Source organism: Guptibacillus algicola, from assembly GCF_020171805.1.
Taxonomy (GTDB): Bacteria; Bacillota; Bacilli; order Bacillales; family Guptibacillaceae; genus Guptibacillus; species Guptibacillus algicola.
In genome coordinates this window covers 1-57,299 of sequence record NZ_JAIVAF010000004.1, presented here as the reverse complement: position 1 = coordinate 57,299, position 57,299 = coordinate 1, and the positions used below count along the sequence as shown (strand labels likewise).

Sequence of the window (57,299 nt, the reverse complement as noted above, 5' to 3'; positions counted from 1 at the left end):
ATTACTGCAGAAATTTTGGATGATCACTATGCTGTTAATGTGCGAGGGACGACGATGTTGTCGGTTGAGTTTGCGAAACGATTTAAAGGGACCAGTGGACGCATCATCAACCTTGTATCTGGACAGGATAAAAGTCCAGAGGCGGGTAACATTGCGTATGTGTCTACAAAAGGGGCGGTCTCTGCCTTTACACGAACTCTTGCAGTTGAGGTTGCATCTCAAGAGATTACTGTCAATGCAATCGACCCGGGGCCAACCGATTCTGGTGGGATGGATAAGGAGACGCAGGACTTTCTGAGACCGAAATTCCCTACAGGTAGGATAGGGAAGCCTGAAGATGCAGCGAGATTGATCGCTTTTCTAGCGAGTGATGAAGCGAGATGGATTACAGGACAAATTATTCATTCTGATGGTGGGTTCTTTGATTAATCAAAGAAGGGGGTCAGGCACGTGCCTGACCCCTTTACTGTTACTCTTATTCTTCTACGCGTCTTTTTGCTACTAGCACAACTGCACCAGCTAGCACTGCGCCACTACCGATTAACATCATTGTCGGAAGGTTTGTTGCAGTGTCAGGCATTTCGCCGCCAGTATCCTCCGTAGCACCTTTTTCAACGGTGCGATCAGCGAATTCCCACTTGTCTGCTTCATACGTGTAATTGATCGTTAGCGTATATTCTCCGCGCAGTTCATTTTCACCAGTTTGGGTTAACTTATAATTTTGATCATCGATTTGCTCTAATGTATAGTCTTTGTCCCACATTACTTCAACCGGTGCATCCATCGACTTAAGATAAAGCTTTCCATCTTCTTCTTTAAAATACGTGTCTACGTAATAGCGAGCAGGCTCAGGAAGCATGTGTTGATTAAATTCTTGTTCAAGACGATCTTTCGAGTCATAGTTTTTCACAACGCCGTCTTCATTTGTTTCTTGATGAATTAGCTCATGAAACTTCTGCTCCATTTCCTTTATCGGCGGCTCACCGTGATTGGCAGCAAAGGCAGGTGTGTTCATGCCCATAAAGACGAGACCAGCAACTACGAGTGCAGAAAGAAAGCGATACAATTTAGGACCTCCTTAAATATTTTTATATTATTTCACGGTTGAGTCAAACCGCTTATCACATTGGTTGTAAAATTAAGCGTTTACACGTTTTCTAGCAACGAGCAACAGTCCGCCTGCTAGCATGACTGTACTACCTAAAGCCATCGTAAGTGGCAAGTTCGTTGCAGTGTCGGGCATTTCGCCGCCTGATGAGTCATTTGCAACATGATTCATTCGATCAGCAAATACCCATTTGCCTGCTTCATATTTGTAGTGAATCGTTAACGTGTATTCACCGCGCATGTTGTTTTCATTTGGTTGAGTAAGTTTATAGTGATTTTCATTAATTTTTTCGAGGGTGTAATCTTTGTTGTCTAGTAGTCTTACGGGGCCATCACGTGCGATTTTGATGAGTTTACCATCACGCTCTTCGAAGAACGTATCAACATAATGATCAGCTAGTGGCCAAACCATTATGCTTTTGAATTCTTGCTCCAAGCGATCGATCGAATCGTACTTCTTTACTTCGTTCTCCTTGTTTGTTTCAAGTTCGATCAACTGATCGAATTGTTTCTCCAGTTCTTCCACCGGCGGTTTTCCGTGGTCTTCAGCATGAACAGGATTGTTGATGCCTAAGAAGAGTAGACCAACTACGACAAGTGCAGAAATGACTCGAAACAATGTAAAACCTCCTTAAAATTTGTTACATCATTTATGTTCCGTGTTTATCTGGAAGTTAAACGTAAAATTTGTAATAAAATTAATTTTTGTTATGTTTTTGTAATAAAAGTGGAGGCACATGGTAAATTTTCCTTAGGCAAATTTTTTTTGAAATTTTTGTCTTACATAGTGGTTTTTGGGGTAATAAGGGTGAGGGAGCTAATTCGAAATGATGCTCTTTGTCTATAGAAGACAAAGGTTTAAAAGATACTAATATGAGGTGAATTGATTGAAGAACGTTACATCGGTTTTTTGGTATGGATTATTGATTTGTGGACTCGTCGTCCTCTGGGGAGCGGTGGCTCCGACTAATCTAGAAAGTGTCACATCGACCGTGACAGGCTACTTATCTACACAGTTTGGCTGGTATTATTTATTGATCGTTATGGTTATTTTAGGCTTCTGTATATATTTAATTTTTTCTCCATTCAAGAACATTAAGCTTGGCGGGAAAAATGAGAAGCCTGAGTTTAGGCTTGCGACATGGTTCGCGATGCTCTTTAGTGCTGGTATGGGAATGGGGATGGTATTTTGGACGACTGCTGAGCCAATCTCACACGCATTTAAAAGCAGTCCGACTGGGAAAGAGGGGACACCTGAAGCCATTCAGAAATCTCTCGAGTATGCTTTCTTCCATTGGGGCGTTCATGCATGGGCCGTTTACGCGCTTGTTGCGCTCGTTCTAGCTTATTTCAAATTCCACAAAGGATATCCGGGGTTAATCAGTGCGACACTTATTCCTCTTTTCGGTAAGAAAAGAATGGAAGGGATGGCAGGAACTCTGATTGATACCCTTGCAGTTGTTGCGACAGTCGTTGGCGTAGCTGCAACACTTGGATTTGGAACAGCTCAGATTAATGAAGGATTAGCTTTTCTTTTCGGCACACCAAGTAACTTTGGCATGCAGCTCCTTATCCTGGTCGTTTCGACGATTCTATTCATCGCATCGGCATGGTCAGGCATCAGTAAGGGGATTAAATATTTAAGTAACATCAACATGGGTCTAGGATTTGTATTACTGATCATGTTGCTTATTGTGGGACCAACGCTCTACATCATGAACATGTTCACGAATACAATTGGGGGATATTTTACAAACTTCTTCGATATGAGTTTTAACATGAATCCAAATGATGAAGTTAGCCAGTCTTGGGTAAAGGGTTGGACAGTATTTTATTGGGCATGGTGGATTTCTTGGTCACCGTTCGTTGGAATCTTCATCGCAAGAATATCACGTGGTCGTACAATAAAAGAATTCATGCTTGGCGTTCTGTTTGTACCTTCCATCGTTTGTTTTATTTTCTTCGCTGTGTTTGGTGTATCAGCACTAGATCTTCAGCAGCAGGGAATCGCGATGATCTCAGACTATTCTCTTGAAACCGCCACGTTCGCGGTGTTAGAGCAATATACGCTAGGCACCTTGATGACGTTTATCACGTTGTTTGTAATTGCGATCTTCTTCATTACGTCAGCAGATTCTGCAACATTTGTGTTAGGAATGCTTAGTACAACTGGATCATTGAATCCAGCTGCGCCTGTTAAAATTCTATGGGGATTAAGCCTCTCAGCAATGGCAGCGATTATTATCTATTTCGGTGGCACGCAAGGTCTTCAAAACATGCTGATTATTGCAGCATTTCCGTTCTCTGTCGTGATTCTGATGATGGGTTACTCATTCTTTAAGGCTGCAAATGAGGAAGTGAAAGCGAATAAAGCTGATCAACGGACAAAGAGTAAAGCGAGTTGATTAGAGTGAGGGAAGCTGATTTGTCAGCTTCTCTTTTTTGTTGGAGGGGTCAGGAAGGGGCCAGGTACTAACCTGGCCCCTTCCTGACCCCTATCCAATTATTAACAAATAATGGATTTTTTATGTTAGAGTAATAGTAATGATACTACGTAAGGAGTTCGGTAGGTGAAGAAGTTAGAGGAAGAAATCTATGAGCTACGGATGGCGCTTTATGAAGTTGCATATGAAGCAGAAGCATTTTCAAGTGATGAAGTAATTGAACTAAGTCATAAGCTCGATGAGAAGCTTGTGAAACTACAAATAGAGAAAGATAAATAACGATAGCTGAAAGGAGCGATCGATTGCCGACTTCAGTGCTAGGTAGAATGTGTGCAATGTCTCTTTTATTTTATATGGGTGTGTTGATCGCTTTTGTCGTGGGTCTTTATCAAGAGAATCCACTTGGAGCAATCACTCAAGTGATAAAGGTTGGGATCTTTGCGGGCATACCTATTTTCATCATTTCTATCTTTGCGGTTAGAAAAGAAGCGTCCTATACCAGGCTTATTCCTGTACTTTCATTGGTCATAAGTTTTTTCTCTTTATTTGGGACATTCTTTTTCATGTTTATATGGTCGTTCGGAGGATAATAAAAAAATCCGCTCAAGCTATGAGCGGATTTTCTTAATCTTACTTATTCATATAACGTTCAACTTCCCACTGACTTACGTTAAGGGAGTAGTCGAGCCATTCTTTTTCTTTGTCTTCGATATAAGATTTAGATGTGTGCTCACCTAGTGCTTCAATTACAACTTTGTCTTCTCGAAGAGCTTTGATTGCTTCTTTCAGGTTTGTAGGAAGCGTTGGAACATCATCTGTAGACACTTCGTAAAGGTTACGAGACTCCGGTTCACCTGGATCAAGCTCATCACGAATACCTTCAAGACCTGCGTGTAGAACAGCAGCTAGTGTTAGGTATGGGTTTGCAGTTGGGTCTGGGTTACGAATTTCGAAACGTGTACCCATGCCACGAGTTGTAGGAACGCGAATCATACAGCTTCGGTTAGAGTGGGACCATGCCACACTTACAGGAGCTTCATAACCTGGAACGAGACGCTTGTAAGAGTTCACGTTAGGGTTCGTAATTGCTGCAAGACCGTTCGCATGGTGAAGAATACCAGCCATGAAGTGTTTCATTGTGTCAGAAATTCCGTCTTCTTTGTTTTCATCAAAGAATGCACTTTTTCCTTCTGTGAACAGGGAAAGGTGGCAGTGCATACCAGAACCGTTTTCACCAGCAAATGGCTTTGGCATGAATGTCGCATGATAATCATGTCCAGTCGCAACGTCTTTTACAACGCTCTTGAACGTTTGAATGTTATCAGCTGCTTTTAGCACACTGTCAAAGCGGAAATTAATTTCATGCTGTCCTTTTGCAACTTCATGGTGAGATGCTTCCATCTCAAAGCCATATTTCTTCAACGTGCGAACGATATCGCGTCTTACTTGGTCACCTTTGTCTTTTGGTGATGCATCGAAATATCCACCGCGGTCATTCATTTTACGAATAGGATAGCCATCTTTGTCCAACTGGAATAAGAAGAATTCTGGTTCAGGTCCAACGTTTACTGTATAACCAAGATCTTCCGCTTCTTTCATAGCTCTTTTTAAAATGTAGCGAGGGTCACCTTCGAACGGCTCGCCATCAGGAGTGTGAATGTCACAAATAAAGCGTGCGATGCAGTCAGTATCAACCGCTTCTGGAAGCACCTTGAATGTTTCAAGATCAGGGAATAAGTACATGTCACTTTCTTGAATATCAGAAAAGCCGGCGATTGAAGAGCTATCGAACATTGCTTCATTGTTCATAACACTTTCAATTTCTTCAACAGGTAACTCAACATTCTTCGTTTCGCCAAGCATGTCAGTAAACTCTAGTCGAATAAATTCTACGTTTTTTTCTTGAACTTCATCCAAAATCACTTGTTTAATGCTTTCTTTTGTAATCGTCATACATTACCTCACCTTTAAAAAGTTTTTTAACTATTCTCTATTTTACCGATAACCACGAACAAGTGTGGATTTATGTAAGGTATCCTGACATAAAATTTCACCTTGTCTATCAGCTATAGAAATAAATACCCTCATTTGGTAGTCGTAAACCGCACAATTTTACATTTTTCTTAGAAATGGTTTCCAAATGTTCTCACATACTTCTTTCGGACAGTGATAGTATGTGTAAAAAGGCAATAAAATTGTACAATAATCTAAATTGTTGGGGTGTCATGATGGATAAAAATGAACTGAGAATGCTATTTGATCGAGAAATGAGGAGAGAGGTTACGCCTCCGGGGTTTCGAAGAGAAGAAAGTGAGCAAGTGATTCGTCATGTTTCGCTTCATTCTGATGAACATGGCTTCGTGATCTATTCAAATGTGACGCTTGCGAATGCAAGAGAGATTATAGCTGGTGAGAAAAAGCGTTTTTCAGACATAAAGCAAGGGTTCGAGTGGAAAGTTTATAGTTATGATGAACCTAATCTGCTTAACCTTCTCCAAGAAGAAGGATTTAAAAAAGGTGAAAAAGAAGCGTTGATGGCCATCGAACTAACTCAAGATCATTCTTTATTAAAACACGATACATCGAACGTGAAAGAGATAACAGATGAAGATGGCATAAAAGCGATTATGAAGCTAGAAGAAACGATTTGGAATGAACCTTTTAAAGACTTAGGTGAACGATTGTGGAGAGATTTCACTGAAACAAACACACTTCGTCTTTATGGAATTTATGAGGGAGAAGAGCTAGTTAGTGCTGCATGGATGTACCTTGAAGGAGAGAACTTCTCAAGTATGTGGGGTGGCTCGACGCTCAAAGAACATCGAAATAAAGGACATTACACAGCGCTTTTAGCAGCTCGTGCAAAGAAAGCGGTGGAGATGGGGCATCCTATCTTAATGGTAGATGCGAGTCCGATGAGTGAACCGATTCTAAAAAAGTGTGGGTTCGAAAGATTAGGTTATTCGTATGGCATGACGTTTCCTGGAGGAGATAATAAATGATTAAGGAAATGAAATCGACAGAAGAATTAAAAGAAGCGTTTCTGGTCATGAGTGAATTACGTCCGCAATTAGTAGAAGAAACGTATCTAACGTACGTGAATGAGGCACGCGAGATTGGTTCGTATCATCTCTATGCATTATATGAAGAAGGAGAAATCGTAGCGGTGATAGGGTTCTCCCCTATGATTACCCTATACTATGGAAGAAGTGTATGGGTGTACGACCTTGTTACACGGAAGGAAGATCGTTCAAAAGGATATGGAAAAGCACTCCTTTCCTTTGTGGAACAGTGGGCGGCGGATCATGATTATACGAGCGTTGCACTATCTTCAGGAATGCAGCGACTTGATTCGCATCGCTTTTACGAAGAAAAGATGGCGTACGATAAAGTAAGTTATGTTTTTAAGAAGGAGCTATAAGATAGGAAACTTCGAAGCCCTCTAATCGTATAGTAAGATAGAGAATAAAAGGAGGGTTCGTGATGGGAAAAGGATCAAGACCGGTTATTGATATAGAGAAACCCATTTTACATAAAATCCTAGACATCATAGGGATTTCGGCTTTGCTTCTTGCCCTTGCTTTTGTTGTGATGAACTGGTCAAGCATTCCTGAATCTGTCCCACAGCATTTCAATGCAGCAGGAGAGCCTGATCGGTGGGGGGACAAGTGGACGATTTTCCTACTTCCTTCTATAGGAGTGGCCGTATGGATCAGTCTTACATTTCTTGAGCGAATGCCGCACTCATTTAATTATGTGGTCAAGATTACAGAAGGAAATGCAGAAAGGCAGTATTACTTTGCCGTTACATTGATTCGCCTTATCAAGAATGAGATTAGTATCTTTTTTGCGATATTAACTAATATGATCGTTCAAATGTCTAATGGGCAGCAGGAAGGTCTTCAATTCTGGATTGTTCCTGTGTTCATGGTCATCCTATTTGGTACGATCATCATTTACATGGTGAAATCCATTCGGTGGAGATGAGAAATGGGGAAGGATTTCCTTTAATTTTTTGAAGAAAGTTCTATGGGCGCTGTGTTATAGTTGAAGAGAATGATTCCCTTAAATTACGTTTAATGATTGGAAACTTCCTTTCGAAAACGAACCATAAAGGAGCTACGCTATGCTACGCCAAGAAAAAGACGTAAAAGTATTTGGATTGAACTCAAATCCTGAACTTACTGAAGAAGTTGTTAAACTTCTCGGAATCGAGTCAGGGAAGTCATCCGTTAAGCGCTTTGCAGACGGAGAAATCAATATGAATGTGGAAGAAAGTATACGCGGGTGCGATACATATCTTGTTCAGTCCATCGGTGGAGCTGGATCAGGAAACGACTATTTAATGGAGCTTCTTATCATGATCGATGCATTGAAGCGAGCTTCAGCGAAAACGATCAATGTGGTGCTTCCTTATTACGGCTATGCACGCCAAGATCGAAAAACCGGACCTAGACAGCCCATCACAGCGAAGCTGATCGCAAACATGTTAGAGCGATCAGGTGCGACACGAGTGTTAACAGTCGATCTTCATGCGAACCAAATCGAAGGATTCTTTAATATTCCAGTTGACCAAGTTTCAGGAATTCCAGTGTTGGCCGAGTACTTTGAGAAGAAAGAGATTGAAGATATCGTAATCGTAGCACCTGATAACAGCAGTGCGCTACGTGCCCGTAAGCTAGGGTCTCTTCTCGATGCACCGATCGCGTTGATCGATCGTCGCTCATACGACACGGGGGAACCTTCCACAATCAACGTTATCGGAGAGGTTGATGGGAAAACGGCGATCATCATCGATGACATGATCGACACAGCGAAGAACGTGACGTTCACGTCTCAAATCCTTGAAGAACACGGTGTGAAAGAAGTGTACGCAACGTTTACACATCCTGTTCTTTCAGGAACCGCAACACAAGAAATCGCACAATCCAACATTAAAGAAATCGTCGTAACAAATACACTTCCTCTACCAAAAGGGGAAAATATCGATAAGATTACTGTCCTTTCGATCGCACCATTGCTTGCCGAAGCGATTCGAGTCGTTCAGGAAAAGCTATCGATCAGTAAGATTCGAAAATAGGATGGTTGAAAAAGGAGCTGGGCAATCAGCTTCTTTTTTATTTCTATTGATCTAAAAGGCGACGGAAACCGTTAGCTAGTTATACGTAATGAAAACAAGGAGAGATCGGGATGAAGATACTAGCTGTAGTCGGACTTTCACTTTTATTAGTGGCGTGTGGTACAAGTGAAGAAGGTGCAAAGGAAAGTGGAGAAGAAACCAATTCAGAAGAGATGAAGAAGGATAACAGTGGATCTATGAATGAAGAGAGTGACAAAAAAGATTCTGAAGGAGAAGAGGACATGGCATCTTCTGGTTCATTGAACGTTGAAATTATGGAGAAAGAACAAGATCATGAAGCTCATCATGGATCAGAAGTAAGCATCAAACTTGAGGGATCAACTGAAAACCCAACTGAACTCACTGCGATAATACAAATGGAAAATGCCGCAATTGAAGGTGCGAGTGTTCGGTTCGAATACTGGAAAGAGGAAGAAGAGAAACATGTTTACACGGATGCTGAAGAGGTGAATCCCGGAGAGTACCAGGGGAAAACGGAAATTATGGAAGAAGGTACTTATAACATGAAGGTACACGTGGAAAAAGGGGAAGATCTTCATACACATAAGCCTTATACGCTTAAAGTGAATGCAGATCAAACATCATAATATAACCATAAAAAAAGGCTGAGCGAATGTTTCCATTCACTCAGCCTTTCGACATGCTTCGAGCTATAGCGGGTGGTGCCTGTCACTCGGCGTTCATGATGTAATCAATGGCGTGAGCAACACCGTGTTCTGTGTACGATTTCGTAATCCAGTTCGCTTCTTCCTTCACGCGCTCCTGGGCATTCCCCATCGCTACACCAAAACCTGCTTCATGAATCATCGCAATATCGTTCATGCTGTCACCAACAGCCATCACTTGATCCATTGAAAGGTCAAGCCACTTGCATACTTTACGAAGAGCAGCAGCCTTGTTAACTCCAGCAGGGTTGATTTCCATGTTCGTAAGGCTAGAGTTCGTTACTTCAAGAGCCTCATTGCTCATGACTTCGTCTAAAATAACTTGACGAACATTATCGTCCTTCACATCGAATCCGAACTTCAACCAATCATATTCGTGTAGATCTTTTTCAAATGGCTTGTTCGAATTGAAGACACCTTCAGTTGTGGAAGACCAGAACCAGACATCATGCTTCTTCTTTAGGTCCCACAGGTTCTCGACGATTTCGCTATCGAGGTGAGTGCTATCTACAAGGTTGAAATGCTGATCATAGATTTGTCCGCCGTTAACTGTGATTAAGTAAGCAGATTCACCCAACTGTTCTGCGATCTCACGACAGAAAGGAAGAGAGCGTCCTGTGCTGATTACAACATGGTACCCAGCTTCCTTCGCACGACGCACAGCGTCCTCGTTTTCTTTTGATACTTCGCCATCATGGTTAACTAGCGTGCCATCCATATCTAGCGCGATTAGTTTTATCTCTTTTTTCATATCATCCACTCCTATCTTTCGCTCACTCTATTCTAATACAAATGAGTAGAAATCTGTAGTCGTATGGTTGTAAACGATATGTAAAAAGGCTAGGAAGCACAAAACTCCACCTTATATGAGGGAATGACTTAACATGTTTTACAGGCTTATGTGAAATATGAAAAGGAATTAGGGAAAAGAAGGAATTCCTAAACAAAAATGAGAACCCGATCGGGTTCTCACATCCATATACTCGAGTTAGTCCTTTTTCTTCTTCCCGAAGACTTTCTTCGATGCACCTTTAATCATTTTCTCCGCCTTATCAGCTGTTTTCCCAACAGCGTCCGTCCCAGCTTTGCTCACATTCTTCACAAAGTCAGTCGACGTGTCGGATACCTTTCCAATAAGACCGCCTTTTCCACTAACAGACTTCACCATGTCGTTAACGGTGTCTGCAGATTTATTCACAAGATCGTTTGCCTGCTTGGAGGTTTTCTTCACCAGGTTTTCATCTTGCTTTTTATTCTCAGAGATAAGATCTCCTCCTTAGATATGAAGTCAAAGTCATTCCTATACCTATGCGTGAACTGGGGTGAAGATGTATTTTAGTTAGTAAGGAGGCAGATATTGCACCATTTGTTCCAATGAGTAGCATGGGCTTCTGTTGACAGAAAGATGAGGATAGGAGATAGTGATTTTAAGAAAGAACTTTTCTTGAACTGAATATGCCTTATGGTGGCTTCAAAGAGAAGCTGAAAAGGGAAGTTGGTGAAAATCCAACGCGGTCCCGCCACTGTAAAGAGGAGGCACATAGGAAAACCACTGTTGTGTAACGGGAAGGACTATGTGCTGAAGAATCTGAGCCAGGAGACCTGCCATAAGGAAGAGCATTAAATCCTACGGGAGATAGGAGGGTGTTACGTGAATCGTTATGAGGAATTATCATTGGTAGTTCCGTGAATTGTGGTGACGAATTTCTCACGCATCTTCAAATTGGGGATGTGTTTTTTTGTTGTAATGAAAAAGGAGGAACGCCATTCATGGAATCATTACCAGTTAACTATTCGAGAATGACGCAAACGAGATTAGTATTACCGCCAGACACGAATCATTTAGATACAATTTTTGGCGGGAAAGTTCTAGCTTATATCGATGAAATCGCGGCCCTTACCGCTATGAAACATTCAAGCTGTGTCGTTGTTACGGCTTCGATCGATTCTGTCGACTTTTTATCGTCAGCGAAAGTAGGTGACGCGTTAACGTTAGAAGCGAGTGTAACGAGATCAGGACGTACATCGATGGAAGTGTATGTAAAAGTGTATGCAGATGATCTTCTGAAAGGTAGAAAAGTGATGACGACAGAGTCGTTCTTAACGATGGTCGCTGTTGATGCAGATGGAAAACCCAAGACCGTTCCAGGTATTATTCCTGAAACGGATGAAGAAAAAAGGTTATACGAGACAGCAGCTTCACGGAAGGAGCATCGGCAGAATCGTTCAAGATTGAGGTAGGTAATCATCATATTGGTCCTTTAGTTAACTCATTTATTATCGAGGGACGAGTTATCACCTCACCTGAAATTATATTAGTATAGAAATATTGAGTAAAAGACACTTTATTACAAGTGTTTTATTTATATGACAAAGCCTCCAAAAATTACATTAATAAAATATTTTTAATTTTGTGTGCTATAATTGCATATGCGTGTGACGTTTCCATTTTTTTGAAACTTCACTTACAGGCTTTTCTATATGGACAAGTATTGACGTCCAACATGGAGAATCTCTTTTACGCGGATTGACTGCAGTAAAACTAGATTTGGGAGGAATAGCCTTATGAAAGAATGTGCAATTGTGTATTGTGAAGATAAATTTGGAACAATGGATGGAAAGACAGCCAATGGACTTGTAAGAAGTTCAAGAAACTACGAAATCGTAGGGGTTATAGACAGTACGAAGGCTGGGATGGATGCCGGTGAATTTCTATTTGGAATTAAAAATGGGATACCGATCTTCAAGGACCTTCCTCACGCACTGGAATTGTTGAAGAAAGTTCCTGATCAGTTTATATATGGAATTGCGCCATCTGAGGCGTTTTTGAAAAAAGCTGAACGAAATCTTCTTTTTTATGCGATGGAACAGGGGATGAATATCGTTAATCCTCTTCATGAATTTTTTACAAATGATCAAGAATTCGTAGAGCTATCAAAGAAATATAGTGTCACGATAAACGATGTTAGGAAGCCTCCTGAAAAGAAAGACATGCATCTCTTTTCAGGTAGAATTCTATCAATCGATACTCCAATCATAGCGGTACTAGGTACTGATAGCGCAATCGGAAAGCGCACAACTTCTGTGTTGCTTGAAGATGCCTTGATCAAGCAGGGGTTAAATGTCGCATTTATTGCTACTGGCCAGACGGGTTTAATTCAGGGGGCAAAGTACGGTGTTGCTATTGATGCGATCCCTTCTCAGTTTATGACAGGTGAAATTGAGAACCAAATCATGAAAGCGTGGACAAATGAAAAGCCAGATATCATCATTGTTGAAGGACAAGGAGCATTAAGTCATCCGGCATATATTAGTTCATGTGGAATTATAAGAGGTTCAAGGCCTGGTGCCGTTATTGTGCAGCATGCTCCAAAGCGTGAACACCTTGGTGATTTCAGCTATATGAAAATGCCAACGGTAAAAAGTGAAATTGAATTAATTGAAACCTTTGCGAAATCAAAAGTTATTGCGGTCACGATAAATCATGAGAATATGTCTGATGAAGAATTGGATCACACGATTTCAGAATATGAAAATGATCTAAAGCTTCCAACAACGGATGCACTTACATTTGGATGTGATAAGTTAATATCAAGTATCTTTGAAGCTTATCCAGCCTTAAAAAGCAAACAGACTGTTACTTCTCAGTGACACTACCACATACTCCGCGCATTGAAATTAACCTCGCTAAAATCGCTCATAATGCAGCAACATTAGTCGAACTATATGGAGCTAAAAATATTGGATTAATGGGAGTAACGAAGACGGTTTGCGGAGCACCTGAGATTGCACAGGTGCTGTTAGATCAGGGGATTCCTATGCTAGCTGATTCAAAGCTAGTCAACCTTAAGAGGATGCGGGAAGCTGGTATTAAGGGGAGTTTTGTGTATTTGAGATCACCCTCTTTAAGTGAAGTTGAGTTGGTTATTCAATATGCTGACATAAGCATCAACACTGAACTTGCCGTTGTAACAAAATTATCTGAAGCAGCATTAGTAAGTCATACTGTGCAGAACATTATCGTCATGATCGAGATGGGTGATTTAAGAGAAGGAATCATGCCTGATAATCTTGACTGTTTTATTCAAGAAGTTCTGACCTTAAAAGGGATAGAAATCGTGGGAATAGGTGTGAACTTTGCTTGTTTCGGAGGTGTCAAACCAGACGATCAAAAGATGGTCGACTTATCATTACTCGCTTCTATGATCGAAACAAAATTCACCTTACCACTTTCATTCGTATCAGGCGGGAATTCAGCCAATTATGAGTGGTTTATGGGTGCTACAGATGTTGGTAAGGTTAATAATCTACGTTTGGGAGAATCGATCTATTTGGGTCGAGAAACGTTGAATCGATTAGTAATACCAGAGTTGTACACGGACGCATTTACGTTTGTGTCAGAAGTTATCGAGTCAAAAGTGAAACCTTCGATGCCTTATGGTGAAAGAGGGCAGAATGCTTTTGGAGAGGTTCCACAGTTTGAAGATCGAGGCCTCATGAATCGAGTGATTGTTGGTGTGGGAAATCAAGACGTAGTCGTTGCAGGGTTAACCCCTCTAATAGATATTGAAATCCTTGGGGCGAGCAGCGATCATACAGTGATTAATGCCAAAGATAGTAACTTGAGAGTTGGCGATGAAGTCACCTTCAATCTGAACTATGGCGCACTTCTTTCTAGCATGGTCTCTCCTTACGTTACTAAAAAATACAGTTATGTAATTTAATTAGGGAGCTTATCCTCCTATCCTAATAAAAAAACCGCTCAGTGCCAATGCTCTGAGCGGTTTTTGGGATTTACAATAGCTATAATGGCATGGAGACTTCATTAGCTATTAGTGTGTGACTCCATTTGGATCATTTTTACAAAATAAAAAGGGAGATCGCTATTCGAATAGAAGTATGTATGGGGCATTATGTAGGAGGGGTTCGATGAAAAGGTATAGGTTTGATAAAGAAGTTGGAAAAGACATTACGAAATTTGATAGTAAGAACGTTCTGATATCACCCATAACGAGGTTGATGGAAGAAAGCATCGATGTGATGCAAATCGCGTGCATGCATCTAGAGCGAGATGGACTAATCGGCGGCCATGAAGCGGTGGTGCCACAAATGTTCATCGTCTTAGAAGGAGAAGGAATCGTGAAAGGGGGAGACCGAGAACCACATCGCATCCAGAAAGGACAGCTTGCCATGTGGGAAGCGGGGGAATGGCACGAGACATCTTCAAAAGACGGACTGACTGCGATTGTAGTCGAATCTGATAGGTTGAAACCGTTTAGCGGTCTACAGGAGCTGACTGATGAAGAGGAATAAGCTAGTTTTCACTGTGATTCTCCTCGTGCTGATCAGCGGTTGTAGTTCAGGTGACAGTTCGAAGGAAGACTTCTTTCAATACAACGATTCGTACATAGGAGATAACGGTGCAGTTGGAGCGATCTTACGACTGTTGCCAGGAAAGACAGAGTTAGAAAATTTTTCGCTACAAACAAAAAGTGAGCCTTATGGGTTAACGGCTTACTATTCAGAGAGTTTACCAATTGAAGATCAAAGAGAAGCGTTTCTATTTAATGCAACGCTTCTTTTCACCTTGATTCATAACGCTGAAACCGTCTCTGCTGAGTACGGTGACGAAATGTTTTCTGTAACGAAAGATGAACTAGAGGCGTGGTATGGCGAGACGTTTTTTGAGGCTGATTCAGAAGAAGCGCTTCTTGAACTCACTTTACCAAAGCTTGAAAATCGTGAGAAAGTGAACGAGTTTTTCGAAAATCAAACAGGAGTGAATGAAAGTGAGAAGTGATTTTTATTGTGATGAAGTCGATCTGGAGTCAATCTACCATAACTGGCATGTGGTTTCAGGAAAGGCTTTGAGCTAATTATGATCATCATGATCAATGGCGCATTTGGTGTTGGAAAGACGACCGTTTCAAATGAGCTTGTTACGAGAGTTGATAACAGTGTGGTTTTTGATCCTGAGGAGATAGGCGGAATGCTTGTAAACTTGCTGCCGTCTTATGTAAAGGAGGAAGAAGCCCCTACAGGGGATTTTCAGGACCTGGCGTTATGGAGAGAGCTCACCGTCTCCATAGCAAAACGCACAATGGAAACGTATCAGAAAAACCTTATTGTTCCGATGACGATTCGAAAGCCTGAGTATTTTCACGCGATCTTTGATGGATTTAAACGGATTGATTCCGAAACGTATCATTTTTGCTTAACTGCAAGTAAAGCAACGATTACAGAAAGACTATTATATAGAGGAGAAGTTTACGGCAATTGGTGTTTTCAACAAACTGATAAGTGTTTAGAAGCTTTTTCATCAGGGGGCTTTGGTGAGTACATTTCAACTGAAAACCGCTATGTACATGACGTTGTTGAAATCATCATGAGGAGATTAGTGATGCCGATTCTTTAGCCTTAGGAAGGAGCTTTTGTGTTGCGGAAGCCAAAGGTAATGGTACTTGGAACGTTTCATATGAAGTATACGCCAGATTTATGCAGATTGAATGTTGCTGATTTAGTAACGGAAGAGAGACAAGAAGAAGTCCGTCAAGTTGTGGACAGATTAGTACGATTTCAGCCGACAAAACTAGCGTTCGAGGTTGTAAAAGAAGAGAATGATCATCTAAATCACGAGTATCATAACTATTTGAATGGGAACGTGGAGCTCAAGATTGATGAAGTCCATCAGATCGGCTTTCGACTTGCGGAAAGATTAGACCACAGTAACGTGTATGCGGTCGATTGGATGGAATCAGTAGGAAATAGAGGGATTAGCGAGGTATACGAATGGGCGATGGAAGAACAGCCAGAGCTTTATGAGTACATAAACAAGACGTACTGTTCACAATCACATAAAAGCTTGCAAAACAAAACGATTATGGAGCTTTTACAAGAGCTAAACTCAACAGAAGAAGTGTCGAAAAATCATGAAATGTATATGAACGTTGCTCGTATTGGAAAAGACGAACAGTATGTAGGCATTGATTGGGTGCGTTGGTGGTATCAGAGGAATTTGATCATCTTCAGTAATTTGGCGAGCATTACACATGAGCCAAGTGATCGAACATTACTTATCATAGGTTCTGCTCATGTTCACTTAGTTTCACAGTTTTTAGAAGAGAGCGGTTTGTTTGAAATCGAACGTGTGGGAGATTATTTAGTGTGAAAAGTGTAAACGTACAACCATATTCTAACGAGCATCAAGAGCAAGTTGTAAAGTTAATCTCTACGATTCAACAAAAGGAATTTCATATTCCTATAACGGTAGAAGAGCAGCCTGATTTGTTTTCGGTCGAGGAATTCTATCAAACAGGTAAAGGGAACTTTTGGTTGGCTATTTACGGTGGTAGGGTAGTCGGGACGATTAGTCTTCTCGACATCGGAAATGATCTGCTTGCACTCCGTAAGATGTTTGTAGAGAAGGATTATCGAGGAGCACCTTTCCATATAGCGAGTAAATTACTTGATGAAGCAGTCGGATGGGCAAAGGAGAAAGAGGTTCAAGCGATTTACCTTGGCACGACGCCACAATTCTTAGCAGCGCATCGTTTCTATGAGAAAAACGATTTTGTTCGTATTGACTCCATAGACCTTCCGAAAAATTTCCCTGTCCTTGCTGTAGATAAGAGGTTTTATAAGCTAGATACAAGAGTGAGAACAGAAGTGAAATGAAGGACAGGAACCAAAAAATAAAAGCTTTTTATACGCAGATCCATCACCAATGGGTCTGCTTTTTCTATTGAATCTCCCTAATTTCAGCTTATTCTCAGAATCGCTAAAATTTATATAAATTGGGAGTTGTCTGGCAGCGTCTTAGGATGGTAGTATGAGTTAACTGAAAATTTAAATAATAGTCTTTCGGAAGGTGGCGACGTCCCGATGATGCCATTCGAGTTGCGAGAGTACCAGGAACGCATTCAGCAGACAAAGCGAAAGATGCTTGATGAAGGCCTAGAGGTTCTGCTCATTACTGACCCTGCGAACATGAATTATTTAACTGGATATGACGGCTGGTCATTTTATGTAGATCAAATGGTCGTTGTCATTATCGATGAAGATCAGCCTCTCTGGATTGGGAGAAAAATGGACGGCAATGGCGCGAAGGCGACAACATGGCTCCGTCACGAGAATCTTGTTACGTACACGGATGACTATGTGCACTCGAACGTCAAACATCCAATGCATGTTGTTGCGAAGACGCTTGAAGAACTCGATCAGGCTAATCGCCACATCGGCGTTGAGATGGGGGCGTACTATTTCACGGCACTCGCATTTGAGACGCTTACGACATCACTTCCTAACGCGAAGTGGAAAGATGCCACGCTCCTTGTTAACCGCGTTCGGATGATCAAGTCAAATCAAGAGATCACCTATATGGAAAAGGCGGCGCGACTCGTTGAACTCGGCATGAGAAAAGCTTGCGATACGATTTCTGAAGGTGTTCGGGAATGTGACGTCGTGGCTAATATTTATAGCAGTCTAATAGGTGGTACACCTGAATTTGGTGGAGACTATCCTGCGATCGTACCGATGTTACCTTCAGGTGAGCATACGTGTACACCGCATTTAACGTGGTCAGACAAACGCTATAGACACAATGACCTCGTCATCATCGAAATTGCAGGTTGTTACAAACGCTACCATTGTCCGATGGCGCGTACGGTATCGGTCGGTACGCAAAGTGAGAAAGTTCGAGACGTTGGAAAAGTGGTGGTAGAAGGCTTGAACGAGACGCTTGCCTTTGTAAAGCCTGGCGTAACGTGTGAAGAAGTCGAAGAAGTTTGGCGGAAGTCGATTGCTCGACATGGCATCATAAAAGATTCACGACTCGGTTATTCGATCGGGCTGAACTATCCACCAGATTGGGGCGAGCATACGGCGAGTATTCGACAAGGTGATGAGACGGTTTTACAACCGAATATGGCATTTCATTTGATTCCTGGCATCTGGTATAACGATTTTGGGATTGAGATCAGTGAGTCGATTAAGGTCACGGAGAGCGGTAGCGAAGTCTTGGCGGATTTTACTAGAAAGCTAATCGATGCAAAACGTGTTCCGATGATGGGGAACGATGCAGTCTGATAAGAGGAGGAGATTGACCTTGAGTAAACCAGGAATGGGAACAGCGTCAGTATGGGCAGGGGAAAAGGAGTATCTTTCACACGGAGCAACACAAGTCCCGGTCGTTCACAGCGTAGCGTATGGATACGATGATATGGATGAGTGGTATGAAGTTGCGGTCGGAAATAAGAAGGGTCACATCTATGGGAGAAACACGAATCCTACTGTTCAAGCGTTTGAAGATAAGGTGAAGGCCCTTGAAGGAGCAGAAGCGGCTACGAGCTTTTCAACAGGCATGGCGGCGATCAGCAATACACTTGCTACGTTCCTTTTTCCAGGTGATCGGATCGTATCCATCAAAGACACGTACGGAGGAACGAATAAGATTTTCACGGAATTCCTTCCGAGGTTAAATATCGACGTCATGCTTTGTGAGACGGGAAATCACGATATCATAGAGGATGAGGTCGAAAAGGGATGTCGCATTCTCTACCTCGAGACACCGACGAATCCAACAGTGAAAATAACGGATATTAAACGCATGGTAAAAGCAGCTCATCAGGTAGGAGCGCTCGTTGTTGTTGATAACACGTTCGCCACTCCGATTAATCAAAATCCATTGGAGTTCGGTGTCGATCTCGTTCTCCACAGTGCGACAAAGTTTTTAGGAGGCCATGCGGATGCCCTTGGTGGTGTTGTTTGTGGGAAGAAGGAACTCATCGATAAAATCTATCACTATAGAGAAATAAACGGTGCAACGATGGATCCGATGAGTGCATATTTGCTTTTAAGAGGGATGAAAACACTTAAATTACGTGTAGAGAAGCAGTGTGAAAACGCGATGAAGGTTGCGACTTTTCTGCAACATGAGGCACTTGTAGACGAAGTGTTTTATCCAGGTCTTCAACATCACCCCGGACATGAAATGGCTAAGCAGCAGATGAAGAATTTTGGTGGCATGTTTAGCTTCTCAGTAAAAGGCGGTGTAGACACGGTTCGACATCTCCTTCCAAAATTGAAATTCGCCAATCGAGCAGCAAATCTCGGAGCTGTCGAAACCACGGTAGGACCAGCGAGAACAACCAGTCATGTGGAATGCACGCCAGAAGAACGGGCGGCGATGGGCATACCAGAAGGGTTAATACGTTACTCAGCGGGTATAGAGGATGTAGAGGATTTGATTGCAGATTTGGAACAAGCGTTTCAAGCTGTTGGAAAAGAAGTGCGGGTGTAGCCAATCAGATACTCTAGTAAAAACTACTTAATGTCAGAAAAATTAAAAGAATCTGCATCTGTGAAGTTTAAAGTATTGTAAAATCGGTTAGATTTATAGTAACAGCGATAACAATTGTAGCTGCGTTTCTAATAATAGAATGGAGGATGAAACAATGGATCATCGAAAAATCTATTCAAACCAAGTGTCGGAACAAAGTCAGGAAGTAATCGCAGAGCTACTAGACCACGTCCACAATAACGCAATTAAACATAGAGAAGAGCTATTAATGAAAGAAATCGATAAAGCACTAGACGAGCGAAACCGCGAGGCATTCATGGAACTGACTGAAAGATTGAAAACTTTATATTAATAGGAATAATTGCTAAACCGCTTGCTTATAATCTAGTATCACCTAACTCAGGAGGAGATAGAGATGCTAGATTTGGCAGCGGTTTTTCATATGGCAACAGATTGGATGGTCGCAAATAAAGGGTACAAGCTACAATCCGTAATCTTGTTCGGAACACTAGGAGTTTCATTCTTCAGCTACATGATATGGTATGTGACGAAGGGTTACCGCGCGGTTTAATCACTATTATCGGTGGATTATGGGGAATAGCATGGGTGCGGATGCTGTATATCCGCGAAATAGTGGAGTTTATCTGCGAATTCTTATTTATTTCCGCGGAAATTTTATTATATCCGCGATAATACAGTAGATATCCGCGAAAAAAGGAATATATCTGCGAAACGTGTTTTCGCAGGCAGAGGAATTACCAGTGAGCTAAAAAAAGACCCCTGCTATCAGGAGTCTTCGATCGGTATTTCAATTGTCTTCGCTTTCGCCTTGGACTTCTTATCCTCATCAAATACATCGCTTGTTTTTACTGTGATCGAGGACAGTTTATCAACTTCTGTTTCATTAAGCACGAACCCCATTTGGCCACTTCGTTCTTCATTACCTTCGTACACGCCATAAAGTTCTTCAAGGTAGAAATCTTCTACAAAGCCTTTCTTCTCCCCAGAATTCGTTTCGAGTACGGATACAGGAGCGAAATCCACGGGCTCATCGGATTTGTTCTTAACCGTTACATGAAGTTTTACATAGTTGAAGTTCTTTTCATCATCTGAATACGGATGGAAGAAATCGATCAAGTCCATGGATGGGGAGTAGTTCAACACTTTAACGTCCGAAATAGTAAGTTCAACGTCACCGATTTGGGTTGTCTCGTTAAAGTTGGAGAGAGCTTTTAACATAGCCGAACCATCCTCATCTTCATGGAAATCTCCAACCTTTGTTAGTGAACTATCATCGGGTGCTTGAGGGTTGTCTTGAGCCTGAGTTGCTTGTTCATCGTTCGTTTGGGTATCGTTCTGTTTATTGTCCTCTTGCTTTGTTTCAGGTTGAGAAGAGTTCGTATCATTGTTTGATTCTTGCTCAGCGTTATTGGCACACCCAGCAAGCGATAGGGAAGCTGCTAGAAAGAATCCAATTACATATTTCATAAGGGAAAGACCTCCTGCTTATAAAATTCCCGCTGCCATCTAAGCAGCGGGAACTTTTTTCTTAGGATAACCTTAATTAGTCATCGTCACGCTCGTTATCGTCATCATCATCCTCGTCATCTTCGTTTTTCTGCTTCAGTAGAAGATCATTTACCATTTGACCAGTTTCAGTGTTGTCATGAAGGCCAATGAAGTTTTCTGATCCAGGACCGTAAGCATACACATTTACGTCTTCACCAGTATGACCACCAGTTGTCCAGCCAGTACCAGAGCGTAGGTCGAAGATTTTCTCGATCGCATTGTCGATTTCAGTTGTTTTGTCTTTTTCAGCTTTTGTAGCTTCTTTTACCGTGTTAATTTCTTCTTCAGTAAGATCAAGCTCGATATACTTGTTAAGCGTTTCTTCAACGTCAGCACCTTCAGCGATTTGTTCGGCCATAAAGTCTGGCGTACGCTTCGCTGCTTTTAGTGGAGCAGGGTCCCACTTGTATTCACCGTCGCGCCCCATAGCGAAACCACCAGTTGAGTGGTCAGCAGTCGTAACGACTAGCGTGTGCTTGTCTTTCTTTGCGAATTCGATTGCCTCTTTATACGCTTGTTCAAAATCTTGCATTTCGCTCATTGCTGCAACAACATCGTTATCGTGACCAGCCCAGTCAATCTGACTTCCTTCTACCATTAGGAAGAAGCCGTCTTTGTCTTTGCTAAGGCGGTCTAGTGCAGTAGTTGTCATATCTGCTAGAGAAGGAGTTTCTTCGTCACGGTCAATCATCTTGTCCATTCCTTTTTCACCGAAAAGACCAAGAATCTGTTCGTTGTCGTCGCTCATAAGATCTTCTTTATTCGTTACATAGCTGTAACCAGCCTCTTCAAAGTCACCAGCAAGGTCACGATCCTCGCGTTCGAAGTACTTTGTACCTCCGCCAAGAATAACATCTACTTTGTGCTCGCCATCGATCTTTTCATCGAAATAGTCATCAGCGATCGCATTGTAGTTGTGGCGGGATTCATCGTGTGCACCAAATGATGCTGGAGTTGCGTGGTTAACTTGAGATGTAGATACGAGTCCAGTAGCTTTCTCTTCTTTCTTCGCACGCTCAAGTACAGTTTCAACTTCTTGTTTTTCCATATCAACAGAAATTGCGCCGTTATATGTCTTAATTCCAGCAGCCATAGAAGTACCTGCTGCAGCGGAGTCCGTTACGCTTTCTTCATGATCCCAAGAATACGTTTGCTGCTGTCCAAGTAGCTGCTTATCAAATGCTACTTCTTCCATATAAGGAGTTGTCTTATCATCCATATAAGAACGGTAAGCCGTGTTATAAACAGGACCCATGCCGTCACCGATTAAAAAGATAACGTTCTTGATTTCGCCATTTCCTTTAATACCTTTATCAGATTTCGCTTCCGTTTCAGGAGCGCTCCCAGCAAAACTGCTGAATGCGAGTGTTGAAACAACAGCGAATGGGATTACTTTTTTCTTAAAGTTTCTAAATTTCATAATGAGTTCCTCCCGTGTTTCGTTTTCTCTCACAATGTGTACTCTACTAGACAAGCGTTAAGGACCTATTAATAGATTGTTAGGGGATTGTTAAGGTTTATGGTCCAAATGTTACAGGCAAAAATTAATAAACCTTAACGAAAAAACAAAAGATCATAAGTCTACTTGGTTAATAATGAGGTTATCTAGAGGTTTAACAGTAAAGAAATATTCTTCTTGAATAGTAGAGAACAAAAGGGGTAGTTTGCAAGCGGTTTCTAGTAAATTGGTACAAAAGGGAGAGAAGGAAAATGGAGGAGTATTGTGATTGGGTCTTTTGGTGTGGTGAATTTTTGCTAGATGGGGCCAGGCACGTGCCTGGCCCCAACTATAATTAAATTCCTACTAACTTCACACGTTTTGCATCTACATGCTTACGGTCCAGTACGTCTAATGCATCCTGATCAAAACGGTTCATAACATACTCGCTAATCTCTAACACTTTCTTTTTTACAACATCGTTACTATTTTGAGAAATATAGATCAGAGTATCGAAAATTGCTAGGAGGATGGAGACGTCCTCTTTACCATAGAAGCTTATTTGGTAAAACGTTGAATATAAAAGCTCATCTACATTTTTCTGGGAGCCAACTATTCTAGCATTTCCTTCTTCATAGTAGGTGATGTAGTTCCCACCAAGTTGAAATGCTTCTACTAACGGTAATCTTAGATAGTCGATACAGGCAATAGCCGTGTTAGGGTCATTAATTCCTGGGGAAATTGCTCTCAATGCGATTTCGACCATCTTTTGAATCCCAAAATCTATATCCTGGACGCTTGAGCGCTCATCTCCAACAGTGATGAACTGGTTGACCGCAACGTTTGCTTCGTCTCCACAATGATAAATAGACAGGATATTGCTTTCCGGAGTAACAAAGCTACCGATATATTCATTTACTTCTATCACATAGTCATTGTTAATCGCTAACGATAGTAAACCTTCATAATCGATCAGTTTAACATAACCATAGTTTGTAGCATTCACTTCAGTCACATTCACATAGCTAGAGGGGAAGTGAGGCTTAGAATTAGAGATTTTATTACCACCATTATCAAGCGCAGTAGTTGCTTCTCGTATCATTGTTAGGGAGTCATCCGTTAATTCTTTTATTAAATTACTAACCTGGATGGAACTAGCAACTCTATGCAAAAAGAAGGCGAAAAATGCGAGACACACAAAAGCGGTGATAACACCTATTGTTGCAGCTATCACTTCATGATCGATTAATTCTTTTCGCATGAATAATAATGTTAGGATTGAATAAACGAAGCCACCCATAAAGATTCCTAGAACTCGCATCGTTGTTTGATTCGTCGTGAAGTTCTTAAGGGTTCTTGGTGAAAATTGTGAAGAATAGGTGGTTAGAACAACCATGATTGTAGAAAAGGTTATGGTGGTCATGGTCAATAACGCTGCGGAAAGAGAAGCAAGAGTGGTTTGAGCAAGATCAACAGTGGTTGTTAAGAAAGAGGGAATGTACTGTTGAACTTCTTCGTAATAAACCGTATCGATTAAGATGACTACTACAGCTAGTAGAAATGATAGAACAGAATATGTTCCAGGGATAAACCAAATACTTTCCTTAATGTGTAATATGATTTTTTTTATCAACCAACATCTCCCCTTACTAGGTTGACACCAGTCGTGGTGCCTATAAAACTAGTATAGTGCAAAAGAGGGGGGTCAGGCACGTGCCTGACCCCCCCTGGAGAAAATATTTATTTTACAATTGGTACTACGATAGAAGATGGATATTCTTCATTATTTAAAATCGTAGCAATGCCACCAGTCTGGTCTAGTTGTTGTGGAGCAGGTGACATTGCGTGTGGAAAGTCACTTGGTCCAATCGAAACACGTAACTTGTGACCTTCTTTTATAACGACATTAGTAGGGAAGATTTCAATTTGTAAAGGCATTACTTCGTTCGGCGTTACTTCCTGTAGGGCAGCCCTTGTGAACGGATGCCATGGTTGAATGTTTTCACCATCTAAGAAGCGGCTCTTACTCTCATTAACTGCTCGGTGTGATGCAGCTAGCCAGCCTGCAGTGATTTCCTTAGAACTTCCGTCAGGAGCAACATCTGTTAAGCGAACAGAAAGAACTAATTCTCTCGCAGTTGTACTTGCGAAAATTTCTGCTGAGATTGGACCTGATAGTTGAAGGTCGTTCTCTATTGGATCAGTTGTGTAAGTGAGTTCTGTCGTTTCAGTTAAGCGGTTATCCTTTGTACATGGTAGAAAACTAGGAATGCCAGCTGTCCACTGGTTCGTACTTCCGGAACAAATACCGTTTACCGGCTGCTGAGCCATCATAGTAGGAGACTCATCAGGTGAAGGCGTTTCTTTTGATAGTGATGCTCCTTCATGAAGGTAATACCTTGCAGCCTGTGCCTCTGCGTGTGGCCAACCCGGCTGAACTCTGAAACGATTTTCACCAAGGACGTGTTGCGTCACGTCAGGAATTCCTTCAACGTTTGTTTCACCGATCCCCATCAAGTACTTGTCGAACCATCTTAAAGCGATTTGGTCGAGCTTTGGGATGTTATCCGCTGGTAACCCGCTACCATAATTCCCGTGCGTCCAATTCCCCATCAGAAGTTTCGTCGTTACACCATTGTCTCTCAGCTTTTCGTAAAGTAACGGTGTACCTCTTTGAAACAAATCATGTAAACCACCTGTGAAAAAGGTTGGTACCTGAATTTGATCTGCCACATAGATTGGAGAGCGCAGCTGTGCGGCCGGACCATCATAAGCAAAATCTCCACCCGTTATCGCTTCACTCAGTGTATTCGCAGGGTAGCCAGTTGTTTGCGCCGCATGATTGATCATCACACTGCTCGCTTTAATCGGTTCAGACATCGTATATGTCGGAGGAAGTACACCGCTACTAGTGACGAGTCCTAACCAGAGCGGGATAAATCCTGTATTCACCATTCCACCTGACATAGCAATATCACGATACACATCAGCCATCGGCACAACAGGAAAAATCGCTTCTAACCCTTCAGGCTGTTGAGCAGCTGTGAAAAGTTGATTGATTGCACGGTAGGAAGAACCGTACAAACCGACTTTTCCGTTGCTCCATGGTTGGTTCGCTGCCCATTCTACAAGTTCCTTACCATCACCTTGCTCAAGCTGTCCAAAGGAATCCCACGCGCCTTCAGAAGATCCAGTTCCACGAACATCCACAACCACATGAACATAACCACGTTTGATGAGATATTCATTCTTGTTTTCTTTATTGCTTTGATTTTTATTGTAAGGCGTTTGCGTCATGATAACTGGAAAAGGTCCTGCGCCTTCCGGACGATGAACGTCAGCGGTCAACACAACACCATCTCGCATTTCTATAAATATATCTTTCTCTGTGATGTAGCTGTCATACTGTGCTGGTCGATCATATGCTTCTGCGCTCAAGGTTGCTTTGCTAGTTGATGAGGTCGTCGTATTCTTTTTAGATGTAGCCTGACCACTAAGCGGGAAGAGAATCATCGTCATCATTATAAAAAAGAACAATCCGGTTCTAACGCTTCTAGTAATCATGTGATTACCTCCTATTTGTTTGTAAACTCTTACACTAATGGTACTAGTGGTTTAACGGATAATAAATATGTAGAAGTAACTAGTGGAGTATACGCCAAATGGTTTAGGAGAGAAGGACCGTGTGGAGTTTACTAATTTGTGAGTTAAGTTATTAGATTCTAAATTCGTATGATTATATAATTGAAGTAGTTAAAAATTGGTAGTCTACTTATTCAGAAGTAGTTTTTACATTTCAAGGAGGTAGAAATATGACGCATACTCTATCCACAGAATCTGTTATCTACGATTTCAATAAAACTCATGCCCAGGTGAAAAGTGTAAAAACAGGTGAAACGATTGAGATCAGTACATACGATTGTTTTGAAAATCAAATACAATCGGAAGACACTGAGATTACCGGTATCGACTGGAACCGGGTGAATCCTGCGACAGGTCCAATCTATGTAGAGGGTGCGATGCCTGGCGATGTTTTGAAAGTGAAGATCGAGAAGCTTGAAATCGGTAATCAAGGTGTAATGGTAGTAGGTCCTGAACTTGGTGTTATGGGGCATCGACTGAAAGAGATGGAGTCGAAGGTGATTCCTATTCAGGATGGTAAGGCGATTTTCAATCACATTGAAATCCCATTAAATCCTATGATCGGCGTAATCGGTGTGGCGCCAGAAGGAGAAGGCGTATCGTGCGGAACCCCTGGTGCTCATGGAGGCAACATGGATAATAAGATGATCACGGAGGGCGCGACGCTTTATTTTCCGGTAGCGGTTGAGGGAGCACTGTTTGGTCTAGGTGATTTTCATGCGGCCATGGGTGACGGTGAAGTGAGCGTTTCTGGAATCGAAGTACCAGGAAAAGCTACGGTAACACTTGAGGTATTGAAAGAAGAACGTGTCGTACAACCAATGCTTGAAAATAACGAAGTGGTCACACAGATTGCTTCATCACAAACGCTTGAGGAAGCGGTGAAGATTGCGACGGAGCTTATGATCGATCGCATTGTAGAGAAAACAGGAATGTCGGTGAGTGAGGTTACGATGCTCATGAGCGCGGTCGGGCAAGTGGAAATTTGTCAGGTTGTTGATCCACTGATGACGGTAAGATTTGTTGTGCCGAAGTGGCTGGAGGAGAAGTTTGGGGTTAGGTTGATCGGGTGATTACTATTTATCATAAATGGTGAAACTAAAGAATAGCCTCCACAGGTGGTATGCCAGAGTGGAGGCTTCTTCTTTCGCCAAAATATGACAAACTTCGGGGAGTGACAGGCACGATCCCCCGTTTGAACGTTATACAGTAGGGTAACTACTAATTGAATAGGTAAATTGGAGGGGTGATGAAAATTGGCTAGTAAATATGGAGCAGTTGTACAAGAATCGTTGGATGCACTATTACAAGATGACTCATTTATGCCGAATTTTAGTGGAGAAGAGAGAGAGCTTGCTTTTGATTCTCTTGAAGCAATTCTTTCCACACCAAACCAAATTCAGAAATCATTTCTACGAGTACCGATGGAAAATGGGAAGATCTTACGCATTCCTGCATTCCGGGTACAACATAACAATGCGCTTGGTCCTTATAAAGGCGGTGTGCGCTTCCATGAATCGGTCGATGAGGATGAGGTCGTTAACCTTGCAACATTGATGACGCTTAAGAATGCGCTTCACGAAGTGCCGTTCGGTGGAGGAAAAGGCGGCGTAGTCATCAATCCAAGAGAGTACTCTGAAAAGGAACTACATACGATTTCAAAGAAATATGTTCACTATTTCAGTGATATCCTTGGACCAGACAAAGATATTCCAGCACCAGACGTAGGTACTGGTGAGCGAGAGATGGATTGGATGATGGGTGAGTTCAAAAGTATTCATCCAGGGCAGCCGTACCGTGGGAGTTTTACAGGTAAAAGTCATTTGAACGGCGGTTCTCTCGGTCGAAGAGAAGCAACTGGTAAAGGTGTGTATTACACATTCCGTTATATGATGCACGATTTCATTAACGACAACAAAGATTGGTTTGAGAAGAACGAGAACTTATTTGCGAAAACAGCTATGGAGCATTACAAACGCGATTTAACGTTTGGAATTCAAGGCTTTGGTAATGTTGGTTCTGTTGCAGCGCTTGAAGCTTATAACTGTAACTACATTAAGACGAAGGTTGTTGCGGTGAGCGATCGGAATGTGACGCTTTATCATTCAGATGGGCTCGATATCAATGCTCTTGTAAAATACACATCAGAGAATGATGGTGACTTGCCGACATCAGATGAGGCGTTAAGTCAGAACGGCATTGAAGCAGACATTCGAGACCGTGAAGATGTGCTTTATCTTGATACGGATGTATTGATTCTTGCAGCTCTTGAAGACCAAATCCACGAAGATAATATGGAAAAAGTCAAAGCGCGTTTGATTATTGAAGGTGCGAACGGTCCGATCACGATGAAAGCAGATGATTACTTGAGCCAGAATGGTGTCCTGATCGTTCCGGATATTCTTGCGAACGCAGGTGGTGTAATCGTTTCGTATTTGGAATGGTTACAGGGACGTGAAACACAGTTCTACAGCGAAGAAGAAGTGAACACGATGCTTCTTAAGAAAATGAAAGAAACGATGGATCAAGTGTTCCCACAATTCTTTAACGATCCGTTTCCACTTCGCCAGAATTGCTATATGCACTCAGTGATGAAACTATCAAATACACTTTATCGTCACGGGAAACTTTATTAAGATTCATTTCAAGCTCCTCAGCCTACTGACTGAGGAGCTTGTTTTTTGTGTTCTTATAAAAGGAGTATCCGTTTACGAAGCGAAGCCATTAGTAGGAGAGATACAATCTATCGTAGAGGTAATGAGATGAAGATCAAAGGCTTTGGTGGAGTGTTTTGGCGATCACCGGATGTTGCTGCACTTGCGAGATGATACCAGGAAGTACTCGGAATTGAAGTGGAGTCCTGGAATGGAACAGTCATCACCCCACAAGAGGGAAATGAAACAATCTTTTCCTTCTTTACTATCAGTATTTATCGATGGATCAGCAAGTGATGTTGAATTTCCAGGTCGAAAACATTGAGGAATCTATGAAACATCTGGATGCGATCGGTGTTCCTCTAGTTAAGGAGCTTGAGAAGAGTGAATACGGTTTGTTCATTTGGATCGAGGATCCAGATGGTCGAGGCATTGAACTTTTGGAGAAGTAAGGTGTGGTTTCGATGATTGAAAACGTAGGATCATGCACAGTGTGTGGGAAAGAACTTTTTTGTAGAGATGGATTTTTGGATGGCGTTGTAGGTGAGGAAAAAGAGCTGTACTGTTTTTCATGTGCCAAAAGCGTTCCCCGTTCAAAAAAGAAAAGGGGAAGCATCTAAAAAAGCTGTTCTCCATTTTCGGAGTACAGCTTTTTATGTAGACTATTCCATCTTCATAGTATCTTTGAATGATGTGAGCTTCGTTTTTGTTGCATCTAGTAGCTCACGTACTTTTTCAACATCAGGTTCGTCCTTTTTTGCTTCATCGATCAATGGATAAAGATCTTCTTCGATATTCTTGTACTCATCAGGATATTCTTTTTCAAGCTTCTCCTCAAAAAGCTCCCAGTGAGAGTCAATCTGATTTCCGAGTTCGTTCATTTTCGTAACATCATCAGGTGATTCATCTAGAACCTTGCTAAGAGAGTCAAGGTCAGTCATTACTTGATCGACACCTGTTTCAAGATCCATTTCGCTGCCTTCTCCTGCAGTGTTGCTATCACCAGCGCCACCGCCACCAGAACTATCTTCAGTTACAGCGTCATCATTCATGGTGGATTCTTCTGATGAATTATTTTGCGTGTCTTCCTCTGCTGAATTATTTCCACAGCCCGCGAGTAGCGTGCCGGCAGCTAATCCAATCGCAAGTAGTAAAGAAGTATTCTTACTCATATTCAACAACTCCTTCCTTTTCCTTTATTGGTTCCCATTTCCATAAGAAACTAAACAGAGGGTGAAAGATATCATTCGACAAATACCGGGTGGTAACAGGCACTACATGTAGTCAGGATAATCCGTTATGATTCCGTCAACGCCTGCTTCTTTAAGGGCTTCTACCGACTCACGATCGCGTGCTGTCCAAGGATGAATGTCCATGTCATAGTCATGGATTCTATCAACGACTTCTTCATCAACTAACGATTTACCCGGGTTCACGTACTCTGCATAACGAGAGAATTCTTTTAAGCTTATATCGGTAAGGTGAGTTGGATTGTAGACGAGTACACCAACTGGAACAGAAGGAAGGATATTATGAAACGTTTGGACAGAGTCGTGGTCAAATGACTGAACGATGATCTTGTTGTTAGTAGGTTTATGCATGTTTCTTTCTTTAAGCTCGTCTGCGACTTTTTGTTCAATTCCCGGGTATAGAGATGGTGATTTGATTTCGATCAAAATACCAATCTTACCGCGATACTGATCGAGCACTTCCCCTAGCGTAGGAATTCGTTCGCCAGTGAACGATTCGTCGAACCAGCTGCCTGCATCTAAAGAACGAAGCTCTTCAAGCGTATGTTCCTTCACTTTACCAGTACCGTTCGTCGTTCGATCGACAGATGTATCGTGGATCACAACGACTTCACCATCTTTACTAAGCTGAACATCGAGTTCAAACAAATCAGCCTTCATGTCTACAGCTTTTTCGAATGCTGCCATCGTATTTTCAGGTGCATACCCAGACGCACCTCGGTGTGCCACATTAAGAATCTTATCGTCCTTTTTCGCAAATGCATTTCCAGTTGGCTTTAGGATGAGACCGAAAGCGAGCATTGCGATTAACGTGCCTGTTACGATTTTCTTCAATCAAAACAACTCCTTTTAGTGTGGGTCACTTTCAATCTATCGAAAGATTGTTAAGTGAGAATAAAGGAGAGTTTAGAGTCTGATGACGGAATATAAAAGAATTGATGAGAAAGGACCCAGAGTTGTTTACAATGTTTATGGGCGTGGACATGGTCCTGTTTGGTACACTGTAAGGGATTCAATATGAAGGAAAGGTGCTAACAAAATTTTGTACATTGAATGATTTAAGGTGAATTAGCTTTCAGGAGGTAATGGGGACCTGAGGATAGTTGGGATGACACGTGCTAAAAGTCCCTTTGAATGATAGAGGGGAGGAAGTTGATCTTCCTCATCCTGTCATTTGTTTTTCCTTTATTGAACGTAAAATAATCGAAAAAAGCTTGGAGCGGTAATAAGCTTCCAAGCTTTTTTTGAAGTTCTTTCCTACAACGGAAGATTTCTTCGTCTAAACACAAGCACCGTTGCGATGTACATAAGTAATCCTAAACCGAAGAGGATAAGAGAGACGAGCACGACGTTCACGTCACCTTTTGCGATTTTAGCTGGTTCATAGAGTGAGAAGATCGACAGATTTCGCAGCCACTCTAAGTCTGATACGATTTTGCCTGCCATATCTAAGGCATAGAAGAGAAACGTTACGCCACCAGCCGCTGCAAAGGCCATTTTCTCATCGTTAAAAAGAGACGAGAAGAGGATGGAATAGCCTCCGACTGCAAAGAAAAGGAGAAATCCTACAAAGTTGATTTGAAAGAAATCGCCCATGGCAATCGCGTATTGGTCGTCGATTAGTAATTCTCCTGCAGCGTAGCCACCGGCAAAATTAAGAAAGATAATGATAATGAGCCCAGTGATGAGCACTGAGATCTGAGTGATCGCAACCTGTGCGCGAGATACTTTTGTTGAGAGTAAGTATGCCATTGAACCTCGATCCACAAGTTTTGCAATCAGTTGAATCGCAGTCATGACGCTGAAAATTCCAAGGATGAATAAGAAAAAGAGACCATAGTATTCTGCTGAGATGAATTCGCCGTACGTCCCAAACGATTCAAGACCGAACGCCTTCATCAAGCTGTCAGGATAAATTTCTGTCAGCTCCTGAATCTTATCGATATTGTCAGAGATCATCGGGAAAAGAGATGTCATCAAGATGACATAGACTGCAGAAGCCATGCCGAAGCTCATGATGCTTTTAAAGTTTGATTTCATCATTTGTTTATACAAAGAAGGGCTCATCGAGGCACCTCCTCGGCGTTGTAATAGTCCATGAAGATCTGCTCTAAGCTCTGGTTTGTAGCGCTCACGTTCTTTACGTGATAGTTTGCTAGTTCCTTAAAGAATTCGTCATAGTTTCCTTGAACCTCAATTCGCACCATGTTTCCATCCACTTTCTCAATCGATAGACTAGAAGATTTTAGAGCTTCTACATCTTCAAGGTTGTGAAGGGTGATATCGAATATTTTACGCTGCATCGACTGCAGTTCATGGATATCTTTCACGGTTACGATTCGACCGTCTTTGATGATGGCTGCCCTGTCGCATGTTCTTTCGATCTCTGAAAAACTGTGAGAGGACATGAGGAACGTTTTCCCTTTTTCTTTTTCCTTAAGTACCAACTCGATGAACACTCTTTGCATCAATGGGTCGAGTCCTGATGTCGGCTCATCAAGGATGTAGATATCTGGGTCGTGCATAAACGTCGCTACGATTCCGACCTTTTGTTTCATACCTTTTGACATCTTCCGAATCGGTGTTTTCGGGTCAAATTGGAGGAGATGAATCAGTTCCGAGCGTTTTTCTTTTACCTTTTTCCCCTGCATGCCTGCGATCATATCGAGAAATTCTGTTCCGTTCATTCCATCTAGGAAGGCGATTTCTCCTGGCAAATAGCCAACATGTTCGCGCGCTTTCGCTTGTTCAGTCCACGAATCATAATCGAAGACCGTCGCACGTCCTTTTTGTGGCTTCATATATCCCATCAAATGTCGGATCGTCGTCGACTTCCCGGAGCCATTTGGACCTAGGAAGCCAAATACTTCGCCTTTTTTTACATCGAACGATACATCGAAGATTCCTTTTCCGTTAGAAAACTGCCGCGTAAGATTGTGGATCGTAATCATAACTAAGCCCCCTAGTAACGTTATAGAAAGTAGTTTCGTAAACGTGATGCGAAATCCAGATAGCGATCATACTTATCAAGGTTGGATGCCATCCCTTTGATAACCGCCTGGCGTGGATTCGTTCTCGCTAGTTCATCCAAAAGGATCGTCGCTGTATCGAGGAGGTTTTCATCCGTTTCTTTTTCTAGAATAAGAGATAGTACATTCTTTATTTCTTCGAGGTCATGCAAATTAAATCCTTCAGGCATAATCTGCTCGATAATCGTCTCAGTAATGACTGGTGGGTCATTATTTTCTAAAAATCCGGTCATTAAGTAATCGGTTTTCTTCGCAACAGCAGAAGCGACATCGTAATAATCAAATTCAATATTGTCTAAAATGACGAGATCGACGTAGTTTTTCATTAAGCTTTGGACAGCGAGACTCGCTTCCCACACGTATGGTTTGCATTCATCACCATAGATCGCAAGCAGATGGTTTTTGTAGAAAAGGTAAGAGTTAAACCGCATCCTTTTCACAAGCTCTTCAATCGAATCATTGAACGGAATTGCTTGTTCTCGAAATTGCATGATGATGAACTCGCGGTGATTCGCGATTTCCTCAATGAAGACCTTGATTTGGTGAATGAATTTCTTCTTTGGTGTCATTGGTTCTGTAGCTACTTCATTCACTCTACGCTGCATTCTTCTCCAATAGTACATGAGCACTTCGAATAACAATTCGTCTTTCGATTTAAAGTGAAGGTAGAATGCTCCTTTGGAGATATCGCACTCCTTCGCGATTTCTTGAACGGAGGTTGCGCTGAACCCTTTCTTCGCAAAGAGTTTAATCGCATTTTCTATTATAAGTACCTTTTTTTGATCCATATCGTGACCACCTTCTATCATGTTGATGAACATTTCTTCCTTGACCTCTGACCAAGTGGTCATGTATATTTTATAACAGATTGACTACTTGGTCAAAAAGGGAAGGGGAGAACGTATGAGTAAGATAATAAATTTTTCGATGAACAATAAATTTGCTGTCTGGCTGATGACCATCATCATTACTGCTGCTGGTCTTTATTCCGGATTAAATATGAAGTTAGAAACGATTCCAAATATCGATCCTCCAATTATTACGGTTACGACTGTGTATCCAGGAGCGACACCTGCAGAGGTGGCTGATGAGATATCAGAACCGATCGAGCAGAAGGTGCAGAACTTAAGTGGCATGAAAACCGTAAGCTCAAGTTCATTCCAGAATGCTTCTAGTCTGCAGCTTGAATATAATTTCAGTAAAGATTTAGATGAAGCAGAGGATGAATTACAAGAAGCCGTCAACGAAGTTTCGTTACCAGAAGGCGCAGAGTCGCCAGATGTATCGAGAGTCAACTTCAATGCATTTCCTGTTATCAGTATGAGTGTTACGAATGAGGATGGCAATCTCGCTGAGTTAACTTCTACGGTTGAAGACAAGATTGCTCCTGCACTCGAAGGATTAGATGGTGTAGGAGACGTTCAAGTTGCTGGTCAACAAGTAAGAGAAGTTCAGCTTCAGTTTGATGAGGAAGCACTAGCCGAACGCGGCATGGATCAGGAATCGGTAACGAATTTAATAAAAGGCTCTAAAGTAGCATTCCCATTAGGGTTGTATACGTTTAATGATACACAAAAATCTGTCGTAATCGATGGAAACATCACAACGATCGATGATTTAGAAGAACTACAAATTCCGATGATTCCTTCAGAAAACGCACAAGCACCACAAGGAAGTGCTGCAGAAGGGCAGAATGCAGCTGGGACAGCTCCACAGGGGCAAGGAGCTACTGGGACACCACCAGCTCAAGGTGCAGCTGGAGCATCGTCAGCCCAAAGTGCTAATGCACAACAAGGCATTCCTACAGTTGCTTTAGGTGAACTTGCTGAGTTCGAAATCGTTGCGGACGCTGAGTCAATTTCACGTACGAACGGTGAAGAATCGATCACAGTCCAAGTCATCAAGTCGCAAGAAGCCAACACGGTCGACGTTGTTGATTTGGTGAAGGAACAAGCTGCAGAGTTTGAAAACGAACTCGACGGCATCGATTTCATTTTTACGTTCGATCAGGGTGAGCCGATCGAAGAGTCAGTGAGTACGATGTTGAATAAAGCATTGTTCGGCGGATTGTTTGCTGTCATCGTAATCTTGTTGTTCCTGCGTAATATACGAACAACGTTGATTTCGGTTGTATCGATTCCGCTATCTCTATTTATTGCGTTACTCGTATTAAATCAGATGGGGATCACGCTTAATATCATGACCCTCGGAGCGATGACGGTTGCGATCGGACGGGTTGTCGATGACTCGATTGTTGTTGTGGAGAATATATACAGGCGAATGTCGCTGAAAGAAGAGAAGTTAGAAGGTAAGGAATTGATCAGGTCCGCAACGAAGGAAATGTTCATGCCGATCCTTTCGTCTACAATCGTTACGATCGCTGTATTCCTACCGCTAGGACTCGTTGAAGGTGTTGTAGGGCAAATCTTCCTACCATTCGCATTGACAGTAGTCTTTGCACTACTTGCATCATTAATTGTTGCGGTTACGATCGTACCGATGATGTCACATTCATTATTAAATAAAGAACAAGCGATGAAGAGCCATAAGGAAGGTCCAGGGAAACTCGCTACTTGGTACCGTTCAGCTCTAAACAGTGTTCTAAGTCATAAAATTATTTCATCTCTTGTTGCGATCGGTGTACTAGTAGGTAGTATCGCAATGATTCCACTAGTAGGCGTTAGTTTCTTACCAGGTGAAGAAGAGAAGATGGTGATGCCAACGTTCAGTCCTGCACCAGGTCAAACGCTTGAAGATGTTGAGTCGATCGCTCTTGAAGCAGAAGAGTATTTTGAAGGACGCGACAATGTCGAAATTATTCAATACTCTGTTGGTGGAGAAAATCCGATGAATCCTGGGGCATCGAACCAGGCAGCATTCTTCGTGATGTATGCAGATGACACGGAGAACTTCTCTGAAGAAAAAGAACAGGTCATCAAAGATTTGAAAAACATGACTGACAAAGGTGAATGGAACAATCAGGACTTCTCATCAACAGGTTCTAGTAACGACATCCAGGTTCAAGTGTTTGGCGATACGATGGATGACATCAAACCTTATGTAGAAGAAGTAGAAGGCGTTCTTAATGACGAGGATGACTTGAACGAAGCAGAATCAAGCCTTTCAGAGTCTTATGAAGAATATACGCTCGTTGCTGATCAAGAAAAGCTCAGTCAGATAGGGCTAACTGCAGGTCAAGTCGGCATGGAACTTGGTCAGAACGGCCAGCGTTCAGAAATTACGACTATCAAAGAAGATGGAGAAGAGCTTCAAGTGTTCATCGAAGTTGAGAAAGATGACTACGAGACGTTTGAAGATCTAACAGATAAAGAAATTCAGTCACCCACTGGCGTATCTGTACCAATCAACGAACTGTTTAACGTTGAAGAAGGAACGACTGAAGATACGATTACACGACGTAATGGGAAAGTTTACGGAAGTGTAACGGCAAAAGCGAAGACGGATGACATTGGTTCCGTATCAGCTGATGTGAAAGAAGAATTGAACAAAATCGATCATCCAGATTCGATTGAGATCTCGATCGGCGGGGTAACTGAGGATATCAATGAATCCTTTAGCCAGCTAGGTCTTGCGATGCTTGCAGCGATCGCAATCGTCTATGTTGTGCTCGTTATCTTCTTTGGAGGCGCGCTCGCACCATTTGCGATTTTGTTCTCTCTTCCATTCACGATTATAGGAGCAGTACTCGGCCTATTGATCGGTGGCGAAACGTTAAGTATTTCAGCCCTGATCGGTGCACTGATGCTGATCGGAATCGTGGTTACGAACGGTATCGTATTGATCGACCGCGTCATCCAGAAAGAAAAAGAAGGCTATTCAACGCGTGAAGCATTACTCGATGCTGGTATGACGCGCTTACGACCGATCTTGATGACGGCTCTCGCGACAATCGGTGCGCTATTACCACTCGCACTCGGTTTCGAAGGTGGTTCCATCATCAGTAAAGGTCTTGGACTAACCGTAATCGGTGGTCTTGCGAGCTCGACGCTCCTCACGCTACTAATCGTACCTCTTGTGTATGAAATGTTGAGTAAGTTTCAAAAGCCCAAAAAAGCATAAAAGATAGAGTGTTAAGCATGACGTGTGGGTTTCCGCGCGTCATGTTTTTTTTGGGAATTGTACAGATGGGTTCCAATATTATGGAAGGGATGTGAGGTGGTTGTTAGAACTTATTAGTGGGATAAGATAAAGGGGGGATCTTGTGAAAAAGAGGGTATTTTATTCAATCGTGTTAGGATTCGGTTTGCTTGTTGGGTGTAGTGATGAAGGTGTTACAAGTAATCAAACGAATAAGGAAGACGCCAAGGAGACAGTTAAGGAAGTGCAAGTTGAGATGGCAGAGGTCAAAGAATTTACACTCGACGCACATGAAATGAAGGCGTATGAGAATTTTGCAGAAGATTTAAATGAGGAACATCTTACTGGATTGGAACCTATTAGCATCGCGAAGCTACATATATACGCATCGTTACAACAAGATCATGATGTTCACTACGCTCTCTATACGGACAGAGAAGGACACGTGAAGTGGTCAAAAGAAGAAGATGAGAAGATTCCAGAGAGTGATCGGGGAACGAAGGAAAGTATGTTAACATATGTTGAAGGAATTCAAGATGGGGAATTCAAGCAGATGGATGACGTTACTGGCTATATTGAATTTCATAATAGCCGTGGAACTAGCGCTTATCAGATGATAAAAGATGAAAGTGGGATTTGGAAAGTAGCATTCATGCCAATCCAATAGCTCGATCTCAGGCTATTTTTTAGCACTTAAAATGCCATGGATTGTATACTATATAGAAAGGTACAATCATCTATGAAGTGAGCTGAGGATATGAAAAGCTTCTTTCGGAAGGTATTTGGTTTAGAGAAATGCATGATTTGTAAACAAAAGCCAGTCCGTCCACAGTATTATTTAGACAATGAAGATAATCGCAAACCTGTTTGTTATAAGTGCGTGTCATATGCAGAGCGACGAGCTTATCGTAAAGCGTAAGCTCTTTATATGTGAAGCGAGCATTTCTATTGTAGAAATGCTCGCTTTTTTTTTTTGAATCAGTAAGCATAATAGTTGATTTATGAAGAAATCTCTATTACCATTATCTTTGTTTCAAGATACTTTATTTCAAAACACTTTGGTTCGAGGTGTTGAAAGATTCTATTTCAATTAACACATACTATAACGAGCCTTAAAGTAATACAGAAAGGGAGAGAATTATGACTAAAGTAATGTACATCACAGCTCATCCTCACGATGAGACGTATTCATACAGCATGGCCGCTGGTAAGGCTTTTATTGACCAATACAAAGAGGTTAATCCTGATCACGAGATCATCCATATGGATCTATATAAAGAGCATATCCCTCAAATCGACGCTGACGTTTTCAGTGGATGGGGTAAGCTCCAAGATGGCAGTGGTTTTGAAGAGCTTTCAGAAGACGAGAAGACAAAGGTAAATCGTCTTTCCGAGCTTTGTGAACAGTTCATCAATGCAGACAAATATGTATTCGTAACACCACTATGGAACTTCTTTTTCCCACCTGTACTAAAAGCGTATATCGATGCCGTATCAGTTGCAGGTAAATCATTTAAATACACAGCAGAAGGACCTGTTGGCCTACTAACTGACAAAAAAGCTATGCACATTCAGGCTCGTGGCGGTATTTATTCAGAAGGTCCAGCTGCAGAGATGGAAATGGGACATCGCTACCTTGGTGTGATGATGCAATTCTACGGCGTGCCTACTCTAGATCATGTGTATATTGAAGGACATGCGATGATGCCTGAGAAAGCTGAAGAAATTAGAGAAAACGGGATTGCGCGTGCGAAGGACGCAGCACATACTTTTTAATAGCTAACATGAAAAGACACCCTTGTGCGGGGTGTCTTTTTTGTGTTTGTGTGGACGTTATTGTCCAGGATGCAAAACGTTGGTAGCGCTAAGTAAGTTGCCGTCTGGATCCCTAAAACCAAAGCCGCCATATCCATGATCAGGGTTTACATTGTAAGAGCCAACGTCAATTCCTTTCTCCTGTAACCAGTGGTAAAACCCTTCTAAGTCATGCGTGTAAAAATCGATGATGCTATGTACGACATCGGTATGGGAGTTCTGAAAAGACATGTTATCAGTTGATGCCGTTTCGACTAAAAAGATTGTCGGCACACCCTTTTTGTTGAACGTAAGCATGGCGTTTTGTTTACCTTGAAAATGGATCTCGACGCCTAGTATTTCCTGATAAAATGAAAGAGACGTTTGAAGGTTGCTGACAGGTATTTCAACAGTTGCAATATGAGAGATGAAACTAGACATTAATAGTTACCTCCTTTCCTATTGTAAATGTGTTATTCAACTTCGTTTCAGTGGACTCCTTCTTAAAAGAAAACAAAATTGGGGGAAGTGACATGAGCATTAGAAATTCAGTGAAAGCTATTATGATGGAAGATAATAAGGTGTTGTTAACTAAGAATAAGGATGATGAGGGATACTTCTATCTCTTTCCTGGAGGTGGACAGCACAACGGAGAAACATTCCCTGAAGCTCTATTAAGAGAGTGCATGGAAGAGACAGGACATACAATTATGGTGGGTGACCTTCTTTTTATAAGGGAATATATCGGCAAGAACCATGAGCATGCATCATTTGATTCGGAAGTTCACCAGGTCGAATTTTATTTTGCATGTGAACGGGTAGGGAACGGGAATCAACCGACAGATCCAGATTCTCATCAAGTTGGCTTGGAATGGGTTGAATTAGAACAATTAAACGAAATGAGAGTGTATCCGAAAGCGTTAATCCAAGAGATCATCGGTCTTAGAGAAAATGAGCAAAGACCTGTTTATTTAGGTGATGTTAATTAATCTTTAATGGAATATTATGTTAAACTAGGTGGGTCATTCACAAGTAACTGGGGGAATTATCATGAAGAAACTGCTCATCATTTCAGGTGTCGTCGTTGTATTGTTGGTTATTAATTTTCTAGGCCCTTACAACGTATTTCTAGATATTAACGAATCGAATGCGTTAAAAGAAATCATCACGGAAGAGGGAACGTTTCAAGGAAATGATGTGATTACGATCGATTATCGAGGTTCAGATACATATTTCGTTATGACGGAAAATGGTGAAGGAAAACAAAAGAACTACATTGTGATGAGAGAGTACATCTCGATGATGAATGGGCATTGGAAGGTATTTGAAGAAACGTCACGTAACCATTTCTTTTAGTCGATTTTCTACATTGTGAAACATTTCTTTTGTTTCTTTCGTCTGACATAAAGGAGGTTTTTACAATGAAACTAAAATTCGTCATGATATTATCAGCCCTTTTAGCACTTGCTGCGTGCAATTCAGGCAGTTCTAGCTCAGAAAATCATCTTAACACTCTTATGGAGGCCAACTCAGAAGTGAAGAGTGAAGTTGAAAAGCTATCTGAAGAATTTCGAAATGTATTAACAGCACCGGACATGGAAAGCATCCCGTTTGAGCCTGAAGAAGTTACTGCGAGTGCACAAACAAAGTTAGAACCAAACGATATTACATTGTATTATTCAAAAGAAGATGAGCAGCTTTCTTTGATGCAACGAGATGAAAAGGGGAAAAAGGTTAGCTTCGGAGAATTGAATGTGGAGCTTGATAATGACATCGGTGCTTCCTTCAACAACTCGGAAAGTATCAGAGAATTAACCTGGTTGAGTGAAAATGGCAACGTCATGTTTGGTCTTCGTTCAGTCGTTCCACGGGATGGTAATGATGAGCCGATGACAAAGGATGAGCTTGTAAATGTTGCAAATTCAATCATTGAACAGCGAAAGTAAATAGTTAAGGAAAACGCGTAAAACTTGCTAGGAGTTTTGCGCGTTTTTTATGCTTTCGACAATTATTGATAAATAACGGGTAGTGCCAGGCACCGCTGGACATAGTAAGAGCAAACAGTACATCTTTAGGAGGACAGGACATCATGATTAGTATACTTATAGGCCTTGCACTGTTGATGCTTCTAGCTTATCTCGGCTGGTCTATCATCTGGATCGCGCCACTTGTATCAGGAATCGTTGCACTGTTAAGTGGAATGAACATTCTTGATACATACACATCCACTTACATGGAAGGATTCGTTGGGTTTGCAAAATCGTACTTTCCGATCTTCTTATTTGGAGCGATCTTCGGTAAGTTGATGGAAGATACAGGTGCCGCACAGTCTGTTGCATATAAAATCTCAAACCTTATCGGAGAAAAACGTGCCATCCTAGGGATGCTGTTATCGGCGGCCGTCCTAACGTATGGCGGGGTGAGTTTATTCGTAGTGGTATTTGCCGTTTACCCACTGGCCGTTGCGATGTTTCGTCGCGCAAACGTGTCGCGTAAGCTTATCCCATCCACATTTGTATTAGGTGCATTCACCTTTACGATGACGGCGATTCCAGGAACACCACAGATTCAGAACATCATTCCGATCAACACGTTCAAAACGTCTACGATGGCAGCGCCGATCCTCGGTATTGTCGCAGGACTAATTATGGCAGTAGGCGGTTATTTTTATCTGAAGTTCCGTGAGAAACAGCTAGTGAAGAAGGACGAAAAGTTTACTGAACCAGAGGGCGATAATGAAGTAAACACGATTGAAGAAGACGAGCTTCCGAACTGGATTCTTTCTCTGATTCCGCTGATAGCAGTTGTTATAACGCTTAATGCTTTCGAGGATTTAAGTATCCTTGTTGCCCTGTTAATTGGGATCCTTCTGATCATGGCATTTAACTGGAAGGAATTTAAAAACTTCATCGGTTCGATCAACAAAGGAGCATCTGGCTCCGTTATGGCTACGATCAACACGAGTGCAGCTGTTGGGTTTGGATCTGTCGTAACAGCTTCTCCTGGTTTCGAAGCGGTAAAAGACTTGATCTTCTCGATTCCACTAAGTCCGTATTTCTCAGAGGCGTTTGCCGTTCAGCTTTTAGCGATGATTACAGGTTCAGCGTCAGGGGGTATGGGAATTGCGCTTGAAGCCCTCGGTGAAGAGTATTACAACATTGCAGTTGAAAATGGACTAAGTCTTGAAGCGTTTCACAGAATAACTTCTGTTGCTTCAGGTGCATCGATTCTTCCTCATAACGGTGCGCTATTAACACTTTTCACAGTAACAGGACTCACGCATAAAGATTCCTACAAAGATGTATTCGTGGTAGGACTAATTATCCCGATGGTCGCCACGATTGCGATTATCTTCCTTGCGATGATGGGAATTAATTAAGAAATAGGCAGAAACTCAATCCAAAACGGGTTGAGTTTGTTGCTGTCATTTTAGAAAAATTTCACAAATAAGGTATATTTTTTATGGTCGGTTTCAAGTATGATTATGTTATACAACGACTAAAGGAGATAGCTTATTGAAAAAAATGACGATTTTTGGTGTTAGCCTTTTGTCTTTCAGTCTTATTCTTTCTGCATGTGGTCAAACAGAGGAAAGCAGTAGCAGTTCAGACCCAGAAAAGAAAGTTGAAGCAACAGCTGATGAGAGTAGTGAAAGCAAGGAGTCTAACACTGAGGAAATGAACTCAGATGAAGCGAACAATACAGATTCTAGTGAGGATCAAGAGGATCAAACCGACGACTCAACGACAGAGGGAGATGAGGAGGGGAGCTCTAACGAAGATGTAAGCTCTGATGATACCTCCGAACTTTCCTACACGCTTACAGAAGATGTGTATACTGAGGATGGTGTCACGATCTCCTATCCTCAACTTACGAACGCATCGGATACAGCCAAGCAGGATGAAGTGAACGACCTTCTTTTTAACGAAGCATATAAAGTAATGAACTTCTATGAAGGTTCAGAAGGGTTAGACCTTGAAGTGGATTATGCTGTTTCGTATGAAAGTCCATATTTCTTAAGTGTTCAGTATGCAGGCAGTGGATACGTTGAAGGTGCAGCTCATCCTAATAACCTTTTCTACACGACTAATATTGATCTCGAAAACATGGAGCGAATCAGACTAACAGACGTCATAAATGCGAATGAATCATTCATAGAACTTTTCAAATCGGACGCGTTCCAACCTGTTAATCCAGATCATAAAGAGTTCGAAAAAGAACTAAAAGAAAATGTTTCTGTCACTGATCTTCAAAATGCGGATTCGTTAGACGGGATTGGAACCGACCAACACTCCGAAACGTTTACGTATTTTACCGAGGATCGTATAGGGATTAACTTCGGCACAAGTCATGCTGTTGGTGGGCATGCAGCTTTTGAAATCAACTATGTTGATGCCCCAGAAGAGATGTGGAACGGCGATAAGATATGGGATTTGCTTAAAATATATCAATAAACCACTGATGGCTCTGTTCTAAACAGGGCCTTTTTTTAGTGATCAAACTTGGTTTTGTGATTTCTTGTCTTTTCAAGCTATACTTAGTATCAAAGGGGCTGACAGTATGAGTGAACATATAGAGACGTCCGAAAAACGGATGAACTGGAAAGGGCTCGCAAGCTTAATTAAAGAAACGAAGCCTTCAAAACTACTTGTGACGATCGCGATCGTCATGAGCCTTATCGGAACGGTCGCTGGGTTGATCGTCCCGTTTTTTACGAAAAATTTAGTCGATCAGCTTTCCTCAGGTACACTATCGAACGGGATCATCGGCCTATTAATCGCCGCATTCGTTCTTCAAGCGATTTTCTCAGGACTTTCGATGTACCTTCTTCTTTACATAGGGGAATCGGTTGTCGCTAGGCTGCGAGAACGACTTATGAAGAAAGTTCTTTCAATGAAGGTGACGTACTTTGACAGCAACCGTGTCGGGGATACGACGAGCCGCATCGTCAATGATACGGGTGTGATTAAAGACCTCGTTTCAAATCACCTGATCAATCTGTTAACGAGCACGCTCTCGATCGTTGGGTCCATTGCGATCTTGCTTTATCTTGATTGGCGATTGACGGCGATCCTCCTTACAGTCGTTCCAATTATGATGCTGGGCATTCGTTTTATTGGAAAACGGATGTACAAAGTATCGAAGGGACTCCAAGAAGAAACGGCTAAGTTCACGGCGACGATCACACAAGTTCTTTCTGAAATTCGCCTTGTGAAATTTTCACTAGCTGAAAACGTAGAGGAGAAAAATGGGGAAGATGGCATTAAGAATGTCTTCTCATACAGTATGAAGGAAGCGAAAATATACGCTCTTCTCATGCCGATCATGACGCTTTTGTTGATGGGAGTTGTGGTCATCATCGTAGGGTACGGCGGTGTGCGTGTGTCGACTGGTGAACTGAGTGCTGGGGAACTCGTTGCGTTTTTGTTGTATCTATTTCAAATCATCATTCCATTTAGCTCGATGGCGAGGTTTCTTACTGCCATCCAAAAGGCGATGGGGGCCACAGAGCGGTTACAGTTTCTTCTTGATCATGAAAGTGAAGACCGCTTAGAGGGGAAAGAAGTAGCGAATTCTTCTCAGGTTCTCGAGTTTAGAGATGTGGAATTCTCTTATGGGAAAGAGGTTATTTTAAAAAGAGCATCCTTTCAGGTTCCACCTGGTAAAATCACCGCGATTGTCGGTCCGAGTGGAAGTGGGAAGACGACGACATTCTCACTGATTGAGCGGTTCTATACACCTCAAAATGGTGTGATCACTCTTGGTGAAACGGATATTGAGGAGTTTTCTCTTGAGTCCTGGCGAAATCAAATCGGTTACGTTTCCCAGGAAAGTCCGCTAATTGCAGGAACGATACGAGAGAATATTCTTTATGGGTTGGAGAGTTCGATCTCAGACGAAGTGCTGAAGAATGCAGCTGAACAGGCATATGCACTGCCGTTTATTATGGATCTGCCTAATGGGCTCGATACTGAAATCGGAGAGCGAGGGATCAAGCTTTCAGGGGGTCAACGACAGCGTATCGCAATCGCTCGGGCAATCGTGAGAGATCCATCGATTCTCTTATTGGATGAAGCGACGTCAAGTCTTGATAGTACATCTGAAGTGCAAGTTCAGAAAGCACTGAATAACCTCATGAAAGACCGAACGACGATCGTCATCGCGCACAGACTTTCCACCGTCATCCATGCTGATCAAATTCTTGTGATGGAGGATGGAAGTGTGATTGAGACGGGGACACATGATGAGCTGATGAAGAACCATTCTCTATACTTCAAGCTAGCACAGCAGCAGTTTCAGTTAGAAACCTCCTAATGAATACAGAAAAAGACGGATGGGCTGGGTTTCATTTATTATCTGGTCTTTACAAACGACACAGCTTCTAGAGAATTCATGTACTTTGATAAAATGGAGAGGTAGTAATAGATGGATTTAAGTTTTCTACGAAAGTAACCTTAATCGATTAGTTTTGCTACACACAAAGAGCGCTTACCGAACAAAAGGTAAGCGCTCTTTGTCATATATGAGTATTATGTATCCCCCATAGGAATGTACTAGTAGATGGTACATACATCAGAGAAATTAACGTTTACGTATTTTTTGGGCGGCTAAAAGGAGGGGCGAACTTGTCCACATGTCCCAGAATCAGTCTTCCTAACAGTACATAAATTCAAATGTCCGTTAAGAAGACTTTTTCAGTAGTTTATTATGAATGTCCTCTTAAGTAGGACCTAATTTAAACACTCTGAGAGAAGCACTGTTAATTGGTTGTTGAGATGCGTTATTAAAGGGAGGATATTGGATCTGGGCATCTAAATTGACTGTGGTCTGGGAACTGCCAGCTGGTATTAATACACGTAGTGCAATCGTATCTCCAGCAGCTAATTGAATGATTGAAGTAGAACCGATGATGTTGACCTGCTGATCAGAAAAAACTGCTGACCCCGATCGGGTTGAGTCTTGCAGAACTCCATTAACAAAGATACCGAACGCAGCGTGTTGTTGATTGGAAAGGGGAAGAAACACTGTTTCCCACAAGATAGCATAATCACCAGCTACTGGAACAGTAAGAGAAGTTGCAGTTGCGGTAATTCCACCAAAGATGACAGATTGCGGCTGATTAAATTGGTTAAACCGAACAACTTCATTACTACCCCTTACTAATGCTTGATCGGCGTTATCAAAAATATTTGCATATACCGGAGAGAATACCCCAGGTGGTCCCTGTGGCCCTTCTGGTCCTTCTGGTCCTTCTGGCCCTTGTGGTCCCTGTGGTCCTTCTGGTCCTTCTGGTCCCCGAGGTCCTCGTGGTCCAGGACATTGTTTAATCTCTCTTATTCTTTCTTCAAGAATGCATAAAATTTTTTTGTGTTCCTGTTGGACTAATTGTTTAATGAGTTTAAGTATCGACATAAAATAACCTCCGTTCCATCGAAAACTTCAAATTATTCTATGAGGATGTCTCGTACTTGTTTCAAAAAAGGAATAGCTTTGAAAACACACTTGCCACTGGGGTACTGAAAATAGAGGACAAAATTTGCATCTGAAGATTGGAAAGGGAGAATGAGAAGAAGAAAATCACAAATGTCATTTAGATCACGTAACCAGTACCAAATCCTACATTTCCGTTCATTTTGGATGGTATTATTTATTGATAGTCTGTCTGTATGTATATGATCTTCAGTCCTTATGGAAAAATCAAACTAAGGTAAGCGTGCTCGTAACCGGCTTATCGAGTCTGTTTAACAATCACCTTGTTCGTCTAATCTCTTTCTTGTGCTAGAAGATGGTTGCGTGATACACATGATGAGCTGATGAAGAACAAATCGCTATACTTTAAGCTAGCACAGCAGCAGTTAGAAACATCTTAACAAATACACAAAAAGACGGAGAGCTCCGTCTTTTTTTCATGCCTATCTTATGCCTGTACGATCTCTTTGTCTGTGTTCCAAAATCTTATCATGTTCGTTGATTTTCTTTGAAACGATGATAACTGGTACGACCAGTAGTAAGAGTAAAGGTAGAAATGCTGATCTCATAATTAACTCCTCTAGAAGTGTTTTCGTTAGCTTACCCAATACCTTTCGATACTATTGTGTAATAGGTGGTTGTAGGAAGAAAGTTTGGTATAGAAAGTAATGGGGGTTTCTAGGGAGGAAGTGTGAAAACCATAAGGATAAAAGTGGTGAAATTACACGTGTATAATGTGAGTAAAGTTGATTAAGGTAGGGGGAGTAATTCTGTTTTTTAAATTCTTATGGTTCAATGGCATGATGTGGTTCGTGTATGTAACGTTATGCTTTTTTGAAGCGGTAGGTATTTTTCTTAGAGAACCGCAAGATACATATGTTTTTGATATTATTGGTCTTGTAACCCAACTTTCTGTTCTTACGCTTATTCCAAACATTGTTTATTACATAAAGAAACGAAAAGAGAAGGGTGCATTTCTTGGCTTTTTGGGGATAGTCCCATTAGTCCCTATTCCCTACTCAATTTTGGCGCTCATTCTAACTAAAAGTGTCATGTAACTAGTTGAAGTTACTTCTGCTCGAAACAGATTAAAGCAATCATTCAAAGATAAGGGCTGAATACTAAACTTAATTTTACCATCGACATAAGGGATAAATCGGTGAATATAATCAGAAAGGTGAAAACTAAATGAGGGGTGAATATATGGACAATGCATTTGTATCCCGTTCATTAGATGAAATCCAATTCTGGTCCAGGATTATGAAAGAGCATGCTTTATTTTTAAGTCTGGGATTTAGCTTTAATGATTCGAAACTAATCCAAGAAGCACAACAATTCATCGATCTTTTTGAACAGGTTGAAGAAAAATTAAGTACGTACTCTGTAAACTCGGATCCTCAACAAATCGCAACTTTTAATTCGCAAGTATATCAAGCGGCTACTTCCATTTGGGCGTATAAGAGGAAAGTTCTAGGATTATCATTACGATGTGAGATTACATCTAATAATTTTCCATTATTACTTGACCATACAAGTCGGGAGGCCGCATATTTTGCAAAAAGGTTAAAAGAGTTAAATGAAGGAAAATTACAACCAACAGCTGCAAAAATAATAAAAGAAAATGTGTTTTTCTTAAGAATCATGGCAGATCACTCAAAATTTATTGGTCACCTTCTAGATCCTTCAGAAAGGAAATTGGTTGATCAAGCTAGAGAATTTAGTCATGATTTTGATCAGTTGGTATTTCAAGCGATTGACTTAGATTCAATGCGACCACAATCAGAAACGCCACCTCTGTTAGATCAGTTCTTGGATGAAAATCGTGTATCAGTAGTTGCATTAAGGGATTTTAAGAAAGCAGCAAAAGAATTGATTGAAGAATGTAGGATCAAGAGTAACATCCACCCGCTCCTTGCAGACCATGTCTTCCGTGAAGCAGAAAGATTTCTCCATATTATAGATCTGTTTGAAAATAGCCTTACTTCCAAGTAATTAGTGTGCTCGAGTTGGTTCTCTATATCTGAACCAAGAGAGAAATTGTATTAGGAAGAATAGTTTGAGATGATAGGAGTTAAATAGAAAAAATGATGGTGGTGAACGATATGAATGTAAGTGAATTCTTGAATGTAAAAACGAGAGACACTCATGCAAAGCCTGTGAATGAATGGCGATTCTTTGCATGAGGTAACGTTTTTTTAATATCGCCATATTAAATAATTCATTTGGCTTTGCACCTTATTATTTGTCGGAAAAAAATAAGGAGCTGGCAGAAATGAAATATATAAATGCAAAAAAAGCTTTGCCTAATGAATTGTTAGAGGAATTACAAAAATACATCCAAGGCGAAACACTCTATGTACCTAAGCCCAAAAGCAACCGTGAAAAATGGGGGGCATCAACCGGTATTAGAAAAGAACTACTGAAGAGAAATCGTAGGATAAAAGAAGATTATTTACAGGGAAACTCATTAGATGAGATTGCAGAAATGCATCACCTCTCGATCGAAACAATTAAAAAAATCATTTACTCGAGAAAAAAGATTACCTAATCAGGTAATCTTTTTTTTGATAGATTGATTCTAAAAAAAAGTAGTCATATCAATTGGTTTCTATTAATTCTAAAATTAAACCAAAGGCAGGTAGAGGGGGAAATGAAATGGAACAAAACAAGATTAAATTTCTTCAAGATGAAAAGGTTTATCTACGACCAGTAGAAGAGGATGACTTAGACATATTCTATACCCGAGCTCTTTGGGATCGTGAAGGCAGAAAGCTAACAGGTACACAGATTGTGTTTAGTCGTCAGGGGGTACAGAGTTGGTTTGACCGAATATCAATAGACCAGTCGAGAATAGACCTTGTAGTCTGTCTACAAAAAACAGACCAAATTATTGGTGACATCGCGATGCTGGACATCGATCATCACAATAAAAAATCAGTCGTTAGAATTTCAATATTTGAAAAGGAGTATTGGGGAAAAGGTTATGGTACTGAGTCAATGTCGCTCCTAGTAAAGTATGGTTTTGATGTGTTGAATCTAAATCGAATAGGGTTGGATGTATTTTCATTCAATGAAAGAGCAATCAAATCATACAAAAAGTTAGGATTTCAAGAAGAAGGTAGAATAAGAGAAGATTTATATTATGACGGGGAGTACCATGATTCTATAGTAATGGGGATTTTGAAGCGAGATTTTACCAATTATGTTCGAAATTAGGGTAAGCTCCCATTTTTAAGAAAAATAGATGTTGGGAATTTTGTTGAAGAAAAGAGGGAGTAACATATGCATAAGCAGGCTCAATCGTTGAATAATCTTATTGATTTAGGAGATGGTTTGAAGTTAGTTTATCAAGAACCAAAAGAATACATACGATATTATTCCATTTATTATGGACAAAAATATGCAGACTACTATTTTAGAAGGTCCTCTTCGACATTAACCGAAATTACATCAATCTTTGACTGCGGATATTTAATTATGAAAGATGAAAACACCATTGGCGGGGTATTCTTAAAACCTAATTTTATGTCAGATTTATTTGTTGTCCCACCCTATGAGGATTATAAAGGATTAGCCCATATGCTTTTAAATTATTTGAAAAAGGTTTCAAAGAGTGATGAGAAAATTATCCTAAGAGACATTGTAGAAGAACACATTCCAACTTATGAACAAGTTGGATGCCAGGTGCAGGAAGTGAATTATTGGATGATTCGCCCGACACAATCAATGAAGTCAACACTTCCGGATGGTTATTCATCAAAATCTGTTTTATGGGAAGATATAAACGAGATTGCATCTTTAATTATGAGATCCTATAAAGCAAATCAAGCATATAAACAAATTGGAAGTAAAGAGGATTATATCGAACATATTAAGGAATTCATAGAAAAATATAAAGATAATCAAATCATGGATAAGTGTTCAAGGGTTATTACCGATGAGAGTACTAACAACATTGTTGGAATCTGTCTACACATGGAATTTGAGGACTATCCTTTAATAATGAGTTTAGCGGTGGATGCTGAACATCAATATAAAGGTCTTGGACGATTTTTGTTAACGCATTCTATAAACATATCGAGTAAAGAGTACCCAGCTACCCGGTTAGCTGTAATCAAAGATAATCGAGCGATTAAGCTTTATGAAGACCTTGGATTTATTAAAAATAAATCTATAGCTGATATGTATTTGATGTAATCATATTTAATTGTTTCAGTGATTACTAAACTTATGGAGCTTAGCACGTCTGCGACAAATTTTCATTTCAATTTAATCGGAGCTTATCCAAAATTACGGATTAACCCCTTTTCATACATAGTTCATCTGTCCTCTGTTCGTCATCTGCTCAAGTAACGAAGGAATGTACGAAGACCCGCCCTCATAGACTTAGAGAAAAGAAGGGAGGTTGTCTTATGATTGGGTGGAGTGCTACCATTGCGGCCGTTGCGTTTATTGTTCTCGTTATCTATTTGGTTCTGACTTTACGAAAAGTCATGGCAACACTTGCTGAAACAAAGGAGACGCTGTCTAGCGTCAGGACATCTGTAGATGGCATTACAGAAGAAGCAGAAGAACTGATTCATAAAGCAAACGAAATTTCAGTTGATGTAAAAGGGAAGATGGAAGCCGTTGATCCGTTAATCGAGTCCGCTCATGATGTGGGGGATATGATTCACGATGTAACGAGCTCAGTAAAAAGAACGGCTTTGCAAAAGAACAGGAAGAAAACGATTCATGCAGAGGAAAGTAAGCCGGTCCAAATTAAATTGAAGTAGGAGAAAGAGGCTGGGTAAACCGGTCTCTTTTTTTATTTGTTAGCTTCAGACGGAGAGAGGAATTACATATATTTGAAACTATTTAAAGTAATGAACGTATACAAAATGAATAGATAAAGGAGGTCATATAATTTGTATGAACATAAGTTTGTGAAAATTGATTTGTCTTCTTTTAATAAACCTAAGGACGACTACCACGAAGTCATCGCTGAACATGAGAAAGAAGGTTGGGAGTTAGTGCAAATCTTTGCACCAGGTACAAAAAGCTATGGGATGTCCGCTTTTTTTGAAATTATTTTTAAGCGTAAAAAAGACTAAGGCGATGAGAGTCTTTTGCCTTAGTTTTTTCTATTAGACCTTCAGATTCTCAAAGAATTGTTAGGCATTAATAGCTTACCACTATTTATACATCAAAAAGCATGGGTCATAATAGATATCGACCCATGCTTGTATACTACTCTATTATCTTGTCGCTTGATACACGTCGATTACGCCGTTACCATAATAAAAAGAGTCACCAAGAGGTTTTGCTGTATCATTAAGCTTTTGACGAACCTCAGCGTTTGATAAGCTAGGGTTGCCAGCCAGGATAAGCGCAGCTGCTCCAGCAACGTGAGGAGAAGCCATAGACGTTCCGTTGTAGCTTGCGTAGCTATTTCCTGGAACGGAGCTTGTAATGTTAACTCCTGGCGCCATTACTTCAAGTTCAGATCCTACACTTGAGAATGAAGCGCGTTTGTTGTTGGAATCTACTGCACCGACTGCCATTGCAGAATCATATTTTGCAGGGTAGCCGATCGTGTTGAAGCCGAAGAACGTTCCTTCGTTACCAGCTGCTGCAACAACTAACACACCTGAGTTATAGGCATTATCAACCGCGTTTTTAAGTGCTGTTGAACCAGAGCTGCCGCCCAAACTCATGTTGATCACATCCATATTATTGTCCACTGACCACTCAATTCCTTGAATGATGCCACTGTACGTTCCGCTACCAGCGCTGTCTAGTACTTTTACAGCGTAAAGACTAGCAGATTGCGCTACACCAAGAACACCAACGTTGTTATCTAGTCCAGCAACTGTACCTGCAACGTGTGTACCATGGCTATTGCCATCATTGTATGGATCAGGCTCACCTGAAACGAAGCTTGCACCTCCAGCAACGTTAAGGTCTTCGTGGCTAGCGTCGATTCCTGTATCTAGAACTGCAACTTTAACACCAGAGCCAGTGTTTCCAGTCGCATGAACTTGATCTGCTTTGATGTGAGGGATGCCCCACGGTGTTGTTTGTCCAATCGCATGTGCAACTTGATCTTCTTCTACATAAGAAACATTCGGGTTGTTCTTAAGAGCTTTTGCCGCTGGTTCAGGCAATGAAACAAGCATCGTGTCCATAAATTTAAACTGATGCTTAACCTGTCCGCCTAATTTCTGTATGTTGTTAATTTGAGCTTGATTAATATTTGTTTTAAAACCAACGAGGAAGTTTTTTGGTCCTTTGTCTACCGGCTTAGCAGATGCAGAAGGTGAAGAGAAACCAACCAATAAGGATAGAACAAGAACCATGCTGAGAATGATACTGAGTCTTCTTAAAGTAACTTTCATTTCTTTTCCTCCATTCATGATTTTATAACGATAACAATCAAACTATGTGCTCGTGCTGGTCAGATCCCGGGCCCGGATATGTATGTCAGAAAAGTTCGACTATTACAAAATTAATGTTAACATGAGTCAGAAGATAATAATATTGGGAAATATACGGGTACTTGGAGAGGTTAAAAGGTCCTTAATAGAATTGGTTTCCCAATCTACAAACGATAGAAATAACGTTATACTAAAAGTTTTAAGCTAATTAAATTGAGGAGGTTTAATCTAGGTTGATAGGGTTTAATAGTAATGGCTTTGAATGAGAAAAACACAGAGAGAAACCACACCTAGAGTCCAACGAAGGATTAAGATGTGGCTTTTATAAGCTAAGCGCTCATGCTAAAAGGGAGAGTTTTTGAACGTTGTTAAACTTACCTAACCATGCTGGATGAAACTTTCTCTGTATCGATTCGTCATTAATAGAAAGGGACGTTTGAGGAGGTATACATGAAAAAGACAGTGTTAATCTTGTTACTACTTGTAAATGTAATCTATCTAGTGAATTTCCTAGCTGGATCTGTTCTCCAGTTTTCGATGGCGATGAACGCACTCTTTGTTCTTTCGTTCCTCGTTGGAGTCGTGCTTTCAATTACATACTTATTGCAATTAAAAAGACACGACCAGCATCCTTTTCTTTCGATGGCGGTCCTGTCTTTTAGTCTTGCTTCGATTGGTTGCTTTGCTTTCTTTCAATTTCTTGCAACTATGATGGGATAAGCCCATACACTGTTCATGAATAGGGGGGGGAACATGGGACGAATCAGATGGATGGTTAAACATTTTATGAGAGAGCCGCTGTGGTTTAAAGTACTGATCATCGTGACGTTACTTACGGCAATCATACTCAGCAACTCAACTTTCGGAGCTTCGTTACAAAGTCTTGCCAAGCTTGCTGCAGCCATTTTCTTCATTTCTTACGGCGTTAAATTGCGACACAGTCGTCTTGTCTCAACGATTATGTTTCTAGTTGCTGGCGTTTCACTTTATCTTGCCTGGTCGCTTTTACCCTAAAGCCACCCGACTCGTTCACGCCATTCATGAACTTCTGCCATTCGCTTTTTCATGGAAGAGGGTGGAGAGACGTTGTTCTCTTCAATCTCTTTTTGCATACGGTCGATTTCCTCTTGAAGAGGAGAAAGTCCGATTTCAGTACGTCTATGATCGACATTTTCCTCATCTTCAATCTTCCATGGGCTCATCTTTCCTTCGGCGTCCCAATCGAACTGAGTGCCGTAACGCTGTGGATTCCCTTCAAAGAATGAGATACGATCGAACAGGTGAGCAAAGCGATACGGTTCGATCCTTCCTGCATTCATTTCCTCTTCAAGAATAGGAAGCGCGTTTCGCTGTAGCTGAGGTAAACTGATCGCGTGCTGAAGGATAATCCATGCAGCATCAGCGGCTTCCTTTCCAACCTTCTTCTCATTTGGCCAGCCGATCTCTTCCATGATGTTTGTCAGCCTTAGACCATTCTCTATATGTATTTTCTCCATTTCGATATGGTAGCCATCGAATAGCGTGCCTTCTTGTAGAAGTGTTTCTCGTAGTTTAAGATCTCGTTCTTTCATTTGTATGAGTTCTTTTGCTTGATTGCGGTGCATGACCGGCCTCCTGTTACTAGAAGATACGTTCTTGAAACTATACCCGTTCTTGCTTCGTATAAATAATAAAAAGAGAAATTTTTTGTTTAAAAAATACTTCATAGTGTCTAGTCTTATCGATCACTATAGTATAGATTCGAATTGTTGGGAGTTTTTTTGTTGTTAAAAAGATATGGAATGTGGCTGGAGTCTCTTAAAGAATTACTATACATAAACGGTATTGGGGAAATGAAAGAGGTGATGACGTGAAAGAAGTGAAAAGGATTGGGGATGTATGCAAGGTGGATGCCGATGGAGTGATTGTGAACACCTCATCAATGAACAATGTATCCGCTAACTTTCAGGAAGCGATGTTTTACATAAAAAGAGAATTGTTGTCGTCGTTTCGAGAAGAGATTCATAGCATTTATGTGCGAGGGTCTGTTCCAAGAGGATTCGGCATCGAAGGTGTGTCAGATTTAGATATGATTCTCATTACTCGTTCGAAGGAAGAGGAGTTACGTTCAACTGCACTTAATAAAATTGAGCAGGATCTTATTGAACGCTATCCATTTGTAAACGGTGTGGAGATGAGTGTGTTTTCCTTAGAGGACGTGTTAGAAACAAGTCGGTTTGCGATGATTCCCTTCATGATCAAAACCCATAGCATCTGTATCTACGGAGATAACGTACAAAAGAAGTTACCACACTATAGAGCGGATAAAGCGCTAGCGAATGCTCACATTTATCACTTAAAACCGTTGCTTCTTCAAGCTAAGGATGAACTAGAAGGAAACGAAGACCCGGAGGACGTGAAGGACTGCTGCGTGTGGATTATGAAGATCATCATTCGCTGTGGATTAGCTTTGGTGATTGAACGTGAACAGACTTATACGAGAGACTTGTATCCTGCGTTTGAACTGTTCAGGAAGCATTATCCAGAAAAAGAGGTTGAGATGAGGAGAGCTTTGCATTTCGCAGTAAACCCTCCAAAAGAAATAGAAGCAATCCTAGCTTTTCTTGATGGTTTCGGAGACTGGATGATTCTTAAGGCAGAGAAATGGTTAGCTGAGAATAACGCAAAGATGCAAAAGCATTTACAATTATAAAGAATGTTGAGTTGGAGGGAACTCTATGGATTCAATCGCTATTCGCATGGTAGAAGAAAAGGATATACCTCTTGTACAACGCTATGTTTCACAAAAAGAGGTTGCTAGAACGACGAATGTTCCGGAACCCTATCCAGAAGGTGGGGCGAAGGAATGGTACAAGATTGTTATGGAGGAGAAAGAGCGAGGAAAACACTTTCCGTTTGCTATTCTGTTTGATGGTGAATTTGCTGGAAGTATATCGCTCAGAGTTGAAAAAGATGGCCAGGGAGCGATCGATTACTGGGTTGCTCCACCCTTTTGGAATAAAGGAATTGGAACGGAAGCTGTAAAGCGCGTTATAGCATTCGGTGAAAACCAAGTTGGGCTCGAAGCTATTGAGACATGTTGTCTTAAAGAGAATCCAGGTTCTAGTATGGTGTTGGAGAAAAACGGTTTTCGTTACATACGTGATTTTGAAATAGATCCAGAAGAGAAACATGGAGGGAAAATAGCACAGGTTTATCGATTGGAATTTTAATAGAGTTCCATTTGGTAGAATGTGGATCCTCTGCACCTTTCAAGTCGTAGTTCGTTTCATTGGAAGGACTGGAAAGAATTAATAATGAAAAGCGGTCACCTCCTGTGTTACTTTAGTACTAGACTGATTTTAGGAGGTAGATTTCGCATGTTTAAGAAAATGTGGATCTCAGGAATTGCAGCGACTTGCGTTCTAGCATTCTCATTACCAACGCAAAGTTCTGCCGAAGAAAATACGCACACCGTCCAAAAGGGCGAATCACTATATAAAATCGCAACAAATTATGGTGTACCAGCAAAGCAACTGCAGGCAATGAACAATAAATCACATCACGAAATTCAGCCAGGAGAAGAGCTTGAGCTTCCAGTAGTGGCAAGCGACTATGAAAAAGACCTTCTTGCTCGTCTAGTCGAAGCTGAAGCAGAAGGCGAGAGCTACGCTGGTAAGGTAGCGGTAGCGACTGTCGTACTAAATCGCGTTCAAAGTGATGAATTTCCTGATTCTCTTCATGGTGTAATCCATGATGGCATTCAGTTCTCACCCGTATTGAACGGTACGATCAATCAACCAGCTGGTGATGAATCGAAGCGCGCAGTAAACGAAGCGCTCGCTTATCAAGGGTATGATAAAGAATCACTATTCTTCTATAACCCTGATAAAGCACAGAGCAGCTATTTAGAAGGCAAAGAGGTTACAACGATTATTGGTAATCATGTGTTCTTACGCTAAAAGAGTAAAGGCAAGTCCTCAAAGTGAGGGCTTGCCTTCAGCTTGTAGAGGAACCCCAGGTTCTTCTACAAGCTTTTTTTGTTGGTTTATATTTTGAGGTATGGGTTTTCGAATTTTGAAGTTAGTAATATGAAAAAAACTCTCCTTCACCTAGCTCACCCGGCCTAGGTGAAGGGCAATCTTCTTCATATTCTGACAGGCGGCTGTCAGTAACGCTTGTTCTCGTACTTTTTGTTTTCCACGCAAGCGACAATAACGCAGCCCATGCAGTTCTTTTGAATCTGCGAAGCTACGCTCAACCTTCTCTTTTCTCATGCGATAAATCCACTTTCCCTCATTGGAAAG

At 41.3% G+C, this 57,299-nt stretch carries 62 protein-coding genes, 2 pseudogenes and 1 riboswitch (1 of these 65 running past the window's edge); of the genes and pseudogenes, 44 read left to right on the top strand and 20 right to left on the bottom strand.

Annotation, left to right across the window (positions count from 1 at the left end; genetic code table 11):
- Window positions 1-429 carry the 3' portion of an SDR family oxidoreductase gene (locus LCM09_RS14340; RefSeq protein WP_224883219.1) on the top strand. Its footprint begins 336 nt before the window's first position, so 429 of the gene's 765 nt are visible here — the last part of the coding sequence; its start codon lies beyond the left edge, outside the window; it ends in the stop codon at window positions 427-429.
- Window positions 430-475: 46 nt separating this feature from the next.
- On the opposite strand, the gene LCM09_RS14335 is transcribed toward LCM09_RS14340, so the two are convergent.
- Window positions 476-1,066, bottom strand: coding sequence for a hypothetical protein (locus LCM09_RS14335; protein ID WP_224883218.1), 591 nt, complete (start codon window positions 1,064-1,066; stop codon window positions 476-478).
- A 72-nt stretch (window positions 1,067-1,138) separates the two neighbouring features.
- Window positions 1,139-1,726 carry an LPXTG cell wall anchor domain-containing protein gene (locus LCM09_RS14330; RefSeq protein ID WP_224883216.1) on the bottom strand — a complete coding sequence of 196 codons (588 nt, stop codon included), beginning with the start codon at window positions 1,724-1,726 and terminating at the stop codon, window positions 1,139-1,141.
- A 268-nt stretch (window positions 1,727-1,994) separates the two neighbouring features.
- Here LCM09_RS14330 and LCM09_RS14325 point away from each other — a divergent pair, with 268 nt between their 5' ends.
- The 3 genes from LCM09_RS14325 (at window position 1,995) to LCM09_RS14315 (ending at window position 4,141) form a co-directional block, all read left to right on the top strand.
- The gene (locus LCM09_RS14325) at window positions 1,995-3,512 is read left to right on the top strand and encodes a BCCT family transporter (protein WP_224883214.1); all 1,518 of its coding nucleotides are present in this window, start codon (window positions 1,995-1,997) and stop codon (window positions 3,510-3,512) included.
- A gap of 165 nt (window positions 3,513-3,677) precedes the next feature.
- Window positions 3,678-3,830 (top strand): aspartyl-phosphate phosphatase Spo0E family protein, encoded by a 153-nt coding sequence (locus LCM09_RS14320; RefSeq protein ID WP_224883212.1) that lies wholly within the window; start codon window positions 3,678-3,680, stop codon window positions 3,828-3,830.
- Window positions 3,831-3,853: 23 nt separating this feature from the next.
- Window positions 3,854-4,141, top strand: a complete 288-nt coding sequence (locus LCM09_RS14315) for a hypothetical protein (protein ID WP_224883210.1) — start codon at window positions 3,854-3,856, stop codon at window positions 4,139-4,141.
- Window positions 4,142-4,181: 40 nt separating this feature from the next.
- Here LCM09_RS14315 and glnA read toward each other — a convergent pair whose 3' ends face one another.
- Entirely contained in the window at window positions 4,182-5,504 is a 1,323-nt protein-coding gene (gene glnA / locus LCM09_RS14310; RefSeq protein WP_224883208.1) for a type I glutamate--ammonia ligase, read from the bottom strand.
- A gap of 272 nt (window positions 5,505-5,776) precedes the next feature.
- Between glnA and LCM09_RS14305 the strand changes: the two genes are divergently transcribed.
- From LCM09_RS14305 to LCM09_RS14285, 5 genes are all read left to right on the top strand, one after another.
- Window positions 5,777-6,553, top strand: coding sequence for a GNAT family N-acetyltransferase (locus tag LCM09_RS14305; RefSeq protein WP_224883206.1), 777 nt, complete (start codon window positions 5,777-5,779; stop codon window positions 6,551-6,553).
- Entirely contained in the window at window positions 6,550-6,972 is a 423-nt protein-coding gene (locus LCM09_RS14300; protein WP_224883204.1) for a GNAT family N-acetyltransferase, read from the top strand. Before LCM09_RS14305 ends, LCM09_RS14300 begins: the two co-directional genes overlap by 4 nt.
- A 62-nt stretch (window positions 6,973-7,034) precedes the next feature.
- Complete coding sequence (locus LCM09_RS14295; protein WP_224883202.1) at window positions 7,035-7,538, top strand: DUF1648 domain-containing protein; 504 nt, start codon at window positions 7,035-7,037, stop codon at window positions 7,536-7,538.
- A 139-nt stretch (window positions 7,539-7,677) separates the two neighbouring features.
- Window positions 7,678-8,631: a ribose-phosphate diphosphokinase gene (locus LCM09_RS14290; RefSeq protein ID WP_224883200.1), complete on the top strand. Its 954-nt coding sequence runs from the start codon at window positions 7,678-7,680 to the stop codon at window positions 8,629-8,631.
- Window positions 8,632-8,741: 110 nt separating this feature from the next.
- A complete protein-coding gene (locus LCM09_RS14285; protein WP_224883198.1) occupies window positions 8,742-9,278 on the top strand; it encodes a FixH family protein in 537 nt (178 codons plus the stop codon).
- An 82-nt stretch (window positions 9,279-9,360) separates the two neighbouring features.
- On the opposite strand, the gene LCM09_RS14280 is transcribed toward LCM09_RS14285, so the two are convergent.
- Together LCM09_RS14280 and LCM09_RS14275 are read right to left on the bottom strand one after the other, a co-directional pair.
- Window positions 9,361-10,122 carry a Cof-type HAD-IIB family hydrolase gene (locus tag LCM09_RS14280; protein ID WP_404800848.1) on the bottom strand — a complete coding sequence of 254 codons (762 nt, stop codon included), beginning with the start codon at window positions 10,120-10,122 and terminating at the stop codon, window positions 9,361-9,363.
- 222 nt (window positions 10,123-10,344) lie between these two features.
- Window positions 10,345-10,587, bottom strand: a complete 243-nt coding sequence (locus LCM09_RS14275; protein ID WP_224883194.1) for a hypothetical protein — start codon at window positions 10,585-10,587, stop codon at window positions 10,345-10,347.
- A gap of 215 nt (window positions 10,588-10,802) precedes the next feature.
- Window positions 10,803-10,980: riboswitch (cobalamin riboswitch) on the top strand.
- 146 nt (window positions 10,981-11,126) lie between these two features.
- Here LCM09_RS14275 and LCM09_RS14270 point away from each other — a divergent pair.
- The 12 genes from LCM09_RS14270 (at window position 11,127) to LCM09_RS14215 (ending at window position 20,224) form a co-directional block, all read left to right on the top strand.
- A complete protein-coding gene (locus LCM09_RS14270) occupies window positions 11,127-11,597 on the top strand; it encodes an acyl-CoA thioesterase (protein WP_224883193.1) in 471 nt (156 codons plus the stop codon).
- 324 nt (window positions 11,598-11,921) lie between these two features.
- A complete protein-coding gene (locus LCM09_RS14265) occupies window positions 11,922-13,007 on the top strand; it encodes an N-acetyltransferase DgcN family protein (RefSeq protein WP_224883191.1) in 1,086 nt (361 codons plus the stop codon).
- On the top strand, window positions 13,004-14,080 hold the full coding sequence (locus LCM09_RS14260) for an alanine/ornithine racemase family PLP-dependent enzyme (protein ID WP_224883189.1): 1,077 nt from the start codon (window positions 13,004-13,006) through the stop codon (window positions 14,078-14,080). Before LCM09_RS14265 ends, LCM09_RS14260 begins: the two co-directional genes overlap by 4 nt.
- A gap of 205 nt (window positions 14,081-14,285) precedes the next feature.
- Window positions 14,286-14,669, top strand: coding sequence for a cupin domain-containing protein (locus LCM09_RS14255; RefSeq protein WP_224883187.1), 384 nt, complete (start codon window positions 14,286-14,288; stop codon window positions 14,667-14,669).
- Window positions 14,656-15,156, top strand: a complete 501-nt coding sequence (locus tag LCM09_RS14250; protein ID WP_224883185.1) for a DUF4825 domain-containing protein — start codon at window positions 14,656-14,658, stop codon at window positions 15,154-15,156. The genes LCM09_RS14255 and LCM09_RS14250 overlap by 14 nt, the downstream gene beginning before the upstream one ends.
- Before the next feature lie 78 nt (window positions 15,157-15,234).
- A complete protein-coding gene (locus tag LCM09_RS14245) occupies window positions 15,235-15,771 on the top strand; it encodes an AAA family ATPase (RefSeq protein WP_224883183.1) in 537 nt (178 codons plus the stop codon).
- Window positions 15,772-15,792: 21 nt separating this feature from the next.
- Window positions 15,793-16,524 carry a DUF5694 domain-containing protein gene (locus LCM09_RS14240; protein ID WP_263623015.1) on the top strand — a complete coding sequence of 244 codons (732 nt, stop codon included), beginning with the start codon at window positions 15,793-15,795 and terminating at the stop codon, window positions 16,522-16,524.
- Entirely contained in the window at window positions 16,521-17,030 is a 510-nt protein-coding gene (locus LCM09_RS14235; protein ID WP_224883179.1) for a GNAT family N-acetyltransferase, read from the top strand. Before LCM09_RS14240 ends, LCM09_RS14235 begins: the two co-directional genes overlap by 4 nt.
- Window positions 17,031-17,240: 210 nt before the next feature.
- Window positions 17,241-18,440 (top strand): M24 family metallopeptidase, encoded by a 1,200-nt coding sequence (locus LCM09_RS14230; RefSeq protein ID WP_404800847.1) that lies wholly within the window; start codon window positions 17,241-17,243, stop codon window positions 18,438-18,440.
- A gap of 19 nt (window positions 18,441-18,459) precedes the next feature.
- The gene (locus LCM09_RS14225; RefSeq protein WP_263623014.1) at window positions 18,460-19,653 is read left to right on the top strand and encodes a cystathionine gamma-synthase family protein; all 1,194 of its coding nucleotides are present in this window, start codon (window positions 18,460-18,462) and stop codon (window positions 19,651-19,653) included.
- Window positions 19,654-19,807: 154 nt separating this feature from the next.
- Window positions 19,808-20,005 (top strand): IDEAL domain-containing protein, encoded by a 198-nt coding sequence (locus LCM09_RS14220; RefSeq protein WP_224883168.1) that lies wholly within the window; start codon window positions 19,808-19,810, stop codon window positions 20,003-20,005.
- Between the two features lie 63 nt (window positions 20,006-20,068).
- Entirely contained in the window at window positions 20,069-20,224 is a 156-nt protein-coding gene (locus tag LCM09_RS14215; RefSeq protein WP_224883166.1) for a hypothetical protein, read from the top strand.
- Between the two features lie 215 nt (window positions 20,225-20,439).
- On the opposite strand, the gene LCM09_RS14210 is transcribed toward LCM09_RS14215, so the two are convergent.
- The 4 genes from LCM09_RS14210 to LCM09_RS14195 form a co-directional block, all read right to left on the bottom strand.
- Window positions 20,440-21,141 (bottom strand): DUF4352 domain-containing protein, encoded by a 702-nt coding sequence (locus LCM09_RS14210; RefSeq protein ID WP_224883164.1) that lies wholly within the window; start codon window positions 21,139-21,141, stop codon window positions 20,440-20,442.
- A 76-nt stretch (window positions 21,142-21,217) separates the two neighbouring features.
- Window positions 21,218-22,642, bottom strand: a complete 1,425-nt coding sequence (locus LCM09_RS14205; RefSeq protein ID WP_224883163.1) for an alkaline phosphatase — start codon at window positions 22,640-22,642, stop codon at window positions 21,218-21,220.
- Between the two features lie 373 nt (window positions 22,643-23,015).
- Window positions 23,016-24,293, bottom strand: coding sequence for a DUF2254 domain-containing protein (locus LCM09_RS14200; protein ID WP_224883161.1), 1,278 nt, complete (start codon window positions 24,291-24,293; stop codon window positions 23,016-23,018).
- Between the two features lie 107 nt (window positions 24,294-24,400).
- Window positions 24,401-26,224: a CocE/NonD family hydrolase gene (locus LCM09_RS14195; protein ID WP_224883159.1), complete on the bottom strand. Its 1,824-nt coding sequence runs from the start codon at window positions 26,222-26,224 to the stop codon at window positions 24,401-24,403.
- 248 nt (window positions 26,225-26,472) lie between these two features.
- Between LCM09_RS14195 and LCM09_RS14190 the strand changes: the two genes are divergently transcribed.
- The 3 genes and pseudogenes from LCM09_RS14190 to LCM09_RS14180 all read left to right on the top strand — a co-directional run bounded on the left by LCM09_RS14190 (window position 26,473) and on the right by LCM09_RS14180 (window position 29,408).
- Window positions 26,473-27,375 (top strand): acetamidase/formamidase family protein, encoded by a 903-nt coding sequence (locus LCM09_RS14190; RefSeq protein WP_224883157.1) that lies wholly within the window; start codon window positions 26,473-26,475, stop codon window positions 27,373-27,375.
- A 183-nt stretch (window positions 27,376-27,558) separates the two neighbouring features.
- Window positions 27,559-28,938 carry a Glu/Leu/Phe/Val family dehydrogenase gene (locus LCM09_RS14185; RefSeq protein WP_224883155.1) on the top strand — a complete coding sequence of 460 codons (1,380 nt, stop codon included), beginning with the start codon at window positions 27,559-27,561 and terminating at the stop codon, window positions 28,936-28,938.
- Between the two features lie 126 nt (window positions 28,939-29,064).
- A pseudogene (locus LCM09_RS14180) lies at window positions 29,065-29,408 on the top strand (VOC family protein).
- A 210-nt stretch (window positions 29,409-29,618) separates the two neighbouring features.
- Here the strand turns inward: LCM09_RS14180 and LCM09_RS14175 are convergent.
- From LCM09_RS14175 to LCM09_RS14155, 5 genes are all read right to left on the bottom strand, one after another.
- Window positions 29,619-30,128 carry a hypothetical protein gene (locus tag LCM09_RS14175; protein ID WP_224883153.1) on the bottom strand — a complete coding sequence of 170 codons (510 nt, stop codon included), beginning with the start codon at window positions 30,126-30,128 and terminating at the stop codon, window positions 29,619-29,621.
- Window positions 30,129-30,230: 102 nt separating this feature from the next.
- Window positions 30,231-31,040, bottom strand: a complete 810-nt coding sequence (locus tag LCM09_RS14170) for a glycerophosphodiester phosphodiesterase (RefSeq protein ID WP_224883151.1) — start codon at window positions 31,038-31,040, stop codon at window positions 30,231-30,233.
- Window positions 31,041-31,463: 423 nt separating this feature from the next.
- Window positions 31,464-32,273, bottom strand: coding sequence for an ABC-2 transporter permease (locus LCM09_RS14165; RefSeq protein ID WP_224883149.1), 810 nt, complete (start codon window positions 32,271-32,273; stop codon window positions 31,464-31,466).
- A complete protein-coding gene (locus LCM09_RS14160; RefSeq protein ID WP_224883147.1) occupies window positions 32,270-33,157 on the bottom strand; it encodes an ABC transporter ATP-binding protein in 888 nt (295 codons plus the stop codon). The genes LCM09_RS14165 and LCM09_RS14160 overlap by 4 nt, the downstream gene beginning before the upstream one ends.
- Window positions 33,158-33,177: 20 nt before the next feature.
- Complete coding sequence (locus LCM09_RS14155) at window positions 33,178-34,023, bottom strand: TetR/AcrR family transcriptional regulator (RefSeq protein ID WP_224883145.1); 846 nt, start codon at window positions 34,021-34,023, stop codon at window positions 33,178-33,180.
- 115 nt (window positions 34,024-34,138) lie between these two features.
- On the opposite strand from LCM09_RS14155, the gene LCM09_RS14150 reads away from it, so the two are divergent.
- From LCM09_RS14150 to LCM09_RS14140, 3 genes are all read left to right on the top strand, one after another.
- Entirely contained in the window at window positions 34,139-37,315 is a 3,177-nt protein-coding gene (locus LCM09_RS14150; RefSeq protein WP_224883143.1) for an efflux RND transporter permease subunit, read from the top strand.
- A 142-nt stretch (window positions 37,316-37,457) separates the two neighbouring features.
- Window positions 37,458-38,000 carry an RNA polymerase subunit sigma gene (locus LCM09_RS14145; protein ID WP_224883141.1) on the top strand — a complete coding sequence of 181 codons (543 nt, stop codon included), beginning with the start codon at window positions 37,458-37,460 and terminating at the stop codon, window positions 37,998-38,000.
- 473 nt (window positions 38,001-38,473) lie between these two features.
- On the top strand, window positions 38,474-39,109 hold the full coding sequence (locus LCM09_RS14140; RefSeq protein WP_224883139.1) for an FMN-dependent NADH-azoreductase: 636 nt from the start codon (window positions 38,474-38,476) through the stop codon (window positions 39,107-39,109).
- A gap of 57 nt (window positions 39,110-39,166) precedes the next feature.
- Here LCM09_RS14140 and LCM09_RS14135 read toward each other — a convergent pair whose 3' ends face one another.
- A complete protein-coding gene (locus LCM09_RS14135) occupies window positions 39,167-39,568 on the bottom strand; it encodes a VOC family protein (protein ID WP_224883137.1) in 402 nt (133 codons plus the stop codon).
- Window positions 39,569-39,660: 92 nt separating this feature from the next.
- On the opposite strand from LCM09_RS14135, the gene LCM09_RS14130 reads away from it, so the two are divergent.
- The 6 genes from LCM09_RS14130 (at window position 39,661) to LCM09_RS14105 (ending at window position 45,442) form a co-directional block, all read left to right on the top strand.
- Window positions 39,661-40,116 (top strand): NUDIX domain-containing protein, encoded by a 456-nt coding sequence (locus tag LCM09_RS14130; RefSeq protein ID WP_224883136.1) that lies wholly within the window; start codon window positions 39,661-39,663, stop codon window positions 40,114-40,116.
- A gap of 61 nt (window positions 40,117-40,177) precedes the next feature.
- Window positions 40,178-40,483 (top strand): hypothetical protein, encoded by a 306-nt coding sequence (locus tag LCM09_RS14125; protein WP_224883134.1) that lies wholly within the window; start codon window positions 40,178-40,180, stop codon window positions 40,481-40,483.
- Window positions 40,484-40,548: 65 nt separating this feature from the next.
- Complete coding sequence (locus tag LCM09_RS14120) at window positions 40,549-41,073, top strand: hypothetical protein (protein ID WP_224883132.1); 525 nt, start codon at window positions 40,549-40,551, stop codon at window positions 41,071-41,073.
- A 143-nt stretch (window positions 41,074-41,216) separates the two neighbouring features.
- Entirely contained in the window at window positions 41,217-42,506 is a 1,290-nt protein-coding gene (locus LCM09_RS14115) for a GntP family permease (RefSeq protein WP_224883130.1), read from the top strand.
- Between the two features lie 136 nt (window positions 42,507-42,642).
- On the top strand, window positions 42,643-43,581 hold the full coding sequence (locus LCM09_RS14110) for a polysaccharide deacetylase family protein (RefSeq protein ID WP_224883128.1): 939 nt from the start codon (window positions 42,643-42,645) through the stop codon (window positions 43,579-43,581).
- A gap of 106 nt (window positions 43,582-43,687) precedes the next feature.
- Entirely contained in the window at window positions 43,688-45,442 is a 1,755-nt protein-coding gene (locus tag LCM09_RS14105) for an ABC transporter ATP-binding protein (RefSeq protein WP_224883126.1), read from the top strand.
- 405 nt (window positions 45,443-45,847) lie between these two features.
- Here LCM09_RS14105 and LCM09_RS14100 read toward each other — a convergent pair whose 3' ends face one another.
- The gene (locus LCM09_RS14100; RefSeq protein WP_224883124.1) at window positions 45,848-46,540 is read right to left on the bottom strand and encodes a hypothetical protein; all 693 of its coding nucleotides are present in this window, start codon (window positions 46,538-46,540) and stop codon (window positions 45,848-45,850) included.
- A gap of 500 nt (window positions 46,541-47,040) precedes the next feature.
- Window positions 47,041-47,166 carry a hypothetical protein gene (locus LCM09_RS20815; protein ID WP_263623011.1) on the bottom strand — a complete coding sequence of 42 codons (126 nt, stop codon included), beginning with the start codon at window positions 47,164-47,166 and terminating at the stop codon, window positions 47,041-47,043.
- Between the two features lie 634 nt (window positions 47,167-47,800).
- Between LCM09_RS20815 and LCM09_RS14095 the strand changes: the two genes are divergently transcribed.
- From LCM09_RS14095 to LCM09_RS14070, 6 genes are all read left to right on the top strand, one after another.
- Window positions 47,801-48,589 carry a DUF2935 domain-containing protein gene (locus tag LCM09_RS14095; RefSeq protein ID WP_224883123.1) on the top strand — a complete coding sequence of 263 codons (789 nt, stop codon included), beginning with the start codon at window positions 47,801-47,803 and terminating at the stop codon, window positions 48,587-48,589.
- Between the two features lie 280 nt (window positions 48,590-48,869).
- Complete coding sequence (locus LCM09_RS14090; RefSeq protein ID WP_224883121.1) at window positions 48,870-49,145, top strand: CD3324 family protein; 276 nt, start codon at window positions 48,870-48,872, stop codon at window positions 49,143-49,145.
- 107 nt (window positions 49,146-49,252) lie between these two features.
- Entirely contained in the window at window positions 49,253-49,813 is a 561-nt protein-coding gene (locus LCM09_RS14085) for a GNAT family N-acetyltransferase (RefSeq protein ID WP_224883119.1), read from the top strand.
- Between the two features lie 66 nt (window positions 49,814-49,879).
- The gene (locus LCM09_RS14080) at window positions 49,880-50,794 is read left to right on the top strand and encodes a GNAT family N-acetyltransferase (RefSeq protein WP_224883117.1); all 915 of its coding nucleotides are present in this window, start codon (window positions 49,880-49,882) and stop codon (window positions 50,792-50,794) included.
- A gap of 215 nt (window positions 50,795-51,009) precedes the next feature.
- Window positions 51,010-51,372, top strand: coding sequence for a DUF948 domain-containing protein (locus LCM09_RS14075; RefSeq protein WP_224883115.1), 363 nt, complete (start codon window positions 51,010-51,012; stop codon window positions 51,370-51,372).
- A gap of 132 nt (window positions 51,373-51,504) precedes the next feature.
- A complete protein-coding gene (locus tag LCM09_RS14070) occupies window positions 51,505-51,690 on the top strand; it encodes a DUF4177 domain-containing protein (RefSeq protein WP_224883113.1) in 186 nt (61 codons plus the stop codon).
- 144 nt (window positions 51,691-51,834) lie between these two features.
- Here the strand turns inward: LCM09_RS14070 and LCM09_RS14065 are convergent, their stop codons facing one another.
- Window positions 51,835-52,974 carry a S8 family peptidase gene (locus LCM09_RS14065; RefSeq protein ID WP_224883111.1) on the bottom strand — a complete coding sequence of 380 codons (1,140 nt, stop codon included), beginning with the start codon at window positions 52,972-52,974 and terminating at the stop codon, window positions 51,835-51,837.
- A 489-nt stretch (window positions 52,975-53,463) separates the two neighbouring features.
- Here LCM09_RS14065 and LCM09_RS14060 point away from each other — a divergent pair, with 489 nt between their 5' ends.
- The gene (locus LCM09_RS14060; protein WP_224883109.1) at window positions 53,464-53,733 is read left to right on the top strand and encodes a hypothetical protein; all 270 of its coding nucleotides are present in this window, start codon (window positions 53,464-53,466) and stop codon (window positions 53,731-53,733) included.
- 33 nt (window positions 53,734-53,766) lie between these two features.
- Window positions 53,767-54,027: a hypothetical protein gene (locus tag LCM09_RS14055; protein ID WP_224883108.1), complete on the top strand. Its 261-nt coding sequence runs from the start codon at window positions 53,767-53,769 to the stop codon at window positions 54,025-54,027.
- On the opposite strand, the gene LCM09_RS14050 is transcribed toward LCM09_RS14055, so the two are convergent.
- Complete coding sequence (locus LCM09_RS14050) at window positions 54,024-54,617, bottom strand: DUF6624 domain-containing protein (protein ID WP_224883106.1); 594 nt, start codon at window positions 54,615-54,617, stop codon at window positions 54,024-54,026. The two genes, LCM09_RS14055 and LCM09_RS14050, sit on opposite strands and share 4 nt — an antisense overlap.
- Before the next feature lie 245 nt (window positions 54,618-54,862).
- Here LCM09_RS14050 and LCM09_RS14045 point away from each other — a divergent pair, with 245 nt between their 5' ends.
- From LCM09_RS14045 to LCM09_RS14035, 3 genes are all read left to right on the top strand, one after another.
- Window positions 54,863-55,705, top strand: a complete 843-nt coding sequence (locus tag LCM09_RS14045; protein ID WP_224883104.1) for a nucleotidyltransferase — start codon at window positions 54,863-54,865, stop codon at window positions 55,703-55,705.
- A gap of 25 nt (window positions 55,706-55,730) precedes the next feature.
- On the top strand, window positions 55,731-56,225 hold the full coding sequence (locus LCM09_RS14040; protein WP_224883102.1) for a GNAT family N-acetyltransferase: 495 nt from the start codon (window positions 55,731-55,733) through the stop codon (window positions 56,223-56,225).
- Window positions 56,226-56,372: 147 nt separating this feature from the next.
- Window positions 56,373-56,954, top strand: a complete 582-nt coding sequence (locus LCM09_RS14035; protein ID WP_224883100.1) for a cell wall hydrolase — start codon at window positions 56,373-56,375, stop codon at window positions 56,952-56,954.
- Window positions 56,955-57,119: 165 nt separating this feature from the next.
- On the opposite strand, the pseudogene LCM09_RS14030 reads toward LCM09_RS14035, so the two are convergent.
- A pseudogene (locus LCM09_RS14030) lies at window positions 57,120-57,299 on the bottom strand (transposase); the annotation flags it as partial.

What these genes read in the sequence shown, in the direction of transcription:
- glnA (WP_224883208.1), bottom strand. Translation starts at nt 5,504, where the DNA reads ATGACGATTACAAAAGAAAGCATTAAACAAGTGATTTTGGATGAAGTT.
- LCM09_RS14305 (WP_224883206.1), top strand. Translation starts at nt 5,777, where the DNA reads ATGATGGATAAAAATGAACTGAGAATGCTATTTGATCGAGAAATGAGG.
- LCM09_RS14300 (WP_224883204.1), top strand. Translation starts at nt 6,550, where the DNA reads ATGATTAAGGAAATGAAATCGACAGAAGAATTAAAAGAAGCGTTTCTG.
- LCM09_RS14295 (WP_224883202.1), top strand. Translation starts at nt 7,035, where the DNA reads ATGGGAAAAGGATCAAGACCGGTTATTGATATAGAGAAACCCATTTTA.
- LCM09_RS14290 (WP_224883200.1), top strand. Translation starts at nt 7,678, where the DNA reads ATGCTACGCCAAGAAAAAGACGTAAAAGTATTTGGATTGAACTCAAAT.
- LCM09_RS14285 (WP_224883198.1), top strand. Translation starts at nt 8,742, where the DNA reads ATGAAGATACTAGCTGTAGTCGGACTTTCACTTTTATTAGTGGCGTGT.
- LCM09_RS14270 (WP_224883193.1), top strand. Translation starts at nt 11,127, where the DNA reads ATGGAATCATTACCAGTTAACTATTCGAGAATGACGCAAACGAGATTA.
- LCM09_RS14265 (WP_224883191.1), top strand. Translation starts at nt 11,922, where the DNA reads ATGAAAGAATGTGCAATTGTGTATTGTGAAGATAAATTTGGAACAATG.
- LCM09_RS14255 (WP_224883187.1), top strand. Translation starts at nt 14,286, where the DNA reads ATGAAAAGGTATAGGTTTGATAAAGAAGTTGGAAAAGACATTACGAAA.
- LCM09_RS14250 (WP_224883185.1), top strand. Translation starts at nt 14,656, where the DNA reads ATGAAGAGGAATAAGCTAGTTTTCACTGTGATTCTCCTCGTGCTGATC.
- LCM09_RS14245 (WP_224883183.1), top strand. Translation starts at nt 15,235, where the DNA reads ATGATCATCATGATCAATGGCGCATTTGGTGTTGGAAAGACGACCGTT.
- LCM09_RS14230 (WP_404800847.1), top strand. Translation starts at nt 17,241, where the DNA reads ATGCCATTCGAGTTGCGAGAGTACCAGGAACGCATTCAGCAGACAAAG.
- LCM09_RS14220 (WP_224883168.1), top strand. Translation starts at nt 19,808, where the DNA reads ATGGATCATCGAAAAATCTATTCAAACCAAGTGTCGGAACAAAGTCAG.
- LCM09_RS14215 (WP_224883166.1), top strand. Translation starts at nt 20,069, where the DNA reads ATGCTAGATTTGGCAGCGGTTTTTCATATGGCAACAGATTGGATGGTC.
- LCM09_RS14210 (WP_224883164.1), bottom strand. Translation starts at nt 21,141, where the DNA reads ATGAAATATGTAATTGGATTCTTTCTAGCAGCTTCCCTATCGCTTGCT.
- LCM09_RS14205 (WP_224883163.1), bottom strand. Translation starts at nt 22,642, where the DNA reads ATGAAATTTAGAAACTTTAAGAAAAAAGTAATCCCATTCGCTGTTGTT.
- LCM09_RS14195 (WP_224883159.1), bottom strand. Translation starts at nt 26,224, where the DNA reads ATGATTACTAGAAGCGTTAGAACCGGATTGTTCTTTTTTATAATGATG.
- LCM09_RS14190 (WP_224883157.1), top strand. Translation starts at nt 26,473, where the DNA reads ATGACGCATACTCTATCCACAGAATCTGTTATCTACGATTTCAATAAA.
- LCM09_RS14175 (WP_224883153.1), bottom strand. Translation starts at nt 30,128, where the DNA reads ATGAGTAAGAATACTTCTTTACTACTTGCGATTGGATTAGCTGCCGGC.
- LCM09_RS14165 (WP_224883149.1), bottom strand. Translation starts at nt 32,273, where the DNA reads ATGAGCCCTTCTTTGTATAAACAAATGATGAAATCAAACTTTAAAAGC.
- LCM09_RS14160 (WP_224883147.1), bottom strand. Translation starts at nt 33,157, where the DNA reads ATGATTACGATCCACAATCTTACGCGGCAGTTTTCTAACGGAAAAGGA.
- LCM09_RS14155 (WP_224883145.1), bottom strand. Translation starts at nt 34,023, where the DNA reads ATGGATCAAAAAAAGGTACTTATAATAGAAAATGCGATTAAACTCTTT.
- LCM09_RS14150 (WP_224883143.1), top strand. Translation starts at nt 34,139, where the DNA reads ATGAGTAAGATAATAAATTTTTCGATGAACAATAAATTTGCTGTCTGG.
- LCM09_RS14140 (WP_224883139.1), top strand. Translation starts at nt 38,474, where the DNA reads ATGACTAAAGTAATGTACATCACAGCTCATCCTCACGATGAGACGTAT.
- LCM09_RS14135 (WP_224883137.1), bottom strand. Translation starts at nt 39,568, where the DNA reads ATGTCTAGTTTCATCTCTCATATTGCAACTGTTGAAATACCTGTCAGC.
- LCM09_RS14130 (WP_224883136.1), top strand. Translation starts at nt 39,661, where the DNA reads ATGAGCATTAGAAATTCAGTGAAAGCTATTATGATGGAAGATAATAAG.
- LCM09_RS14125 (WP_224883134.1), top strand. Translation starts at nt 40,178, where the DNA reads ATGAAGAAACTGCTCATCATTTCAGGTGTCGTCGTTGTATTGTTGGTT.
- LCM09_RS14120 (WP_224883132.1), top strand. Translation starts at nt 40,549, where the DNA reads ATGAAACTAAAATTCGTCATGATATTATCAGCCCTTTTAGCACTTGCT.
- LCM09_RS14115 (WP_224883130.1), top strand. Translation starts at nt 41,217, where the DNA reads ATGATTAGTATACTTATAGGCCTTGCACTGTTGATGCTTCTAGCTTAT.
- LCM09_RS14105 (WP_224883126.1), top strand. Translation starts at nt 43,688, where the DNA reads ATGAGTGAACATATAGAGACGTCCGAAAAACGGATGAACTGGAAAGGG.
- LCM09_RS14100 (WP_224883124.1), bottom strand. Translation starts at nt 46,540, where the DNA reads ATGTCGATACTTAAACTCATTAAACAATTAGTCCAACAGGAACACAAA.
- LCM09_RS20815 (WP_263623011.1), bottom strand. Translation starts at nt 47,166, where the DNA reads ATGAGATCAGCATTTCTACCTTTACTCTTACTACTGGTCGTACCAGTT.
- LCM09_RS14095 (WP_224883123.1), top strand. Translation starts at nt 47,801, where the DNA reads ATGGACAATGCATTTGTATCCCGTTCATTAGATGAAATCCAATTCTGG.
- LCM09_RS14090 (WP_224883121.1), top strand. Translation starts at nt 48,870, where the DNA reads ATGAAATATATAAATGCAAAAAAAGCTTTGCCTAATGAATTGTTAGAG.
- LCM09_RS14085 (WP_224883119.1), top strand. Translation starts at nt 49,253, where the DNA reads ATGGAACAAAACAAGATTAAATTTCTTCAAGATGAAAAGGTTTATCTA.
- LCM09_RS14080 (WP_224883117.1), top strand. Translation starts at nt 49,880, where the DNA reads ATGCATAAGCAGGCTCAATCGTTGAATAATCTTATTGATTTAGGAGAT.
- LCM09_RS14075 (WP_224883115.1), top strand. Translation starts at nt 51,010, where the DNA reads ATGATTGGGTGGAGTGCTACCATTGCGGCCGTTGCGTTTATTGTTCTC.
- LCM09_RS14065 (WP_224883111.1), bottom strand. Translation starts at nt 52,974, where the DNA reads ATGAAAGTTACTTTAAGAAGACTCAGTATCATTCTCAGCATGGTTCTT.
- LCM09_RS14060 (WP_224883109.1), top strand. Translation starts at nt 53,464, where the DNA reads ATGAAAAAGACAGTGTTAATCTTGTTACTACTTGTAAATGTAATCTAT.
- LCM09_RS14055 (WP_224883108.1), top strand. Translation starts at nt 53,767, where the DNA reads ATGGGACGAATCAGATGGATGGTTAAACATTTTATGAGAGAGCCGCTG.
- LCM09_RS14050 (WP_224883106.1), bottom strand. Translation starts at nt 54,617, where the DNA reads ATGCACCGCAATCAAGCAAAAGAACTCATACAAATGAAAGAACGAGAT.
- LCM09_RS14040 (WP_224883102.1), top strand. Translation starts at nt 55,731, where the DNA reads ATGGATTCAATCGCTATTCGCATGGTAGAAGAAAAGGATATACCTCTT.
- LCM09_RS14035 (WP_224883100.1), top strand. Translation starts at nt 56,373, where the DNA reads ATGTTTAAGAAAATGTGGATCTCAGGAATTGCAGCGACTTGCGTTCTA.